55 protein-coding genes, 1 tRNA gene and 6 pseudogenes (1 of these 62 cut by a window edge) are annotated in these 54,928 nt (G+C 62.3%); 33 read left to right on the top strand and 29 right to left on the bottom strand.

Annotated features, from left to right (window positions below; translation table 11 throughout):
* Positions 1 to 13: 13 nt before the first annotated feature.
* Both QMX78_RS00865 and QMX78_RS00870 read right to left on the bottom strand, forming a co-directional pair.
* The gene (locus tag QMX78_RS00865; RefSeq protein ID WP_005413434.1) at positions 14 to 3,007 is read right to left on the bottom strand and encodes a Tn3 family transposase; all 2,994 of its coding nucleotides are present in this window, start codon (positions 3,005 to 3,007) and stop codon (positions 14 to 16) included.
* Between the two features lie 24 nt (positions 3,008 to 3,031).
* Positions 3,032 to 4,303 (bottom strand): site-specific integrase, encoded by a 1,272-nt coding sequence (locus tag QMX78_RS00870; RefSeq protein WP_032967196.1) that lies wholly within the window; start codon positions 4,301 to 4,303, stop codon positions 3,032 to 3,034.
* A 257-nt stretch (positions 4,304 to 4,560) separates the two neighbouring features.
* On the opposite strand from QMX78_RS00870, the gene QMX78_RS00875 reads away from it, so the two are divergent.
* The 7 genes from QMX78_RS00875 (at position 4,561) to nudE (ending at position 13,237) form a co-directional block, all read left to right on the top strand.
* Positions 4,561 to 6,045, top strand: a complete 1,485-nt coding sequence (locus tag QMX78_RS00875; RefSeq protein WP_086016262.1) for a SulP family inorganic anion transporter — start codon at positions 4,561 to 4,563, stop codon at positions 6,043 to 6,045.
* Positions 6,046 to 6,055: 10 nt separating this feature from the next.
* Entirely contained in the window at positions 6,056 to 6,946 is an 891-nt protein-coding gene (locus QMX78_RS00880) for a universal stress protein (RefSeq protein WP_046272807.1), read from the top strand.
* A gap of 24 nt (positions 6,947 to 6,970) precedes the next feature.
* Positions 6,971 to 8,137 (top strand): cyclopropane fatty acyl phospholipid synthase, encoded by a 1,167-nt coding sequence (cfa, locus tag QMX78_RS00885; RefSeq protein ID WP_005413430.1) that lies wholly within the window; start codon positions 6,971 to 6,973, stop codon positions 8,135 to 8,137.
* A 266-nt stretch (positions 8,138 to 8,403) separates the two neighbouring features.
* Positions 8,404 to 8,793 carry a TraR/DksA C4-type zinc finger protein gene (locus QMX78_RS00890; RefSeq protein ID WP_046272806.1) on the top strand — a complete coding sequence of 130 codons (390 nt, stop codon included), beginning with the start codon at positions 8,404 to 8,406 and terminating at the stop codon, positions 8,791 to 8,793.
* A 78-nt stretch (positions 8,794 to 8,871) separates the two neighbouring features.
* Positions 8,872 to 11,067, top strand: a complete 2,196-nt coding sequence (pnp, locus tag QMX78_RS00895; protein ID WP_100443866.1) for a polyribonucleotide nucleotidyltransferase — start codon at positions 8,872 to 8,874, stop codon at positions 11,065 to 11,067.
* Positions 11,064 to 12,671, top strand: a complete 1,608-nt coding sequence (groL, locus tag QMX78_RS00900; RefSeq protein WP_005413427.1) for a chaperonin GroEL — start codon at positions 11,064 to 11,066, stop codon at positions 12,669 to 12,671. Before pnp ends, groL begins: the two co-directional genes overlap by 4 nt.
* Positions 12,671 to 13,237, top strand: coding sequence for an ADP compounds hydrolase NudE (gene nudE / locus QMX78_RS00905; protein ID WP_032966771.1), 567 nt, complete (start codon positions 12,671 to 12,673; stop codon positions 13,235 to 13,237). The genes groL and nudE overlap by 1 nt, the downstream gene beginning before the upstream one ends.
* Positions 13,238 to 13,371: 134 nt before the next feature.
* Here nudE and QMX78_RS00910 read toward each other — a convergent pair.
* Positions 13,372 to 13,512 (bottom strand): annotated as a pseudogene (locus QMX78_RS00910) (ISL3 family transposase); the annotation flags it as partial.
* A gap of 100 nt (positions 13,513 to 13,612) precedes the next feature.
* Positions 13,613 to 15,220 (bottom strand): peptide chain release factor 3, encoded by a 1,608-nt coding sequence (locus QMX78_RS00915; protein WP_282265684.1) that lies wholly within the window; start codon positions 15,218 to 15,220, stop codon positions 13,613 to 13,615.
* A 361-nt stretch (positions 15,221 to 15,581) separates the two neighbouring features.
* Between QMX78_RS00915 and QMX78_RS00920 the strand changes: the two genes are divergently transcribed.
* Together QMX78_RS00920 and QMX78_RS00925 are read left to right on the top strand one after the other, a co-directional pair.
* A complete protein-coding gene (locus QMX78_RS00920; protein WP_062167462.1) occupies positions 15,582 to 16,634 on the top strand; it encodes a DNA-binding protein in 1,053 nt (350 codons plus the stop codon).
* 44 nt (positions 16,635 to 16,678) lie between these two features.
* Positions 16,679 to 17,305 carry an SEC-C domain-containing protein gene (locus QMX78_RS00925; protein ID WP_062167460.1) on the top strand — a complete coding sequence of 209 codons (627 nt, stop codon included), beginning with the start codon at positions 16,679 to 16,681 and terminating at the stop codon, positions 17,303 to 17,305.
* 3 nt (positions 17,306 to 17,308) lie between these two features.
* Here the strand turns inward: QMX78_RS00925 and QMX78_RS00930 are convergent.
* From QMX78_RS00930 to QMX78_RS00985, 12 genes and pseudogenes are all read right to left on the bottom strand, one after another.
* Positions 17,309 to 17,411: transfer RNA gene (locus tag QMX78_RS00930), tRNA-Ile, on the bottom strand.
* A 204-nt stretch (positions 17,412 to 17,615) separates the two neighbouring features.
* Positions 17,616 to 18,341, bottom strand: coding sequence for a phosphate signaling complex protein PhoU (phoU, locus tag QMX78_RS00935; RefSeq protein ID WP_019184709.1), 726 nt, complete (start codon positions 18,339 to 18,341; stop codon positions 17,616 to 17,618).
* Between the two features lie 12 nt (positions 18,342 to 18,353).
* Complete coding sequence (gene pstB / locus QMX78_RS00940; protein WP_074038423.1) at positions 18,354 to 19,181, bottom strand: phosphate ABC transporter ATP-binding protein PstB; 828 nt, start codon at positions 19,179 to 19,181, stop codon at positions 18,354 to 18,356.
* 14 nt (positions 19,182 to 19,195) lie between these two features.
* The gene (pstA, locus tag QMX78_RS00945) at positions 19,196 to 20,125 is read right to left on the bottom strand and encodes a phosphate ABC transporter permease PstA (protein WP_082332067.1); all 930 of its coding nucleotides are present in this window, start codon (positions 20,123 to 20,125) and stop codon (positions 19,196 to 19,198) included.
* On the bottom strand, positions 20,125 to 21,069 hold the full coding sequence (pstC, locus tag QMX78_RS00950) for a phosphate ABC transporter permease subunit PstC (RefSeq protein ID WP_172837734.1): 945 nt from the start codon (positions 21,067 to 21,069) through the stop codon (positions 20,125 to 20,127). The genes pstA and pstC overlap by 1 nt, the downstream gene beginning before the upstream one ends.
* A 50-nt stretch (positions 21,070 to 21,119) precedes the next feature.
* Positions 21,120 to 22,172 (bottom strand): PstS family phosphate ABC transporter substrate-binding protein, encoded by a 1,053-nt coding sequence (locus QMX78_RS00955; protein WP_062167458.1) that lies wholly within the window; start codon positions 22,170 to 22,172, stop codon positions 21,120 to 21,122.
* Positions 22,173 to 22,250: 78 nt separating this feature from the next.
* Positions 22,251 to 22,685, bottom strand: a complete 435-nt coding sequence (locus QMX78_RS00960; RefSeq protein WP_089153137.1) for a helix-turn-helix transcriptional regulator — start codon at positions 22,683 to 22,685, stop codon at positions 22,251 to 22,253.
* 188 nt (positions 22,686 to 22,873) lie between these two features.
* Complete coding sequence (locus tag QMX78_RS00965; RefSeq protein WP_062171532.1) at positions 22,874 to 23,944, bottom strand: ArsO family NAD(P)H-dependent flavin-containing monooxygenase; 1,071 nt, start codon at positions 23,942 to 23,944, stop codon at positions 22,874 to 22,876.
* Positions 23,945 to 23,968: 24 nt separating this feature from the next.
* Positions 23,969 to 24,952 carry a thioredoxin-disulfide reductase gene (trxB, locus tag QMX78_RS00970; RefSeq protein ID WP_054658158.1) on the bottom strand — a complete coding sequence of 328 codons (984 nt, stop codon included), beginning with the start codon at positions 24,950 to 24,952 and terminating at the stop codon, positions 23,969 to 23,971.
* Between the two features lie 3 nt (positions 24,953 to 24,955).
* Positions 24,956 to 26,014 (bottom strand): ACR3 family arsenite efflux transporter, encoded by a 1,059-nt coding sequence (gene arsB / locus QMX78_RS00975; protein ID WP_054658160.1) that lies wholly within the window; start codon positions 26,012 to 26,014, stop codon positions 24,956 to 24,958.
* A gap of 20 nt (positions 26,015 to 26,034) precedes the next feature.
* Positions 26,035 to 26,526 (bottom strand): annotated as a pseudogene (locus tag QMX78_RS00980) (arsenate reductase ArsC).
* Positions 26,527 to 26,552: 26 nt separating this feature from the next.
* Entirely contained in the window at positions 26,553 to 26,867 is a 315-nt protein-coding gene (locus QMX78_RS00985; protein WP_054658162.1) for a metalloregulator ArsR/SmtB family transcription factor, read from the bottom strand.
* Positions 26,868 to 26,907: 40 nt separating this feature from the next.
* Between QMX78_RS00985 and arsH (QMX78_RS00990) the strand changes: the two genes are divergently transcribed.
* From arsH (QMX78_RS00990) to QMX78_RS01040, 11 genes and pseudogenes are all read left to right on the top strand, one after another.
* Entirely contained in the window at positions 26,908 to 27,648 is a 741-nt protein-coding gene (arsH, locus tag QMX78_RS00990) for an arsenical resistance protein ArsH (RefSeq protein ID WP_057506595.1), read from the top strand.
* Positions 27,645 to 28,064, top strand: coding sequence for an arsenate reductase (glutaredoxin) (gene arsC / locus QMX78_RS00995; RefSeq protein ID WP_054658164.1), 420 nt, complete (start codon positions 27,645 to 27,647; stop codon positions 28,062 to 28,064). Before arsH (QMX78_RS00990) ends, arsC (QMX78_RS00995) begins: the two co-directional genes overlap by 4 nt.
* Before the next feature lie 267 nt (positions 28,065 to 28,331).
* A complete protein-coding gene (locus QMX78_RS01000; RefSeq protein ID WP_062167456.1) occupies positions 28,332 to 29,810 on the top strand; it encodes a SulP family inorganic anion transporter in 1,479 nt (492 codons plus the stop codon).
* A 154-nt stretch (positions 29,811 to 29,964) separates the two neighbouring features.
* Positions 29,965 to 30,648 (top strand): annotated as a pseudogene (locus tag QMX78_RS01005) (P-type conjugative transfer protein TrbL); the annotation flags it as partial.
* Positions 30,649 to 30,665: 17 nt separating this feature from the next.
* Positions 30,666 to 31,253: a TrbM/KikA/MpfK family conjugal transfer protein gene (locus tag QMX78_RS01010; protein WP_010890138.1), complete on the top strand. Its 588-nt coding sequence runs from the start codon at positions 30,666 to 30,668 to the stop codon at positions 31,251 to 31,253.
* Between the two features lie 13 nt (positions 31,254 to 31,266).
* The gene (locus QMX78_RS01015; protein WP_011114052.1) at positions 31,267 to 31,902 is read left to right on the top strand and encodes a transglycosylase SLT domain-containing protein; all 636 of its coding nucleotides are present in this window, start codon (positions 31,267 to 31,269) and stop codon (positions 31,900 to 31,902) included.
* 28 nt (positions 31,903 to 31,930) lie between these two features.
* On the top strand, positions 31,931 to 32,197 hold the full coding sequence (locus QMX78_RS01020; RefSeq protein ID WP_010890140.1) for a hypothetical protein: 267 nt from the start codon (positions 31,931 to 31,933) through the stop codon (positions 32,195 to 32,197).
* Entirely contained in the window at positions 32,197 to 32,895 is a 699-nt protein-coding gene (locus QMX78_RS01025) for a TraX family protein (protein WP_011114053.1), read from the top strand. Before QMX78_RS01020 ends, QMX78_RS01025 begins: the two co-directional genes overlap by 1 nt.
* A gap of 15 nt (positions 32,896 to 32,910) precedes the next feature.
* Positions 32,911 to 33,342 (top strand): OmpA family protein, encoded by a 432-nt coding sequence (locus QMX78_RS01030; RefSeq protein WP_001665065.1) that lies wholly within the window; start codon positions 32,911 to 32,913, stop codon positions 33,340 to 33,342.
* Between the two features lie 154 nt (positions 33,343 to 33,496).
* Positions 33,497 to 33,994, top strand: coding sequence for an SAM-dependent methyltransferase (locus tag QMX78_RS01035; RefSeq protein ID WP_011655360.1), 498 nt, complete (start codon positions 33,497 to 33,499; stop codon positions 33,992 to 33,994).
* An 85-nt stretch (positions 33,995 to 34,079) separates the two neighbouring features.
* On the top strand, positions 34,080 to 34,460 hold the full coding sequence (locus QMX78_RS01040) for a hypothetical protein (protein ID WP_282265740.1): 381 nt from the start codon (positions 34,080 to 34,082) through the stop codon (positions 34,458 to 34,460).
* Positions 34,461 to 34,613: 153 nt separating this feature from the next.
* Here QMX78_RS01040 and QMX78_RS01045 read toward each other — a convergent pair.
* From QMX78_RS01045 to merR, 3 genes and pseudogenes are all read right to left on the bottom strand, one after another.
* Positions 34,614 to 36,458, bottom strand: a pseudogene (locus tag QMX78_RS01045) (Tn3-like element IS1071 family transposase); the annotation flags it as partial.
* 290 nt (positions 36,459 to 36,748) lie between these two features.
* A pseudogene (locus tag QMX78_RS01050) lies at positions 36,749 to 37,063 on the bottom strand (hypothetical protein); the annotation flags it as partial.
* A gap of 33 nt (positions 37,064 to 37,096) precedes the next feature.
* A complete protein-coding gene (gene merR, locus QMX78_RS01055) occupies positions 37,097 to 37,531 on the bottom strand; it encodes an Hg(II)-responsive transcriptional regulator (protein ID WP_005303925.1) in 435 nt (144 codons plus the stop codon).
* 71 nt (positions 37,532 to 37,602) lie between these two features.
* Between merR and QMX78_RS01060 the strand changes: the two genes are divergently transcribed.
* The 9 genes from QMX78_RS01060 to QMX78_RS01105 all read left to right on the top strand — a co-directional run bounded on the left by QMX78_RS01060 (position 37,603) and on the right by QMX78_RS01105 (position 45,697).
* Positions 37,603 to 37,953, top strand: coding sequence for a mercuric transport protein MerT (locus tag QMX78_RS01060; protein ID WP_001294663.1), 351 nt, complete (start codon positions 37,603 to 37,605; stop codon positions 37,951 to 37,953).
* A 13-nt stretch (positions 37,954 to 37,966) separates the two neighbouring features.
* Positions 37,967 to 38,242, top strand: coding sequence for a mercury resistance system periplasmic binding protein MerP (merP, locus tag QMX78_RS01065; RefSeq protein WP_000732292.1), 276 nt, complete (start codon positions 37,967 to 37,969; stop codon positions 38,240 to 38,242).
* A 35-nt stretch (positions 38,243 to 38,277) separates the two neighbouring features.
* The gene (gene merC, locus QMX78_RS01070) at positions 38,278 to 38,700 is read left to right on the top strand and encodes an organomercurial transporter MerC (protein ID WP_001340589.1); all 423 of its coding nucleotides are present in this window, start codon (positions 38,278 to 38,280) and stop codon (positions 38,698 to 38,700) included.
* Positions 38,701 to 38,751: 51 nt separating this feature from the next.
* The gene (merA, locus tag QMX78_RS01075) at positions 38,752 to 40,446 is read left to right on the top strand and encodes a mercury(II) reductase (RefSeq protein WP_000105636.1); all 1,695 of its coding nucleotides are present in this window, start codon (positions 38,752 to 38,754) and stop codon (positions 40,444 to 40,446) included.
* 17 nt (positions 40,447 to 40,463) lie between these two features.
* The gene (gene merD, locus QMX78_RS01080) at positions 40,464 to 40,826 is read left to right on the top strand and encodes a mercury resistance co-regulator MerD (protein ID WP_001277456.1); all 363 of its coding nucleotides are present in this window, start codon (positions 40,464 to 40,466) and stop codon (positions 40,824 to 40,826) included.
* A complete protein-coding gene (gene merE / locus QMX78_RS01085) occupies positions 40,823 to 41,059 on the top strand; it encodes a broad-spectrum mercury transporter MerE (RefSeq protein WP_000993386.1) in 237 nt (78 codons plus the stop codon). The genes merD and merE overlap by 4 nt, the downstream gene beginning before the upstream one ends.
* Entirely contained in the window at positions 41,056 to 42,042 is a 987-nt protein-coding gene (locus tag QMX78_RS21580) for a DUF3330 domain-containing protein (RefSeq protein WP_016240397.1), read from the top strand. Before merE ends, QMX78_RS21580 begins: the two co-directional genes overlap by 4 nt.
* Positions 42,043 to 42,167: 125 nt before the next feature.
* On the top strand, positions 42,168 to 42,728 hold the full coding sequence (locus tag QMX78_RS01100; RefSeq protein ID WP_000147567.1) for a recombinase family protein: 561 nt from the start codon (positions 42,168 to 42,170) through the stop codon (positions 42,726 to 42,728).
* Positions 42,729 to 42,730: 2 nt separating this feature from the next.
* Entirely contained in the window at positions 42,731 to 45,697 is a 2,967-nt protein-coding gene (locus QMX78_RS01105) for a Tn3-like element TnAs3 family transposase (RefSeq protein WP_001138064.1), read from the top strand.
* Between the two features lie 27 nt (positions 45,698 to 45,724).
* Here the strand turns inward: QMX78_RS01105 and QMX78_RS01110 are convergent.
* The 4 genes and pseudogenes from QMX78_RS01110 to QMX78_RS01125 form a co-directional block, all read right to left on the bottom strand.
* Positions 45,725 to 46,531: pseudogene (locus QMX78_RS01110) on the bottom strand (FAD-dependent oxidoreductase); the annotation flags it as partial.
* A 3-nt stretch (positions 46,532 to 46,534) separates the two neighbouring features.
* Positions 46,535 to 47,593 (bottom strand): ACR3 family arsenite efflux transporter, encoded by a 1,059-nt coding sequence (gene arsB / locus QMX78_RS01115; protein WP_046272491.1) that lies wholly within the window; start codon positions 47,591 to 47,593, stop codon positions 46,535 to 46,537.
* Between the two features lie 20 nt (positions 47,594 to 47,613).
* Positions 47,614 to 48,105 carry an arsenate reductase ArsC gene (locus tag QMX78_RS01120; protein WP_046272490.1) on the bottom strand — a complete coding sequence of 164 codons (492 nt, stop codon included), beginning with the start codon at positions 48,103 to 48,105 and terminating at the stop codon, positions 47,614 to 47,616.
* A 27-nt stretch (positions 48,106 to 48,132) separates the two neighbouring features.
* Entirely contained in the window at positions 48,133 to 48,447 is a 315-nt protein-coding gene (locus tag QMX78_RS01125; protein ID WP_046272489.1) for a metalloregulator ArsR/SmtB family transcription factor, read from the bottom strand.
* A gap of 40 nt (positions 48,448 to 48,487) precedes the next feature.
* Here QMX78_RS01125 and arsH (QMX78_RS01130) point away from each other — a divergent pair, with 40 nt between their 5' ends.
* From arsH (QMX78_RS01130) to chrA, 3 genes are read left to right on the top strand one after another with little or no spacing between them, the layout of a single operon-like run.
* Positions 48,488 to 49,228 carry an arsenical resistance protein ArsH gene (gene arsH / locus QMX78_RS01130; RefSeq protein WP_046272488.1) on the top strand — a complete coding sequence of 247 codons (741 nt, stop codon included), beginning with the start codon at positions 48,488 to 48,490 and terminating at the stop codon, positions 49,226 to 49,228.
* Entirely contained in the window at positions 49,225 to 49,644 is a 420-nt protein-coding gene (gene arsC, locus QMX78_RS01135; protein WP_046982947.1) for an arsenate reductase (glutaredoxin), read from the top strand. Before arsH (QMX78_RS01130) ends, arsC (QMX78_RS01135) begins: the two co-directional genes overlap by 4 nt.
* A 54-nt stretch (positions 49,645 to 49,698) precedes the next feature.
* On the top strand, positions 49,699 to 50,901 hold the full coding sequence (chrA, locus tag QMX78_RS01140; protein WP_046272486.1) for a chromate efflux transporter: 1,203 nt from the start codon (positions 49,699 to 49,701) through the stop codon (positions 50,899 to 50,901).
* Here the strand turns inward: chrA and QMX78_RS01145 are convergent, their stop codons facing one another.
* From QMX78_RS01145 to QMX78_RS01165, 5 genes are read right to left on the bottom strand one after another with little or no spacing between them, the layout of a single operon-like run.
* Positions 50,902 to 51,663 (bottom strand): sulfite exporter TauE/SafE family protein, encoded by a 762-nt coding sequence (locus QMX78_RS01145; protein ID WP_080341470.1) that lies wholly within the window; start codon positions 51,661 to 51,663, stop codon positions 50,902 to 50,904. It lies immediately after the preceding gene.
* Between the two features lie 27 nt (positions 51,664 to 51,690).
* Positions 51,691 to 52,128 (bottom strand): TIGR01244 family sulfur transferase, encoded by a 438-nt coding sequence (locus tag QMX78_RS01150; RefSeq protein ID WP_049430400.1) that lies wholly within the window; start codon positions 52,126 to 52,128, stop codon positions 51,691 to 51,693.
* The gene (locus tag QMX78_RS01155; RefSeq protein ID WP_046272483.1) at positions 52,125 to 52,556 is read right to left on the bottom strand and encodes a YeeE/YedE family protein; all 432 of its coding nucleotides are present in this window, start codon (positions 52,554 to 52,556) and stop codon (positions 52,125 to 52,127) included. The genes QMX78_RS01150 and QMX78_RS01155 overlap by 4 nt, the downstream gene beginning before the upstream one ends.
* Positions 52,553 to 52,993: a YeeE/YedE family protein gene (locus QMX78_RS01160; RefSeq protein WP_005413386.1), complete on the bottom strand. Its 441-nt coding sequence runs from the start codon at positions 52,991 to 52,993 to the stop codon at positions 52,553 to 52,555. The genes QMX78_RS01155 and QMX78_RS01160 overlap by 4 nt, the downstream gene beginning before the upstream one ends.
* Positions 52,990 to 53,880: an MBL fold metallo-hydrolase gene (locus QMX78_RS01165; protein ID WP_046272510.1), complete on the bottom strand. Its 891-nt coding sequence runs from the start codon at positions 53,878 to 53,880 to the stop codon at positions 52,990 to 52,992. The genes QMX78_RS01160 and QMX78_RS01165 overlap by 4 nt, the downstream gene beginning before the upstream one ends.
* A gap of 228 nt (positions 53,881 to 54,108) precedes the next feature.
* Here QMX78_RS01165 and QMX78_RS01170 point away from each other — a divergent pair, with 228 nt between their 5' ends.
* Positions 54,109 to 54,408, top strand: coding sequence for a metalloregulator ArsR/SmtB family transcription factor (locus QMX78_RS01170; protein ID WP_032967187.1), 300 nt, complete (start codon positions 54,109 to 54,111; stop codon positions 54,406 to 54,408).
* On the opposite strand, the gene QMX78_RS01175 is transcribed toward QMX78_RS01170, so the two are convergent.
* Positions 54,387 to 54,928 carry the 3' portion of a DUF2238 domain-containing protein gene (locus QMX78_RS01175; RefSeq protein ID WP_282265762.1) on the bottom strand. Its footprint extends 169 nt past the window's final position, so 542 of the gene's 711 nt are visible here — the last part of the coding sequence; its start codon lies off the right edge, out of view — the gene reads right to left on this strand; it ends in the stop codon at positions 54,387 to 54,389. The genes QMX78_RS01170 and QMX78_RS01175 overlap by 22 nt on opposite strands.

A 54,928-nucleotide genomic window follows, 5' to 3' on the forward strand; every position in this document is an offset into this window, starting at 1 on the left:
AGGTTCTCCCCATCTATGGGGTCTGTTCAAGCACCTTGGCTGTGTAGCTCAGCGGCGCCACTTCCCTTTCAAGATCCAGGTGGTAATCGCCGAAGCGATTGATGTGGCTGGTCCGATAAGGCGACAGACCGGCCAGGATCTCGGGCGTCAGTTCGATCCCCTCCTTCCGCATCTCAGCCAACGTCCGGCTCATACCCTCCACGTTGTGGAGGATGATCATGTTGGCCACCAGCTGGCTGTACTTGATGATCTTGCGCTGCTCGTGTTGGACGTTCTCAGCGATGATCCCTTGGCTGCCAAAGAAGACCCACTTCACGAAGCCGTTGTATTCCTCGCTCTTGTTGGTCGCGGCATTGATCGTTTTGCGGATCTCGTTGTCATCAATGTAGCGAAGCAAGAACAGCGTTCGGACGGCCTTGCCAAGTTCCCGGAATGCGAAGTACAGCTTGTTCTTCCGGCTGTAGGTGCCCAGCCGGCGCAGGATCGAGGACGCGGTGATCTTGCCCAATCGGATTGAGATCACCACCCGCAGCATGTCGTGAAGATGGGTGGCGATCAGTTGCCAGTCGATGCTGTCCCCGAACAGTGCCTGGATGTTTTTATAGGCCCTGCCCGGTTCGGGCCGGAAGAATGTCAGGTCCTTGATGTTTCGGATTCTGGGCATCAGCTGGATGCCCAGCATGTGGGCCAAGCCGAAGACCGGATAGCTTTGGGCCTGCGTGTCGCCATGGACGATCTCAGGCTGGATGTCGGAAGTGTTGGCCAACAGGCCGTCCAGGATGTAGATGCCCTCGTGCACGCCACAGGGAATGAAGTGGCTGAACAGCGCCACGTATTTGTCGGACACATGGTAGTAGCCGATGCCGCCATAGCCGCCGTACCGGATGTGGTACTCCGACAGCAGGTTGTCTTCGTAGACGCTCCACTTGGTGCCATCTGCTGACGCGCTCTTACCGCTGCCCCAATAGCCAGGCAGGTCAAATTTGTTGTAGGTATTGATGACCTCTACGATGGCCTTCTCAAGCACATCCTCGGTCACGTATTTCAGGTTGAGCCAAGCGACCTGGCGCCGGCTGAAGCCCTTGATCGACCGCGCCGTCTGCGTCGGCCCCAGGTTGCAGCCATAGCAAAATAGCGTGGTGATCACGCGTCGGGGCAGATCTTCGACTTGGCTCTCGGTCCCGGCGATCGGGCGGAAAAAACGGTGCAGGTCCAGCCATTGGCTGGCATCGATCAGGACATCTACGATGCTGGACTCTGGGAGTCGTTCGGCGATGAGGCGATCCACGGTGGTAATCGCGCTGGAGACTTCGGCCCGTTGCCCCTTCCGCAGCACCAGGCGCCCATCCAGGATGTCCGCATGAACGTTCTCCGGGAAACGCGCGTCGACCTCATCGGCCAAAGCCGTCAATTGTGCGCGCAACCCCGCCACGAAAGACTCGGCGTCGGTGGGCAGGCCTGACACCTGGCCATAGGCTTCCAGTTCCTGGGCCAAGGTGGCCTCATCGACCAGCTGCTCGCGGTAATCGTCAAAGCGCTCGCTGCTGGGAATGAAGAGATCGCCGGACTTCAGTTCGTCCTTGACCTGCACCAGCACGGCCAGCTCGAAGTACTTACGGTGCATCCAGCCAGCTCCTGCCGCGCTGGCCCGTTTGCCGAACACGTGCTGACGCCAGAGCTTGGACATCCAGTCGAAGTCCTTTTCCGGGTCCAAACCGAGGAAAGCGACCTCGATCAGCTCACGGCGTTGGTTACGCAGCGAGAGCACGGCTGCGATCAAGGGCTCCATGCCGGCATCGTGGCTGGTCGCCCGCAAGTTCATGAGCTCCAGCCCATTGAACAGCAGCGGCCTGACCGCGCCGTAAGGTTGCAGCATGAAAGGCAGGTAGTTTTTCCCTGCGTAGGCCATATGTTCTTCGCATTCGGCCAGCAAGGTGGACACTTCCGCTTCCAGACTATTGTCGATCGCGTCCACGCGCTGGCTATCGCTGCCGTCGAGCTGGTAGGCCTGCAGGATCTCCTTGAGCTGGCCGATGAGGAAGTCGGCGCGTTTGGCATGTTCGAGCTGATAGGCCAGCAGCTTCTGCTGCGCGGTGTTCTCCAGCCCGCGCACCTGCTTGATGAACAACTCTGCCGCATCGTCTAATGTCTTGGCATGCTGGGCGCGGATGAAGATGGTGGCCAGCGCATAGCGCTTGTCCTCACCCAATTCGGCCAACTCGCTGGCGTCATACGCCCGGGCCATTGCACGGAATTGCTTGAGCTTGGGGACCGGTACATCGATTGGAGGCAGTTGCTCCGCCAACTGCTGCAGCATACGGATGTGCTGCAGATAGAACCGGACCTCTTTGTTGGTCGGCCGGCCAGGCTCGCGCTTGAGCGAATGCCAGCCGGTAAATTTGGATCCTTCCGGTGCGCGCAGTAGCTCATCAATCAGCGTGCGCGTGGCAGGCGTCAGTGCGTGGCTGATACTGCGGTAGTAGCCCAGGTTGACCCGTTCGCGCGCCCCGATAGCGGCCATCTCAAGGGTCCGGAAGCCTGGTAGCTCGTAGCGATGGTGCACCAGCTCTTCGAGCAGGACGTTCACGATGTCCGGGATGGTGTGCTTGGTCTGGGCTGCGGCGGTGGCCACTGTGTCCAGCCAAGACAACCCAGATTTGTCCAACGGGCGTACCCCAATGAACTGCCGAAGCTGCGGCATGTGCCGGCGTTTGCTGCCAGAGCTGTCATAGCGATCGAGCTGGTCAGAGGCCAGCACACGCCCGAGACGGGCGGCCTTGGCGATGTGCTGCCGGATCCGCTCAGGTACCTCCGCCAACAGCGTGAAGTAGCCTAAGCGTTGGAAGAGCTTTAGATGGATCAGTACCGCCAGCTGCGGACCCGGCTGGGTGGTCAGCTGCTTGGCAAATGCAATCTCAGCGGCGCTCGGGGTGTAGATCTCCTCCAGTTCCTTGGCGGTAGGATCAGGCTTCAGTCGCGGGTAGGCGGTCTCGTGAAGGGTAGCCATTGGATCCGGAGGTTATGAGGGGGGTCAATCCCAGTGGCGGCCGTCGTCTGTACTGAGAGACGCTTCCAGGAAACACTGGTGCGTATCGGCCATGCGGTGCATGTCATCGAGCAACGTGGCCAGGATTTCATCCAGATCCCGGTCGGGATCGGTGGGAACAGTCAACCGGTACTCGCTGCTGGCGGTGTTCAGCCGCACCGCTTGGAACGGGGCCAAGCAGATCTCTTCGATTCTGCCCCGGGCCTTGGCCGCGCCGCGGCCGGCGCGGGCAAACGGGGTCAGCACCATGCGTAGGAGCAGCTGCAGGGCAGATTTGACCTCGGGCGCCGGCAGCGCCATCGCCGGAGCTGGCGCGGTTGGGCTGGGCAGGCTCGCTTCAATGCGATCCCGGGCGAACGGGTCACGCCCGTCCAGGTAACGCATGGCCGACTGAACATCGCGCCAGCCCACGTACTCCATCAACGCCTTCATGTCCCAGCCCTGATCGTTGGCCCAACTAGCAAAGCCGCGGCGCAGCGAATGGCTGCTGTGGAGCCCCGCATCGGCAAAGCCGGCACTGGCCAGCAACTCGCGCAGCAGGCGCACCAAACTGTTGGGATGGAGCCCTTCGGCACTTACGTGGCCCCACTGGTTGATTGCCCGAAACACCGGCCCGTCTTGCACGTTTGCCGCCTGCAGCCACACTTGGGTCGCCTCTACCGGACACAGCCGCGACAACGCCGGCACCTTATGGGTAACGCCGGCCGCTTGGCGATCGCCCTTGCTGCGCGGCAGGAAGCAGGTCATCCCCTGTCCCGGCACCAGCGTGAGATGGGCCACTTCCAGACGCAGCAGTTCATCGCCACGGAAGCCACGCCAGAATCCGAGCAGCACCAACGCGCGATCCCGCTGATGGCGAAGCGCCGCCGCCCCGTCGCCCCGGGCATGGGCCGCAGCAATCGCTGCGGCCAGCCAGTCATCGAGCTCGACCAGCCGCCGGATCTGCAGTGGCGCAGCCTGCTTGACCCGGGTCGGGTGGAGGGTCTGAATCCCTTTAAGTACCTTGCGCACCAGTGGCGAGCGGGTGGGATCCACAAATCCGTGATCCCGATGCCAAAAAGCGATCGCCGCCAGGCGATGCCGCAGCGTGCTGGTGGCCAGGGTCTGCGCGTAGGTGGCCAAGTACCGCGCCACACTGTCTGGGGTGGCCGGAAGGTGTCCTTGCCACTCGACCTCAAAGTGCCGTAACGCCGAAGCGTAGCTGCGCACAGTGTTCTCGCGGGTGGCGGCATCAATGTACTGATCGAGGATAGTCACCTGGCCCAGAACACGCACGTTTCAAAGGTGGCCGGCCAATCGTCCATCATTCGACGCAACTATGCAGATTGTGCTAGGCTCTCCAGCCAGCGGCCGCAAACAACAGCGGACCCAACTCTACTCCCGAGCCAGTGCCCATAGTGATTACGCCGCCCTAAATCCTGTCATCGGATCAAGCCCGCAAGCGGGCTTAGGGTTGTTATTTCGTAAATCACACTGTTGGCCCGACGACCAGTCGGGACTAGGGATATTCTGTTTTGACTACGCTTACTCGACTGCGCCAGGACTGGCTCGGCAATATTCGTGGCGACTTGCTTGCCGGCATAGTTGTTGCGCTCGCTCTAATTCCTGAGGCCATTGCGTTCTCAATTATTGCCGGGCTTGATCCCCAGGTGGGCCTCTACGCCTCATTCTGCATTGCAGTGGTTATCGCCTTTACCGGCGGTCGTCCGGGAATGATCTCGGCAGCTACCGGGGCCATGGCGCTGCTGATGGTTGGCTTGGTGAAGGAGCACGGACTGCAGTATTTGTTGGCAGCGACGCTCCTAACCGGGATGCTGCAGATCTTGGCTGGCACGTTTAGGCTCGGGGCGTTGATGCGTTTCGTCTCGCGCTCGGTCATCACCGGTTTTGTCAATGCGCTGGCGATCCTGATTTTCCTGGCGCAGCTCCCCGAGCTAACCAACGTCCCTTGGACCGTTTATGCGATGGTCGCCGCAGGGTTGGCCATCATCTATCTGTTGCCACGCGTGACCAAGGTCATTCCCTCGCCGCTGGTGGCCATCGTGGTCCTGACGATAGTCGCGCTCCTGCTCAAGCTTGATATCCGCACCGTGGGGGACATGGGCGAACTACCCGACAGCTTGCCGGTGTTCTTGTTGCCTGATGTTCCCTTGAATCTAGAGACACTGAAGATCATTTTCCCGGTTTCCGCCACATTGGCGGTCGTGGGCCTGCTGGAATCGATGATGACTGCAAAGATCGTCGATGATCTGACCGATACGCCGAGCAACAAAAACCGCGAAGCGGTCGGTCAGGGCATAGCCAACATCGCATCCGGCTTTGTTGGCGGCATGGCCGGTTGCGCCATGATTGGCCAGTCTGTCATCAACGTTAAGTCCGGCGGTCGTGGTCGCCTCTCATCACTGGCCGCGGGCGTATTCCTATTGTTGATGGTGGTATTTGCAGGCCCTTGGGTAAAGCTGATTCCCATGGCGGCGCTGGTCGCTGTAATGATCATGGTCTCCATTGGCACTTTCAACTGGGGTTCACTGGCGGCACTTAAGGCAAATCCCAAGACTTCTAGTGTGGTGATGATCGCCACAGTTATCGTGACGGTGTCCACCCATGATCTGGCAAAGGGCGTTTTGATCGGCGTACTGCTCTCGGGGCTGTTCTTTGCTCGCAAGGTAGGCCAGGTGCTTCATATCGGCTCCACTTCTGAAGAAGGTGGGCGTCTGCGGTGCTACACCGTGACCGGGCAGGTTTTCTTTGCCTCGGCTGACCAGTTCATTGCTAGCTTCGATTTCCGCGAGGCTTTGGAGCGCGTTCAAATTGACGTGGGCCGTGCCCACTTCTGGGATCTCAGCGCGGTGGGCGCACTGGACACGGTTGTGGTGAAGTTCAGGCGTGAAGGTACTGAGGTCGAAATCCTAGGAATGAACGAAGCCAGTGCGACGCTGGTGGATCGCTTGGGCGTCCACGACAAGCCCGACGCCGTCGAGCGGCTGATGGGCCACTGAGGAAGCAACCATGACAGACAAGATTGGACACTCCCATATAGATCACAGCGGCAGTGTATTGGCCGCCACCGACGCATCCGCTTACAGCGAGAGCGTGGCGCATTACGCCGCTTGGGCAGCGCACAGACTGGAAGCCCCGCTGGAATACCTTCATGTGCTTGACCGCCATCCGGAAGCGGCCAGTACCGCGGACTTCAGTGGGAACCTCGGAGCGGATGCCCAGCCCAGGTTGCTGGAAGGGCTCGCCTTGCTGGACGAGACCCGCAGCAAGCTGGGCCAAGAACGAGGCCGCCTAGTGCTGCAACAGGCCAAGGGGATTGCGGCCGCTTTCCATGGCATCGAGGCGGAGACGCGGATGCGGCATGGGTCCTTGGTGGACACCCTCATCGAGTTGGAAGGCGATGCACGCCTGTTTGTCCTTGGCAAGCGTGGCGAGCATGCGGATTTCGCCAAGGGACACCTGGGCAGCCAACTGGAACGCGTGGTACGTGCAGTCCATCGCCCATTGCTGGTGGCGTCGCGCAGCTACACGGAAATCGAACGCGTGCTGATCGCGTTCGATGGGAGCGCCACGACCCGCAAGGGCGTGGAAATGGTGGCGGCCAGCCCGTTGTTCAGTGGACTCGATATCCGTGTGCTCACCGTCGGAGCGACCAATGCCACAAACGAAGCCGCATTGCGCTGGGCGCTGGACACGCTGGCCGCGGCCGGATTGTCTGCGGCCGGCGCGGTGCGACCGGGCGAAGCGGAAGAGGTGATCGGCCATTACATCCGTGACGAGCATGTGGATCTGCTGGTCATGGGGGCCTATGGCCACTCGCGTATCCGCCAGCTGATTGTCGGCAGCACCACCACCACGATGCTGCGCACCTGCCGCGTCCCGGTGCTCCTTCTCCGTTGACGCCAACCACCGGCAGTAAGTCAAATGACCGAAGCATCAACCAAGCATAAATCCACTGAAACAATCAATCGAAACCACCTCCATCGAATGATGGACGAACTGCTGGAGATCGCTGATGTTCGACTGGGCGGTGATCGCCCATGGGATATCCGGTTGCTGGTCGATGGCGTCCCGGAGCGCGTATTTGCACAGGGCAATCTCGGCCTTGGGGAAAGTTACATGAACGGCGCATGGGAGTGCGATCGGCTGGACGAACTGTTCGATCGCATCCTGCGTGCGCGGCTCGATCGCCACGTCAAACCGTTGCGGCTCATGTTTCATTCGCTACGGGCCAAGCTGCTGAATCGGCAGACATCGCGACAGGCCTGGGAAGTCGGCGAGGCCCATTACGACCTCGGGAATGATTTCTACACGGCAATGCTGGACCCGCGCATGACCTACACCTGCGGCTACTGGGCCGATGCGAAGAACCTGGCGGAGGCGCAGGAAGCCAAGCTCGACATGATCTGCCACAAGTTGCGCCTGGAGCCCGGCATGCGGGTGCTCGACATCGGTTGTGGCTGGGGCAGCTTCATGGCGTACGCCGCCGAGCACTACGGCGTTGAGTGCGTGGGGGTGACGGTTTCGAAGGAGCAGACCGCATGGGCGACGGAGCGTTATGCCGACCTGCCACTGGAGTTCCGGCTGCAGGACTACCGCTCCATCAACGAGCGCTTCGATCGCATCGCCAGCGTCGGCATGTTCGAGCATGTGGGTCGCAAGAACCATCGCAGCTACATGGAAGTAGCTCATCGCTGCCTGGCCGATGACGGCCTGTTCCTGCTTCACACCATCGGCAAGAACCGGCGCAAGTCCACTACCGACCCGTGGATCGATCGCTACATTTTCCCGAACGGCGAGTTGCCGTCGATTGGCCAGATCGGTGATGCTTGCGACGAGCTCTTCGTCGTCGAGGATCTGCACAACTTCGGCGCCGACTACGACAACACATTGATGGCGTGGCATGCCAACTTCGAGCAGGCATGGCCTCATTTCGAGGACGAACTGGGGCAACGGTTCCATCGGATGTGGCGCTACTACCTGTTGTCCTGCGCCGGTGCATTCCGCGCCCGCGACCTGCAACTGTGGCAGTGGGTGCTGTCCAAGGATGGGGTTCGTGGCGGCTATCAGCGCCCAGAAGGCCCGAGGTAATCCCCCGTCGTTTGACGGGGGACTTGACATGCTATGATTTAGTGAAATTCACGATACAACACCCCTCCGCCTGTCTCGTCGATCTTGAGGATGGCCTCAAGCTCTACTAGGTGATGTGGTTTCCGCACAATGGGGTGCGGTTCAGAGGGTCAAGACGAGGCTCTCTCATGACCACTCCAATCTAACGCTCACTTCTTGGCCGCGGGCGCAATGCCCGCTTCCGGATGCCGCTCCCGGCATACCGCCTACCAAGATGAGGAGTCACCATGTCCGTACACGTTCAAAGTCTGGACGAATTCTTCAGCATGCTCGTAGAGGAGCAGCGGGACATTCGCATCACCCTCGCCGGTTTGGAAGACGCGGGCCAACCCGTCGCCCTCGATCAGACCACGCAAGGCCGCGTCAGCAGGATCGACGCCATCTCCCAGCAGCACATGGCCAAGGCGGGCAGCAGTCGCCTGATGATCCAGTTGGATCGGATCAAGGCGGCGCTGGATCGCTACGAATCGGGGCGCTACGGCATTTGCTGCCGATGTGAACTCGAAATCGGGCATGGCCGTTTGATGGCCGATCCCGCCGCGCCTTTTTGCCTGGAGTGCACCGAGGAACTGGCCGAGGCGAAACAGCACAACATGCGCCGAAACGCCGGTCGCTGAGTCCGCGCGGCACCCATTGGGCCGCCTCTGCGGTGGTCGGCATATCCTTGTTGATGAAAGGAAAACATAATGAATCTGATGACGAATGCACCGGCTAAATTACCGGTCGTGAAGCGCTGCGCCTTCGGGGCGCATGAACTCACCCTCGAAACCGGCGAGATCGCCAAGCAGGCGTCCGGCGCGGTCATAGTCCGCATGGGCGATACGGTGGTGCTGGTAACCGCGGTCGGCAGCAAGCGCGCGAAAGATGGACTCGACTTCTTCCCGCTCACCGTCGAGTACCGGGAGCGCTTCTACGCAGGCGGTCGTATCCCCGGTGGTTTCTTCAAGCGCGAGGGTCGCCCGACCGAAAAGGAAATCCTGACCTCGCGCCTGATCGACCGGCCGGTAAGACCACTGTTTCCCGATCAGTTCCGCCACGAGGTCCAGGTCATTGCGACCGTGCTGTCCGTCGATCCGTTGATCGATCCCGATATTCCAGCCATGGTCGGCGCCTCCGCCGCGCTGCGCTTGTCGGGGTTGCCGTTCAAGGGGCCGATTGGAGCGGTCCGCATCGGCCGCCACGGCGACAGTTTTCTGGTCAACCCGACCACCGAAGAGCTCAAGGCCTCCGACCTCAATCTGGTCGTCGCCGGCACCCGGCACGGCGTGTTGATGGTCGAGTCCGAAGCCAACGTGCTCTCGGAGGAGATCATGCTGGCGGCGGTGTCGCTTGGCCACCACGCCATGCAGCCCGTGATCGAAGCGATCGAGGAACTCGCCCAAGAAGCGAAGGTGACCAAGTGGGAGTGGAGCCATCCACCACGCGACCTGGCCCTGGCCGATACGGTGCGCACACAGATTGGAAACAACCTCAACAGCGCCTTGCTGATCACCGACCGGATCGCACGCAAGAAACGAGTGCAGGCGATCAGAAATGAAGTGTTGATTGCGCTAGCTGCACCGACGACCTCGGCAACGGGTTGGGAGGTCGCCCAAGTCCGCGCGGAGCTGGACGACCTCGAGTACACCGCTGTGCGCCGCATGGTGCTGCAGGATCGGCGTCGGCTGGACGGTCGCGGTCTCGAAGACGTACGTCCGATCTCGATCCAACTCGGCGTGCTGCCGCGCACTCATGGCTCGGCGGTGTTCACACGCGGCGAAACCCAAGCCATCGTGACCACCACGCTCGGCACTACGCGTGACGGCCAGGTCATCGATGCCGTCACCGGCGAGTACAAGGAACACTTCCTTTTCCACTACAACTTCCCGCCTTACTGCGTCGGCGAGACGGGTCCGATGATCGGCCCAAAGCGACGCGAAATCGGCCACGGCCGTCTGGCCAAGCGTGGCGTCGCCGCGATCATGCCGTCGATGGAAGCATTCCCTTACACCATTCGAATAGTGTCGGAGATCACCGAGTCCAATGGTTCTTCCTCGATGGCTTCAGTGTGCGGCAGCTCGCTGGCCCTGATGGCTGCGGGCGTTCCGGTCAAGGGGCCTGTGACAGGCATCGCCATGGGCCTGGTCAAGGAAGGCGATCGGTTCGCGGTGCTGTCCGACATCCTGGGTGACGAGGACCACCTGGGCGATATGGATTTCAAGGTCGCCGGCACTATCGACGGTATCTCGGCCCTGCAGATGGACATCAAGATCGACGGCGTGACCGCCGAGATCATGGAGGTGGCATTGGCGCAGGCGCGAGAAGGGCGACTGCACATCCTTCGGGAGATGGCCAAGGCCATCCAGGCCCCGCGCGAGCAGATGTCGGAGTTCGCACCGCGCCTGCTGACGATCAAGATCCATCCGGACAAGATCCGCGAGGTGATCGGCAAGGGCGGGGCCACCATCCAGGCGCTCACCAAGGAAACTGGCACGCAGATCGATATCCGGGACGACGGCACGATCGTGATCGCTTCGACCAGCGGCGGAGCCGCCGACACGGCGCGCAGGCGTATCGAACAGATCACGGCCGAAATCGAACCGGGTCGGGTCTACGAAGGTAAGGTGGCAAAGGTGCTTGACTTCGGCGCGTTCGTCACCATCGCGCCGGGCAAGGTCGGACTGGTGCACGTCTCGCAGATTTCTGACGAGCGAGTGGAAAACCCGAATTCCGTTCTGTCGGAAGGGGATGTGGTGAAGGTCAAGGTCCTGGAAGTGGACATGCAGGGTCGGGTTCGGCTTTCGATGAAGGCGGTGGACGGAACGAAAGTGTTGCTGCCGGAGTCGGCGTATGCCGGGGGTTCTGGCGGCTCCCCTCCGGCATGCGTTTTTATTGCGGAGGAACGGTCATGACGCACAGAGAGATCCTTTTCGATAATGATGCGCGGCTGCGCCTGCTGCGCGGCGTCAACATTCTCGCCAATGCCGTCAAGGCCACCCTGGGCCCGAAGGGCCGCAACGTCGTGCTCGAAAAGAGCTTCGGCGCCCCGACCATCACCAAGGACGGCGTGTCTGTCGCCAAGGAAATCGAACTGGCTGACAAGTTCGAGAACATGGGCGCGCAGATGGTGAAGGAAGTTGCTTCCCGCACCAACGATGACGCCGGCGACGGCACCACCACCGCCACCGTGCTGGCCCAGGCCCTGATCCGCGAAGGCGCCAAGGCCGTTGCTGCCGGCATGAACCCGATGGACCTCAAGCGCGGTATCGACAAGGCCGTGATCGCCGCCGTCGCCGAGCTGAAGAACATCTCCAAGCCGACCACCGACGACAAGGCGATCGCCCAGGTCGGTACGATCTCGGCCAACTCCGACGAATCGATCGGCAACATCATCGCCGAAGCGATGCGCCGCGTGACCAAGGAAGGCGTGATCACCGTTGAAGAAGGCTCGGGCCTGGAAAACGAGCTGGACGTCGTCGAAGGCATGCAGTTCGACCGCGGCTACCTGTCCCCGTACTTCATCAACAACCAGCAGTCGCAGACCGCTGACCTGGACGATCCGTACGTGCTGCTGCACGACAAGAAGATCTCCAACGTGCGCGACCTGCTGCCCGTGCTGGAAGGCGTGGCCAAGTCCGGCAAGCCGCTGCTGATCATCGCCGAAGACATCGAAGGCGAAGCGCTGGCGACTCTGGTGGTCAACACCATCCGTGGCATCGTCAAGGTCGTGGCCGTCAAGGCACCGGGCTTCGGCGACCGTCGCAAGGCGATGCTGGAAGACATGGCCGTGCTGACCGGCGGCACCGTGATCTCCGAGGAAATCGGTCTGTCGCTCGAAAAGGCGACGATCAAGGACCTGGGCCGCGCCAAGAAGGTGCAGGTCTCCAAGGAAAACACCACGATCATCGATGGCGCCGGCGAGAAGGCCAACATCGAATCGCGTGTCACCCAGATCAAGACCCAGATCGAAGACACCTCGTCGGATTACGACCGCGAGAAGCTGCAGGAGCGCGTTGCCAAGCTGGCCGGCGGCGTGGCGGTGATCAAGGTCGGTGCGTCGACCGAGATCGAGATGAAGGCAAAGAAGGCCCGCGTCGAAGACGCCCTGCACGCCACGCGTGCGGCGGTGGAAGAAGGCATCGTCCCGGGCGGCGGCGTCGCGCTGCTGCGCGCCAAGGCCGCGATTGCAGGCCTGAAGGGCGCCAACGAAGACCAGAACCACGGCATCCAGATCGCCCTGCGCGCGATGGAAGCACCGCTGCGCGAGATCGTCGCCAACGCCGGTGAAGAGCCATCGGTCGTGGTCAACAAAGTCAAGGAAGGCAGCGGCAATTTCGGCTACAACGCCCAGACCGGCGAATACGGCGACATGGTCGCGTTCGGCATCCTCGATCCGACCAAGGTCACCCGCTTGGCCTTGGAGAATGCGGCCGCTGCTGCCCGCATGTTCCTCAGCAGCGGCGTCGCGATTGCCGAAGCAGAACCGCCGGGCGCGGTGCAATCGGAAGACGGCTGATGTCCCGCCTCAACACGATCCTGCGCCTACCGGTCATCCATCGGGCTGATGCGACCGAGCTCGGCCCGTATTGCCTGGAACAGGTGCATCTCGAATTCGCGAACGGGGAGCGACGGCTCTACGAGCGGCTCCACACCCGCTCACCTGGAAGCGTCATCATCGCCGCGATGCCCGATCCGCACACGGTACTTTTGATTCGCGAGTACGCGGTGGGCACCCATCGATACGAACTTGGCCTGCCCAAGGGACGTATGGACCCCGGCGAGTCGATTCTCGAGGCCGCCAATCGCGAGCTGAAGGAAGAGGTCGGAATGGGCGCCAAGGTTATGCGCTATCTGCGGCCACTGACCTTGGCCCCCACCTACATGAGCAACGCCATCCATCTGGTACTGGCGGAGGACCTGTACCCGGAGCGCTTGCCGGGGGACGAACCCGAAGAGCTCGAGGTGGTCCCTTGGCAGCTCGATCGCCTCCACGAATTGGCCCTGCGCGAGGACTGCTCTGAAGCGTGCTCGATCGCGTCGCTGTTCATCGTGCGCGAGGTGATGCGGGAGCGTGGGGGTTAGACGTCCGGCATCAATGCCTATCGAGCACGCGGTCGACGTCCGCGCCGATCAATTGCCGATTCGACCGGAGGTGAGGGGTTCATGAACGTGATGGTTTCCCCTGCGCTGCACGCGACCCACGGCTTGGGAGTGTCGCAGTGCTCGCAGTACATCGTCCGCGCCGATGGCTTGAGGTAGATCGTGACGGTCCGGCTGTCATCCTCAGGCCACGCCACGCGCTCTACCCGATAGCCTTCCCGGCCATCCAGCTTTTCGATCGTCTTCCGGTCCAGCATGGCTGCATCCTCGAATCTAGGAAATCAGGCCTCAAGGGCACCGTTGGTCAGCCGAGGCTCCACGGTAATCCGCAAAGAACCATTTTTACACGGACAACCCCTAGTCCGCGCGACCCACGGCTTGGGAGTGCTCGCGTGTGGCTGTGAAGCAAATCTTCGGTGCACGTTCCTGCGCCATCTGCAGGTTGACGCGACTGGGTGCCAGGTAGACCAGGGCTCCGGAAGCATCGAGCGCAAGATGGGTTGCCGCCTTCTCACGGAACTCTTCGAGATCGGAATCGCTCTCAGCCTGGATCCAGCGCGCAGTGTGGATCTGGACCGGTTCGAAACTCGCTTCCACGCCGTACTCGTCCTTTAACCGATAGGCCACCACCTCGAACTGCAGGGTTCCGATTGCCCCGAGGATCAGGTCGTTGGACAACAGTGGCCGGAAAAACTGCGTGGCTCCCTCTTCAGACAACTGGGTCAGACCCTTTTGCAAATGCTTGAGACGCAACGGGTCCCGCAGGCGGATGCGCCGGAACAGCTCGGGGGCAAAGCTCGGTATGCCGGTGAACTGCAACGGATCGCCGACGGTGAACGTGTCGGCGATGGCGATCGTGCCGTGGTTATGAATGCCAATGACGTCGCCCGGGTAGGCGTGCTCGGCCAACTCACGCTCGGACGCCATGAACGTCAAGGCATCGCCAAGCCGCATCTCCTTGCCCGTGCGGACATGGAGTGCCTTGATGCCGTGCTGATAGCTGCCGGAGCACACGCGCAGGAAGGCGACGCGGTCGCGATGCAATGGATCCATATTGGCCTGGATCTTGAACACGAAGCCACTGAAAGCCGGCTCCTCTGGCGAAACCTTCCTCAGGGATGCGTCGCGTGGCTTGGGTGCCGGCGCATGCGTGACGAAGAAGTCGAGCAGCAACTGGACACCAAAGTTGTTCACCGCCGAGCCGAAGAATACCGGAGTCTGCAGACCTGCCAAATACAGTTCGCGATCGAAGGGATGAGACGCGCCCTGAACCAGGGCCAGCTCCTCCCGGACCTCATCGAGGAGCTGCGCTCCGACGCGCTTGACCAGTGCAGGATCCTCTATGGATGGGAAGATCGTCGAATCCTGTCGCGTGAAGTTCTTGCCAGTTTCGAACAGGTGGACCTCGCCGGTCATCAGATGGATCACGCCCTTGAGCCTCGATCCCATGCCGATCGGCCAGGTGATCGGTGCGCAGGGGATGTCGAGGACGCGCTCGACCTCGTCCAGCAGTTCGACCGGCGACTTGCCTTCGCGGTCGAGCTTGTTGATGAAGGTCATGATCGGCGTGTCCCGCAGCCGACAGACCTCCATCAGCTTGATCGTGCGCTCTTCCACGCCCTTGGCGCAGTCGATGACCATCAGCGCCGAATCGACCGCGGTCAGCACACGGTAGGTGTCCTCGGAGAAGTCGGCATGCCCCGGCGTATCGAGCAGGTTGACGATGCGGCCATCGTAGGGGAACTGCATCACCGACGAGGTGACCGAAATGCCGCGTTCCTTCTCCAGCGACATCCAGTCGGACGTGGCGTGCTTGGCTGACTTCCGGGACTTGACGCTACCGGCCTGGCGAATGGCGCCGCCAAACAACAGAAACTTCTCGGTCAGGGTGGTTTTCCCGGCATCCGGGTGCGAAATGATGGCAAACGTGCGGCGGCGCGCGGCCTCCGCGGTATGGGTCGGCATAAGACTCCCTCAAGCGCTGTGCGCTGTAACCACGTCTTGACGATCTAGGCCCAGGCTGGGTCTAGGGCGGCATTGGCGTGGTCGTGGGAGAAGAATGGGCCATTCGCGCTCAATTTTAACCCAGCACGAGGCCCCTCTGGATGGCCTGGTCGATAGAGGTGCCATAGGCGTCTGCAGGGGCGTCTCCTCTCGGACCGTTTCGTACGTGCCACCGGTGAAATCTGGAGCAAAAAGACGATCAGGCGGGATAATTCAATATTATCCCGCCTGAAATTAGGACCGACATGCCGATCTATCCACCCGTTGAGTAGTACGTAATTACATGGTATGTAATACATTACGAAATAAACGGAGAGGACGCATGGCTCGGTCTGGCTTGTACAAAAGCGATGTGCAGCGTGCCCGGGACAGCCTCCGGGCCGAAGGCAAGAACCCCTCGGTAGACGCCGTCCGCGTGGCGCTGGGCAACACGGGGTCCAAAACCACCATCCACCGCTACCTGAAGGAGCTGGACGAGGAGGAAGGGCAAGGCGTAGGCGCCAAGATCGCGGTCAGCGACGCCTTGCAGGATCTGGTCGCTCGTCTGGCCGAGCGGCTGCACACCGAGGCCGAGGCGGTGGTTGCCCAGGCACAAGAGCGGTTCCAGGTCGCGCTACACGAGCGCAACCAAGCGCTGGAGCAGGCCCGGCAAGAGGCCGGCAATCTCAGTGCGCAGCTTCAGCGCACCGAAACAGTGCTGCAGGCTGAACGCGGCACGGGCGAAGCGCTCAGGCGGGAGATGGCCAGCCGTGCCACTGACCTGGCCCAACTGGAGGAGCGCATTGCGGGCCTCACGGCGCGGCTGGCGGAGCACGAAAGCCACGCGCGCTCCTTGGAGCAGAAGCATGAGCATGCCAGGGAATCCCTTGAGCACTACCGCACCTCGGTCAAGGATCAGCGCGAGCAGGAGCAACGCCGGCACGAGCACCAGGTCCAGGAACTGCAGGTCGCCCTGCGCCAGGCCAACGAAGCGTTGACCGCCAAAAACCACGACTTGGTACAGCTCAACCGGGAAAACGGCCAGTGGCTGGAGCGTCACACCCGACTGGAAAAGGAGGTGGCGCAGCTGCGCCAGACCATCCAGACGCAACAGGGCGAGCTCGATACGCTGCGCCTGACTGCGGCCGAACACCAAGCGTTGCAGGTGCGCTGGGGTCAAGATACGCAGAGTTTGGACGCCCTTCGACAAGAGCTTGTGCAAGCCCGGACCGCGTTGGCCCAGGAGCGCGAACGACGCGAGCACGCCGAGGCGGAGACGCTGCGCGCCACAGTGCGCCTGGGCACCTTGGAGCCACTTTTGGCCCAGCTGCAGCCGGCAAGTAACAGCGGTAAAGGCTCCAAGCGGATCTCATCGGAAGAGACGCCGTCGCCATAGCCTAGATAAAGACACTAGGCACAACGATCGCAAGGAGCTTTGGCATGAGCGTAGTAACCACCACACCCCCGGAGATCACCCGCGCCGTGCGGCGCCTGACCGATTCCGTCGTGCGCGGCGCAGAGCCCGTCTATCTGCCTGTGCAGCCGGAAGCCGATGCGATCGTGCATGAGTGCTTTCCCAACGTGCAAGCGAAGATCACGCGGGACGGCGGCCAGATGCGGTGCGGTTGGCAGCTGTGGGAATGGTCGCACGTGCTGGTGGAGGCAGAATTCCATGCCGTGTGGGTCAGCCCCGAGGGTGAAATGGTCGACATCACGCCAAAGCCTGAAGGTGAGACACGCATTCTCTTTGTGCCGGATCCGCGCAGACGCTACGAGGGCCTGGCCATCGACAACGTCCGCATGCCGTTACGCGATGACCTGCTGATCAAGCACTTCATCCAGATGTCTGAAGCGATAGTCCGGGTGATGAACCGCGGCGAGCGAGCATCCCAATATGGAGAGGTGAGCGTTCCCGCCCATGAAATCCAGCCCCTTCTGCACGCTAGGGATTTTTTGGGCCAATCACTCGGTGCGGGACTGCGCGAGCATACGCCGTGCCTGTGTGGCAGCGGCAGCAAGTACAAGCGCTGCCATGGCGCGCAAGTAGAAGCGTTCTTCTGCCGTTGACGGTGGTGCCCCCGGTCGGAATCGAACCGACGTGTACGCGCTTATCTGGCGCGTGCTCTCACCGGAGTATAAGGCCGGCGCTCTGACCAACATGAGCAACAGGGGCGTGATCGATCAATGCGATCACGCCGGTATTCGGTGGTCGAGCTGGCAGATGTGGCTCATGGCGCAAGCATACCCAATCCGCCCAAAGCATCAAAGCACGCAGAGCCTCTATACCCTGAAAGGAAGTAGTCCCGTCGTTACAAAACGCCCCTCCGACCTCGTCGCCATTGGGCGCAGCGGCCACTATGCGGGGATAGTGGGTTTATTAGCTGTTGCCTAGGTTGTCACTTCCCGCCCTAGGCAGGGTGCTCTCATCCATCTTCGGGCGCTTGCCGATAGGTAACGCCCCGCTGACCATGTATACGACGTCCTCGGCTATGTTGGTTGCGTGGTCACCAACCCGCTCGATGTTCTTCACTACGAACAGCAGGTGAGCCAAGTCAAATGCGGAGGCGCGGTCGTCGGCCATGCACTGCACGATATCCTTGAACAAGATCGTGTGCATCGCGTCAATTACTGCATCTTCCTCCCAAACGCGGTAAGCCGAATGAATGTCCATCGTGGCAAAGGACTCCCGCGCTGATTTCAGCTGCAATAGCGTGAGCTCGGCCATACGCTGCATAGGCTCCGCAAGCTCTGCTGGTATCGGAGCCTCGCTCATTGCCATCGAGCGTTTGGCAATGTTGTAAGCAAGATCGCCCACGCGCTCCAGGTTTGAACTAATTCGGATTGCTGCCATCACATGGCGAAGGTCGATCGCTAGCGGCTGTCTACGCGCGATCATGCTCACAGCGTCGCTATCAATCTGCGCCGCAAGCCGGTTCAGTCGCTCCTCACGCTCTGCCACTTCCTTGGCCATTTGCTCGTTGCCACGCCGTAGCGACCAGACGGCATCCGTAAGCTGCTGTTCGGCAAGGATGCCGAGCTCAAGGATGTGTGAAGTAAGCCCCCGCAGCTCGACATCGAAAGACTGGACAATATGGTCGGTCATGACCTTTGCTCCTCAGCCGAAACGGCCGGTGATGTACTCGTGGGTCTTCTGCTCTTTCGGATTAGTAAAAAACTCCGCCGTAGGGCCACTCTCAATGAGCTGTCCCATGTGCATGAATGCCGTCCTGTCCGAGATCCGCGCAGCCTGCTGCATGTTGTGGGTAACAATGACGATGGTGTACTGCGCACGCAACTCGTCGATCAGCTCTTCAATCCGCGCAGTTGCAATGGGATCGAGTGCAGATGTGGGTTCATCAAAGAGAATGATCTCGGGGTTGGGCGCCAGCGCCCTGGCTATGCACAGACGCTGCTGCTGACCGCCGGACAACTCGAATGCTGACTTACCCAGCCTGTCCTTCACCTCATCCCAGAGGGCCGCTCCGCGCAATGCGCGTTCGACATGCTCAGTGACAACTGATTTGTTGCGCACACCGCGAATCATGATCCCTGAGGCCACGTTGTCAAAGATCGATTTCGGGAACGGATTTGGCTTCTGAAAAACCATGCCAATGCGCAGCCTCACGCGCATCGGGTCCACATCCGGCCCTACGATATTCAGGTTCTCCGGCATGAGGGTGATCGCGCCGGAGTACCGGTTGTTCGGATACAGGTCATGCATCCGGTTGAAGCAGCGCAGTAGCGTACTTTTGCCGCAGCCCGAGGGGCCGATCAGCGCAGTGACCTGATTGCTGCCGATCGACAGGTTGATGTCCTTCAGCGCGTGGAACTTGTCGTAATGGAAGTCAAGCCCACGAACCTCAGCACGCACCGTCGCATCGTGCGCGGGGGTTGAGGTGCGTTCGGCCACGGGAACCGGAATTGAGATGGTCGAGTGATTCATGTTGTCTCCGTGGATCACCGCAGGCGGCGGCGAAGGCGGTAACGCAGCCAGATTGCAAAGCCGTTCATCAGCAGGGTCATACCCAGCAGCACCAGCCCGGCGGCAGCTGCATTCACGTGAAAGCCAGCCTGCGGTCGCGACACCCAGTTGAACATCTGGATGGGCATCACGGTGAAGGGGGAGCTGAGCCATTCAAAACTGATGAAGGGAGCAGATGCCTGGATTGGTGATGGCGGCAGGAAGGCAATGAAGGTCAGTGCGCCGATGGTGATGATCGGCGCGGTTTCGCCAATGGCCCGCGACATGCCCACGATGGCGCCAGTCAGGATTCCCGGACGCGCGGCGGGAAGTAGAAAGATGCTGACGGTCTGCCACTGATCTGCCCCCAGCCCGAAAGCAGCCTCGCGGATGTCTTGAGGAATGGCGCGCAGTGACTCGCGGGTCGCGACAATGATGATGGGCAGGATCAGCAGAGCAAGCGTCATGCCCGCGACCAGGATCGTTTGGCCGAGCCCGAACATTTGGACGAAGAGGCCCAGTGCCAGCAGTCCGAAAATGATCGAAGGAACGCCAGCAAGGTTGGTGACATTGACCTCAATAAAGTCGGTGACCCAGTGCTTCGGGGCGTATTCCTCAAGATAGACGCCTGCGGCGACCCCCACCGGCACGGCAAGGACCCCGGTCACCAGCATGACAAGGCAAGTACCGATCCAAGCCGAGAGAATACCGGCCGACTCAGGTCGGCGAGAGGGGAAGTTGGTGAAAAAGTCTGGAGTGAGTCTGGCCGCGCCGTCGACTACGAAGTCGGCTACAAGCGCCATCAGAATGGTCAGGGTCAGGAACAGTACCAGCAGCCCGAGCACGGTGAAGCACAAGTCTGAAACTCGTGCGCGCCGTGTAATTGCAGCATCGTCAAGGCCCATGGGCTCGATGTGGTCGCGCATCAGTAGGCCTCCCGGTAGCGCTTGCGGAGCCAGAAGGCGAAGAGGTTGAAACTGAACGTAAGTGCGAAAAGCGTCAGTCCGGCGGCGAAGATGGTCTGATAGGCAATCGACTCATGTGGAAGATCGCCCATGCTCAACTGCACGATGTATGAGGTGATAGTTGCTGCACCCTCGAGCGGATTGGTCGCTATCCTGGCCTGCTGGCCGGCAGCGATAGCCACTACCATAGTCTCGCCGACCGCGCGCGACATTCCGAGCAGGTAAGCGGCGGTGACGCCCGAGAGCGCAGCTGGCGTCACCACCTTCAATCCGGTCTGAAGGCGGGTGAATCCGAGTGCGTATGCCCCCTCACGCAGCGAATCAGGCACGGCGCGCATAGCGTCTTCGCTCATGGATACGATGTAGGGCAAGATCATGATGCCGATGACCACCCCAGACACGAGCAGGTTGAAGCGTGCCAGACCCGGGATGAAGGATTGAAAGATGGGCGTCAAGAACAGCAGAGCGAAGTACCCAAAAGCGACCGTTGGTACGCCTGCAATGAGCTCGAGGAACGGCTTTACCACTTCGCGGAGTCTGGGCTTGGCGAACTCGCTGAGATACAACGCGAGAATCGTGCCGGCAGGCACGGCAACAACCAAGGCAATGGCCGTGGTCATCAGCGTACCCGACAGTAGTGTCATGATCCCGAAGTGCTTCTCTTCGAAGACGGGCGTCCACTGCGTATCGGTCAGGAAGTCCACGATGGACACCTGAGTGAAGAACTTCAAGCTCTCACTGAGTAGGACGTAGAGGATGCCGAAGGTGACCAGAACTGATAGCGCCGCTGCGACGAACAGTACCAGGCGAATGCCTGTGTCGATGGCATGGCGGCGGCGCAGAAATGCGTCGCTTGGCTGAAGCGGGACAGGACCCACATCGAGGAAGGAACCACTACTTTTCATCAGACGGCCTCAGCCAGCGCGCACATCGCTGTGCGCGCCGACCATGATTGTCAGTAAACCAGCTTCTCTTTCAGCAGCTCGTCGATGGAAACGCCAATCTTCGAGCCAGTGAAGCCGGTGCCAATCTCCCGCTTTGCAAAGCGCTCGCGCATTGCGGCCAATGCGTTCTCCGGCAGCGGTACATAGCCCACCTCCTGCACCAATCCTTCGGAGTGCTTGGAGTCCAGATAGAACTCGACAAAGCGCGCGACTTCGGGCTTGGTTTCGGCGGCCTTCTTGCTTACGTAGATGAAGATCGGGCGCGACAGAGGCTGATACTGGCCGGAGCGCGCGGTTTCGACGCTGGGCGCGACCGCCTGGGCGGCGGCGTTGGTCTTGATGCCTACTGCCTTGAGCTTGTCGGCGTTTTCTTCGTAATAGGCCAAACCGAAGAACCCCAGTGCATTGGCATCACCCGAGACTCCCTGCACCAGCACGTTGTCGTCCTCGGAGGCCGTGTAATCGCCGCGACTGGAGTGCTCCTTGCCAACGATGGCGGCGGTGAAATAGTCGTAGGTTCCCGAATCGGTACCTGCACCGTAGAGGACCAGCGGCTTGTCCGGGAAGCTCGGACGAATCTGGTTCCAGTTGGTGATCTTGCCCTGTGCTTCAGGCACCCACATGGCCTTCAGTTCGTCGACGGTGAGGTCATTGGCCCAGGTGTTCTGTGGGTTGACCACGACTGTCAAAGCGTCTATCGCGACTGGAAGCTCGATGTACTCCACGCCAGCGGCCTTGCAGGCTTCCTTCTCCTCACCCTTGATCGGGCGCGACGCATTGGAGATGTCGGTTTCACCGCGACAGAACTTCTTGAAGCCGCCACCGGTTCCTGACATGCCGACCGTTACGTTGATGCCGGCATTTTCTTTCTGGAACTCTTCGGCCATCGCTTCGGTGACGGGAAACACGGTCGACGAACCGTCCGTGCTCACCATGCCGCTGATCTCGGCTGTTTTGCCCGCCGCGGAATTGCCGTTCTGCTCCGAAGCGGCCGGCGTATTGGAGGGCGAGCACGCGACGATGGAGAGCGTGGCTGCCGCAAGAAGGGTGAGACGCAGATACATTGAGAATCTCCTATGTTCGGATGTTCTTGGGTGCTATTGGTATTTGCCCACCGAGCTCCCCAGCTGGATGGGGCAGGACTATTTGAAAAGTCTGGGCGGAGCCGGCACCTCCGCCACACAGTCGCAGGCAGGATCGGTCGGGTGCGGCTGAAGGCACAGCTCAGACCGTCCGCCGCAGCAGTCGTCGAGCAGGAATCCCAACAGCCCATGCATTCCGTCCAGGCAGGCGCGGTAGCGCACGAACCGCCCTTCGCGGGTTCCGCAGATCAACCCGCCGCGACTAAGCACTGCTAAGTGGTTGGAAAGCGTGTTGTGGCGCATCCCCATCATGTCGGTCAGGACTCCGGCCGTGAGGCCTTCCGGCTCGTGGTTCACCAGCGTGCGGAAAATCACCAGGCGCGCCCCATTGCTGAGTGCCGAAAGGGCATCCAATGCGTGGTCGATGGACATCGACGCGCTCAAGGAGCGTCGCTCGAAGTAATCGAAGTCCAGAACACGTTGGGGTTGGGCCATGGAGATTCTCCCGTTGCATATGTCGATATGTCGAGATATGTCGACAGATTGAGATGCTCCCCCTTCTGTATGACAACCTGATGACAGGTGGCTATTCAGATGACGATTCAAGAGGCCTCCAAAGCAAAAGTCCCGCCAGAGCGGGACTTTGTTGGGATACTGGCACCCCAGCGGATGTTCTTTGCCGACTAGCCACACGCAGCTGCGCAACAGGCTGTAACTTGTCTCACTACCTCCCGCGCATAACGGGTCACGCCGATCAGCGTGGCTGACGCGGCACCATTCCAGTCGCCATAGCCCAGCAGCCAGACCGATGGCTCTGCGATCGAACGAACCTTGGTGTCATCCACGTCGATCCGACCTTGGGCGTTGACCAGACCCAGTCCTTCCAGGTGCGACAAGGCCGGCCGGAAGCCGGTGCACCAGATCACCGCGTCGAAGTTGCGTTCGCTGCCATCTGCCCACTGCATGCCGGTGGCGGTGAAACGGACGGGTGGCGTCATGGAAACCAGTACACCGCGGCGCCGTGCGTCCACCACCGGCGGCACCATGACGATGTCGCCAAAACCACCCTCTGGAACATCCGGCTCGCGTCCTTCCTGCTGAGCCCTCCACTTCTCGGTTGCGCGTGCGAATAGAACGCGCCCGTCCACATCGTCGGCGAGAAAGGCTGGCTCCCGCTGGGTGATCCAGGTGGTCTCGGCCACCTTGGATACCTCGGCCAGAATCTGTGCGCCTGAGTTGCCGCCACCGATGATGGCCACGCGCGTTCCGGCGAAGGGTTCGGGATGGCTGTAGTGGGCCGAGTGCAGCTGCACACCGCCGAATGCGTCCAAACCTTCATAGCCGGGCGTGTAGGGACGCCGCCAGGTACCTGTGGCGCTAATCACTGCGCGTGTGTGCCACTGTCGGCCGTCATCTGCTTCCACCAGCAGCCGTTTCCCCGAACGGCTGATGCGTTCCACCTGCACGGGACGGATGACCGGCAGCGCATATTTGTGCTCGTAGCACGCGAGGTAGTCCAGTACTTCCGCCTGCGACGGGTACGGTTCCCGAGTGGCAGGCATCGGCCAACCGGGAATCGAGCTCCAGCCCGCCGGCGAGAACAGATGCAAGGATTCCCACGCATGCTGCCACGCCCCGCCAGGAGACGTTTCGGCATCAAGAATCACATAGGACAGCCCGCTGCGACGCAGGAAGTAACCGGCCGCCAGCCCGGCCTGACCGCCTCCAATTACCACCACATCGATGCTGTCCATCTGGACTTCCTCGCGCTGCAGCACTCAGGCGGCGTTCTTGTGCTGCTGGTCGGAGATATTGAGTGCATCCAAGTAACGCTCGGCGTCCAGCGCGGCCATGCAGCCGAAGCCGGCCGAGGTGATCGCTTGGCGGTAGTGCTGGTCGGCCACATCGCCGGCGGCGAACACGCCTTCCACCGAGGTCTGGGTCGCATTGCCGCCAAGGCCCGAGCGGATGTCCAGGTAGCCGTTGTTCATCGCCAACTGGCCGTCGAACAGCTGGGTGTTCGGGTGGTGGCCGATGGCCACGAAGAACCCGTGTGCATCGAGGTCGCGGGTACTGCCGTCTAGGGTCGACTTCACGCGCACGCCGGTCACGCCGGCCTCGTTGCCCAGCACTTCCTCCACCTGGTGGTGCCAGACGGTTTCGATCTTGCCGGCTTCAACCTTGGCGAATAGCTTGTCCTGCATGATCTTTTCCGCCTTCAGGGTGTCGCGGCGATGGATCAGGTAGACCTTGCGGGCGATGTTGGACAGGTACAGCGCTTCTTCCACGGCGGTGTTGCCGCCGCCCACCACTACCACGTCCTGGTCACGGTAGAAGAAGCCGTCGCAGGTGGCGCAGGCGGAAACGCCGCGGCCCTTGAATTGATCTTCGGTCGGGATGCCCAGGTACTTGGCGGTGGCGCCAGTGGCGATGATCAGCGCGTCGCAGGTGTACTCGGCGCTGTCGCCGATCAGCCTGAACGGGCGCTGGGACAGGTCGGCAGTGTGGATGTGGTCGAAGATGACCTCGGTCTTGAAGCGCTCGGCATGCGCCTGCATGCGAGTCATCAGGTCCGGGCCCATCAGCCCATGGGCATCACCCGGCCAGTTGTCCACTTCCGTGGTGGTCATCAGCTGCCCCCCCTGTTGCAGGCCGGTGATCACCACCGGCTTGAGGTTGGCGCGGGCGGCGTAGACGGCGGCGGTCCAGCCGGCCGGGCCGGAACCAAGGATCAGCAATGGAATGTGTCGGGTGGTGCTCATGGCTCAGCGGCTCCGTGCATCGGCAGGAAAGTAGCGTTTGCCCAGCCGCAAGGCGACGTGGACCAGCAGGATCAGCACCGGCACTTCCACGAGTGGGCCGATGACAGCGGCGAATGCGACCGGCGAGGCCAGGCCGAAAGCCGCGATGGCCACGGCGATCGCCAGTTCGAAGTTGTTGCCTGCTGCAGTGAACGCGATCGCGGTGGTGCGGGGGTAGTCTTTGGCGATCAGCTTGCCCATGAAGAAGCTGATGACGAACTGGATGATGAAGTACAGCGTCAGCGGAATCGCGATGCGTACTGCGTCCATCGGAATTCGCAGCACGTCGCCGCCCTTCAGACTGAACATCGCCACGATAGTAAACAGCAATGCGGCAAGGGTTATCGGACTGATTGCAGGCAGGAATTTCTCTTCATACCAGCGCACACCCTTACGCGCCTTCAGCCATCGACTGGTGAGGAAACCGGCCAGGAACGGGATGCCAAGGTAGATCAGAACAGCCTCGGCGATGGTCCAGAAACTAACATCGATGACGCTGCCCTGCAGACCGAACACCGGCGGCAACCAAGACAGGAAGAACCACGCGTAGAGGCTGAACAGCGCGATCTGGAAGATCGAGTTGAATGCCACCAGTCCAGCAACATACTGGGCGTCGCCACGGGCGAGTTGGTTCCACACCAGCACCATCGCGATGCAGCGGGCCAGCCCGATCAGGATCAGGCCGGTCATGTATTCGGGGTAGTCGCGCAGGAACAGCACGGCCAGGCCGAACATCAGGAACGGGCCGATGATCCAGTTCTGCAGCAGCGAGAGCATCAACACGCGCTTGTCAGCGAAAACCCGCGGCAGTTCTTCGTACTTCACCTTGGCCAGCGGCGGATACATCATCAGGATCAGGCCGATTGCGATCGGGATGTTGGTCGACCCTATGGAGAGGCTGTTCAACGCGCTGGGCGCGCCCTCGAACAACGCCCCCAGGCCGACGCCCAGCGCCATGGCGGCGAAGATCCAGAGCGTGAGGTACCGGTCCAGGAAGGACAGGCGGGAGGTATCAGTGGTCATGGCATTTTCCGGAAAGACGGTCAGTTGATCTGCGCGATCGGCTCGAGCTGGGCCTTGAGCGCGTCGCGGTCGTCCCATGCGTTGTCGGGGATGTCGAGGAAAGCCTTCAGGCGCGCCTTGATGATCTGATGCGCGCGATCGAAGGCTTCGGCCTTCTGTTCGTCCGAGCCTTCAACACCGGCCGGATCGAACAGGCCCCAATGCACCCGCACAAAGTCGCCAAACACCACCGGGCAAGCCTCGGCCGCCGCGCTGTCGCAGACGGTGACGATCAGATCCATCGGGGCGGCATCAGCTTCGGCGAACTCGTCCCACGACTTGCTGCGCAGGCCGTCCACCGGGAAGCCCTAGCGCTGCAGCTGGGCGATCGCGAACGGGTTGACACGACCGGCTGGTTGGCTGCCCGCGCTGAAGGACTCGTAGCGGCCTTCGCCCCATTTTTTCAGGGTCGATTCGGCCAACACGCTCCGAGCGGAATTACCGGTACACAAGAACAAGACGCGACGGGTCATTTGAGCGATCTCTAAGGTAGGGTTGGTCAGCAGCCAGCGGGGCGTTCGCAGGACTGTTCGTCGGCACAGCAGTTTTCGGTGAGGTAGGCCAGCAGCTCGTTCATCGCCACAAACTCGGCCCGGTAGCAGATGGTCCGGCCACGTTGCTCGGCGCTGATCAGGCCGGCAGCCAGCAGTTCCTTCAGATGGAAGGAAAGTGTGGCGCCAGGCAAGGCGAGCGCTTGGGCGATGTCGCCGGCCAGCTTGCCGCCGCTGCCGGCCTGCACCAGCAGGCGGAAGATCGACAGGCGGGTGGCATGGCCCAGGGCAGCAAGAGCGTGGGTTGCGTTTTTATGTTCCATGATTCTAGAATATTCGAATCGAATTGGCAGGACAACCCCCATGCAGCAGATTCCCAACGTGGTTCCGGGCGCCTTGGACATTCCTACGGCCGCCAAGCTCAGTGATCCGGGCGAGCAGCAGCATCGCCCGCGCATCCTGATCTTGTACGGGTCGCTGCGCCCGCAGTCGTTCAGCCGCAAGCTGGCGCTGGAGGCGCAGCGGCTACTGGAACAGCTCGGAGCGGAAACCCGCTTGTTCGACCCGCATGAGCTGCCGATGCTGGACTCGGTGCCAGCTACCCACCCCAAGGTTCAGGAGCTGCGCCAGGCCTCACTGTGGTCCGAAGGCCACGTGTGGGTCAGCCCCGAACGCCACGGCACCCTTACCGCTGTATTCAAGAACCAGATCGACTGGCTGCCGCTGGAAGAAGGCAGCGTTCGACCCACCCAAGGCCGCACGCTGGCAGTGATGCAGGTCTGCGGCGGCTCGCAGTCCTTCAACGTGGTCAACACGCTGCGCGTGCTCGGCCGCTGGATGCGGATGGTGACGATCCCCAACCAATCGTCGGTCGCCAAAGCCTGGCAGGAGTTCGATGACGACGGGCGTATGAAGCCATCGGCGTACTACGATCGGGTGGTGGACGTGATGGAGGAACTGGTCAAGTTCACTCTGCTGGTGCGCGGGCGCAGCGACTACCTGGTGGATCGCTACAGCGAGCGCAAGGGCGCTGTTGAAGCGGCGGCGCTGGCAGCCGCCGCAGGCGTGCTGGAAGCCGCGTTGAACCAAGAGGAAAGCGCATGAACGCTGTCATTTACCACAATCCGAAGTGCGGCACCTCGCGGAACACTCTCGCCTTGATTCGACACGCCGGGATTGAGCCCGAGGTGATTGATTACCTGACCAACCCGCCTAGCCGAGTGCGTCTTATCGAGCTGATTTCCGGAGCTGGCTTGAAGGTGCGTGATGCGATCCGGCAGAAGGGCACGCCGCATGACGAGCTGGGGCTGGGCGATGCCGCACTCAGCGACGATGCCTTGCTCGATGCCATGCTAGCGCACCCGATACTGATCAATCGCCCATTCGTGCAAACGGAGGCGGGTATCCGTCTTTGCCGGCCATCAGAAGTCGTACTCGACATCCTTCCAGCGGTGGACAGGCCGTTTACCAAGGAAGATGGTGAGGTGGTGATCGATCAGGAGGGAAGGCGCGTGGTCTGACAGTTCACTCGGCGTAACACCTTGGGATCATATGCCGTGCCTGGCGCTAGCGGTAGCAAATATGAGCGAGACGCACACCTTCCTATGCTCTGCTCCGCTCGCCAACACTTCGCTCTAGACTTACAATATCGATTCTCTAACCTGATGATCCACCAGCGATGACTCCACCCTGACGCCTGATTGAAGAGCGATCCAGACAGTAACGTCTGGAAAGGGTGCCTGTTTCCTTCGTTTGGCGCGCACTGCCGTGCGCGGAGATCATTTTCTATGTCTGCAATCTATCCCCTGCGCCAGCAATGGCTCGGCAATATCCGTGGCGACTTACTGTCCGGCATCGTCGTTGCACTGGCCCTGATTCCCGAGGCCATCGCGTTTTCCATCATCGCCGGCGTCGACCCCAAAGTGGGCTTGTATGCCTCGTTCTGCATCGCAGTCATCACCGCCATCGCCGGTGGTCGCCCTGGCATGATCTCGGCCGCGACCGGCGCCATGGCCTTGTTGATGGTCACCCTGGTCAAGGATCATGGCATCCAGTACTTGTTCGCGGCGACGATCTTGGCAGGCGTGCTGCAAATGATTGCCGGTGCTATGCGACTGGGCTCGCTGATGCGCTTTGTATCACGCTCGGTGGTCACCGGCTTTGTCAACGCACTGGCTATCTTGATCTTCCTTGCACAGCTACCCGAGCTGATCGGAATGCCTTGGCCGGTCTACGCGATCTGTGCTGTGGGTTTGGCAATCATCTATCTATTGCCGCTGCTGACCAAGGCGATTCCTTCGCCCTTGGTGGCCATCGTCGTCTTGACAGCTGCCTCCATGTACTTCGGGTTTGAGGTGCGCACCGTCGGCGACATGGGCGAACTGCCGGACAGCCTTCCGGTATTTCTGATCCCCAACGTGCCGCTGACCTGGGAAACGCTGCAGATTCTGCTGCCGGTGTCGGCGACGTTGGCGGTGGTAGGCCTGCTGGAGTCGCTGATGACGGCGCAGATCGTGGAAGACATGACCGAGACGCCGAGCCAGAAGAATCGCGAATGTGCAGGCCAAGGGTTAGCCAACACCGTCACCGGGTTCTTCGGAGGCATGGCTGGCTGCGCCATGATCGGCCAGTCGGTGATCAATATCACATCGGGTGGCCGGGGCCGGCTTTCCTGCCTGGTCGCCGGCGTGGTCCTGCTTTTGCTGGTGGTGTACGGCTCGGGCCTGGTGAGTCAGATTCCGATGGCAGCATTGGTGGCGGTGATGATCATGGTCAGCATCGGCACCTTTAGCTGGCGCTCGCTGCGTGAGTTGGCCATCCATCCGAAGAGCTCGTCAGTGGTGATGATTGGCACCGTGATAGTCACCGTGGCTACACACGACCTGGCCAAGGGCGTCCTGACAGGCGTCGTCCTGTCAGCAGTGTTCTTCACCCGGAAGGTTGGCAAAATGCTCACCATCGAGATGACCCAGGTAGACGCAGAGTCAAGCGTCTATGTGGTCAAGGGACAGGTGTTCTTCGCCTCCGCTGGCCAGTTCGTGAGCAGCTTCAACTATCTAGATGTTCCCAAGGACGTCATCATCGATCTGAAAGATGCGCACTTCTGGGATCTGACCGCCGTGGACGCTCTGGACCGGGTGGTAATGAAGCTGCGTGAGCATGGCGCGATTGTCGAGGTCTATGGTCTCAACGACGCGAGTGAGACGCTGGTCGATCGCTTAGGCAAGCATCGAACGCCGGGCGCCACGCTATCGTCTGGCCATTGACCGGCAAATAGGTGGGTGCCGCTAGGCACCCACCTAGAACCTTGTGAGGCGCGGCGTCAACTTTTAGCAGCGACGACTAAGTCTCCACCTACGTGCCTGCGTAATATCAATGGCTTAGCGCAAATCTGGCCTTGTTCGTAATGATTCCCTGCCGAACCTCATGTCGGCCTTCTCGGGCGGCGGCAGCTCGGGCGGCGGTGCGGGCGGCGGCGGCGACGCCGGCACCGGCAGCACGCCCTTCGCTCAGGCTGCGGGCTTTAGCGGCAGCTCCGGCGGTGGCTCTTCGTCGGGTGGCGGCAGCCCCTCGACCGGCAGCAGCTCGGGCAGCTCGAAGGGCGGCGATAAGGGCGGCGGCAAAGCCGACGCCGGCGGCCAGGGCAGCAGCTCGACGGCCAGCACCGGCAGCAGTGCCGACAAGGCCGCCAAGAACGAACCCAAGCCCGCCGGCGGGGCAGGGCAAGGGCAGCAGGCCGCACCGGGCAGCACCGGCCCCGGCTTGCTCGCATCGGCCGCATCGGCCCTCGGCACGGCCGGCCGCATCGCCGCCGACGCCGGCGCGAACTTGGCGAAGGGAACCGCCGATGTTGCCAAGGCCAAAGCCGCGAGCCTGCGCGAAGCCGCAGCCGAGCGGATCGCCGACACCACTGGCGGAAAGATCGCCGCCGCGATCAAGGCGCAAGGAAGCGGCACGGCCGAGAACATCGACGTGCCCGACCAGCAGCCCGCGCCGAGCTTCGGCGACAACAGCCTGGCAGGCGGCCCCGCCGATGCCGATCCCGAGTCCGAAGTAGCTGCGTTCGCCAACCGCGAGCAAGGCCGCGACGGCACAACTGCGTAACCAAGGAGAGTCCAACCATGAAGAAGAAACTGTTTGCCCTGGCCGCCCTCGTGGCAGCCCTCGGATCGACCGCCGGCACGGCCAGCGCGCAAGACGTGCTGACCGGCGACACGCGCCTGGCCTGCGAGGCGATCCTGTGCCTGTCGTCGGGCACGCGCCCGAGCGAATGCACGCCGTCGCTGTCGCGGTACTTCAACATCACGAAGCGCAAGCTGTCGGACACGATCCGCGCCCGCCTGAACTTCCTCCAGCTTTGCCCGGTGGCGAGCCAGACGCCGGAAATGCAGTCGCTCGTGTCGGCGATCTCGCGCGGCGCTGGCCGTTGCGACGCGCAGTCGCTGAACTCGACGTTGGTGATGTGGACGGGCGGCTACGACGATGGGCGCACGTACATCAGCAACCAGTTGCCTGACTACTGCGGGGCCTACACCGGCCACGCCTACACCGACTTCGCCAGCAGCGGCACGCTGCCGCGCTATGTCGGGACGCCAGAGCGGGGCGGGTATTGGGTCGAAGCGCGCGACTATGACCGCGCCTTGGCCGAGTACAACGAACGCATCCGGCGCGAGGACGAAGAGCGCCGCCGTCAGTCCTGGCTGAACTGAGGGAGGGGAGGGCATGCCGTTCTTCGCCGATCTGCCGCCGCAGCTCCAGGAGCGCGTCGTCTGCTCGATCTCGGCCGCCGTCAAGTACGAGGTGCCGGTCAACATCGTGTTGGCCGTCGCCGAGAAAGAGGGCGGCAAGCCGGGCCAGTGGGTGCGCAACTCGAATGGCACGCATGACGTTGGCCCGATGCAGTTCAACACCGCGTACCTGGGCGACCTGGCCCGATACGGCATCACGGCGAACGATGTGGCGGCTGCCGGCTGCTACTCGTTCGACCTGGCCGCCTGGCGGCTGCGGATGCACATCCGCAACGACAAGGGCGACCTCTGGACGAAGGCGGCGAACTACCACTCGCGCACGCCGCAGTACAACGCGGTGTACCGGGCCGACTTGATGCGCAAGGCGTCGAAGTGGGCCGATTGGCTCGAAGCTCGGTTCGTCACGCTTGACGTGACGAAGGCCGGGGCCACGCCCTCGACGCCCAGCCAGCCCGCGACGGTGGCCCAGCGGGCGACGCCGGCGGCCAGGCCGGCACCAGCACCCCAGCAGGCCGCCCCAGCGGCCGCAGCAGCTCGCAGCGTGTCGGTGGCCGGCTACGTGCCCCGCACGGTGTCTTTCAACACTTCACGCGAGGGGTCGGCCGAGTAGGCCGGCTCTTCCGATTTAGCGGCTAAACATGGACAAATTCCACGCCTTCATGATGCGGTACACGCTGGGCGTCGGCCGGTTGCTTCAAGCCTATTGCAAGTGGGCGGAAGGACAGGCCAAGAACCAGCTCGATTTGCTTCTGCTGGGCCTCGGCCCGATCTTCGCCTTGGGCCTTCTGCTGTGGGCGCTGCCGGCGTGGATCGGCAAGCCCATCGCCTTCGTGCTCTCACTGCCAGCGCTCTACATCATCTTCCTGGTGCTGCGCGCCTACGCGATTCGCGGGGGCCGGCGCTGATGAAGGCCCTGCGGATTCCTGATGGAACCGTCGAAGCGTTGAAGTGGCTCGCACTGGTTCTCATGACCGGCGATCACGTCAACAAGTACCTGTTCAACGCGACGCTGCCGGTGCTGTTCGAGGCCGGCCGCGTGGCGCTCCCCCTTTTCGTGTTCGTCCTGGCCTACAACCTGGCCCGGCCGGGCACGCTCGAACGCGGCGTGTACGGCCGCACCATGTCGCGCCTGGCGATGTTCGGCGCGCTGGCCTCCGTGCCCTTCGTGGCCCTCGGCGGCCTGTACGCCGGTTGGTGGCCGCTCAACGTGATGTTCACGCTGCTGGTCGTCACGGCCACGGCTTACCTGGTCGAACGTGGCGGCAAGCTGCACCTGGCGGCCGCCGGCGTGGTGTTCCTGGTCGGCGGCAGCTCGGTCGAATATTGGTGGCCGGCCGTGGCTTTCGGCCTGGCGGTGTGGTCGTACACGCGCCGGCCGAGCTGGGCCGCCGCGGCGGTCGCGGTGCTGGCCTGCGCGGCCCTGTGGTTCGTCAATCGCAACCTGTGGGCCTTGGCAGCCCTGCCGGTGCTCTTCCTGGCCTCGCGGGTGGATGTGCGCGTGCCGCGCCTGCGCTGGGCCTTCTACGCCTATTACCCGCTGCACCTGGCCTCGCTCTGGTTGATCCGCATCCCCATGAGCAAGGCCGGCTACCTGTTCTTCTGATTGGAGTCCTGCCCCATGCGAAAACCCGTTCTTCTGGCCCTCTCTCTGGCGTTCCTGGTCAGCGCGCAAAGCGCACTGGCCGCCGGCGACGCCGGCAACTTCGGCACGCCGATCAAGTCCGGCGTATCGGTGTCCTTCCCCGACAGCAGCGCGACATTCCAGCCGACGCCAGAGGCCCTGGAGCTGCTGGCCGACGCTAGGAATGCGGCGATCATCTACATCAGCGGGCGCACCAGCACACTACGGCCCAGCGCGGCCGATGAGGCCCTTGCACTACGCCGTGCGCTCTCGGCCAGGTCGTACTTGGTGGCGCGCGGCGTCTCGCCGCTCAAGATCATGGTGAACTTCGCATCGGCCGCCGATTTCGTGGCAGACAACTCGACGGCCGAGGGCCGGCGCGAGAACCAGCGCGTGGACATTGAGGTGGTCTACATCCCCACCTACTGAGCGATCCGGCATCGCCATTCCTGGCGGTGCTGCAGGACGCTCCAGCAGCTTCGCATCGTCGGCTCTGACGATGCAGGCCCGGCCGGCTTCCCTTGACAGCATCGCCATTTCTGACGATGCTGGCCAAGTCCCGATTTACTCCAGGAAGAAGGCCATGAGATACCCCGGCGGCAAGGGCGGTGCCGGCGTCTACCAGACGATCATCAACAACATCCCGCCTCACGACACGTACATCGAAACGCACCTGGGCGGCGGCAACATCCTGGAGCGCAAGCGGCCCGCTGCCCGCAGCGTCGGCATCGACGTTGATCCCGAGGTGATCGAGGTCTGGCAGCAGCTCGACGTGCCCGGCCTGGAGCTGCACCACGGCGACGCCGTGGCCTGGCTGGAGTCCCACCAGTTCACCGGCTCCGAGTTCGTCTACGCCGATCCGCCCTACGTGATGGACAGCCGGCGCGGCGGCAAGCTATACCGCCACGAATACGACGACAAGGGTGCGGTCAGCGTCAAAGTGCGCGGTGAAGCGCCGATCGTCTATCTGACGGGTCAAACGTTCTATCAGCCCAAGAGCGCACCCGACACGCAGGTCGTCAACGCTTCCAAGACGGACGCTGCCAAGGTGATCAGCTTCCGCCTGAGCAACAGCAAGTGATCCCGGTGCTGCCGGCGTGACGAGCGTCGGCAGCGTCCGTCCCCGCGGCCTATTCATCAGGCCAACACCAACCTAGGAGTGCATCATGTCCAAGCCCCTCAGCATCGGCGCTTTCGCCGCCGTGCAATACCTGCCGCATATCGAAACCTTCCTGGCCACCGCCGACGGTGACTTCGACGGCCCGATCTGGGCCAAGGCCACCAGTGAAATCAAGTTCGTCGACGGCCGCGCGAGCTTCACGATGGTTCATGAATTCATGAGCCGCGACGGCAGCCGCATCTCGACGGTCGACACCGCCACAGGCATCCAGGTGCCGGGCATCGACGAGGTCTCGCTCACCGTCATGCACAAGGTGGTCGATTCCACCGGCAAGTTCGAAGGCCTGCGCGGCACCTTCCCGAGCTTCGGACTGCACAACTTTGCCACCGGCAAGGGCGTGCAGCGCTTCGGCGGCGAACTGAGCTGAAGTCAGCGCTAAGCAGCAGGTGCACCCGCTGATCGTGGGTGCGCCGGACGACCTCTCAAGGCGGCGCCGCCGGCACAGACCGACGGCGCCGCTTCTTCAAGGAGCACAGACGTGACACCCGAAGTTGAGGCAGCACTGCCGCGCCGCCTTCTGCTGCGGAATCATGCGCGCGCATTCGACCGCAGTCAGACTGGTGCCGTGGGCCATGATGCCGGCATAGACCATCAGCAGCTCGTCGGTAGAGCGCGGCTCACGTCCGAGCATGATCCAGCTAAAGCGCACCTGGGCGTCAACGGCCAGAATCACTTCCGGCAATTGAACCTCACCGATGCGGTGATCCAAAGCCGCGCGCAGCTTGGTCACTTCTGGGTCTTCGTCCTCTGCGGGCAATGGCGACAAATGGAGTTCATCATCCACGCGCAGTACGCCACTGCGGGCTGCAGCGGCCACCGCATCGACACCGGCAGTTACTCTGGCCAGCAAAGGCTTCAAGAAAGTGGCAGCCTTGCTGGGTAACGATAGACGGGCATAGTGTTTCTTGGACTCTGCCTGCCAACGCTCGTCCGTGAAGAACAAGCGCGCACGACCCCGAAAGCTCAGGCTGTGCTCAATCCAGACCGAGCCATTGCGCACCGCGCGGCGCAGGGCAAACAGGGTGGCCACCTCCAACGCCTGAAACGCCCGTTCCCGGTCTGGGCTGGAGATCGAAACCTGCCAGATCATTCCCAGACTTGGTGCCACCACTTCAACTGGCAGCTTTCTGGATCCTTTGAGATATAAAGCTTGCAGCTTGGCAAGGTACTCGATGGCAGGATGCTCGCCGGTGGCCTGCCAGGGCAGCTTTGCAATGGCGACGAGCAACGACCGCACGGGGCGAATTCCATCAATCAATCCCTCGCGGACCAGGGAGGCCCTGCTCGGTGGTTTGCGTTTCTGGGTTTCGGTGATCAAGGCTTCAAGACGGGCACGCAACTCAGCATCTGGCACCGCACCTTGCGCGCTCAAGGCAACAAGTTCGCCGAGCAGCGTTTTGTACATTGCGGCCCAATTGACGGTAGCGGGGACATCGGCGGCAGCCTGACGCCACAGATCGGCGATCCGGCGCTGCACCATAAGGATCAACTGGTCTGTGGTGGTGAACAGGCAATACCGAAGAAAGCATGCGACCTCCACGGTGCGCGCTGGCTCTTTGATCTTGGCTCCGGCTGAGGGCGGCCTGGAGACAAGTCGGCGCGCGTAGCGGCGCAAGATGAGATCGGGGATGTCTGCCAGGTGCTTATGAACGTCCAGCGTGTAAAGCAGGTCGATGCGCTCCAGTACCTCGCTGATTTGGCGGGTTGAGTGTTTCGCCGGTGCAGCCCATAGCCAACTCTGCTGGGTTTGTCCATCTGGGCGCAGCTCTGAAACTGAGGCTCGCCAGCGATCAAGTGTTGCTGGATCAACGCTGGCGGCGATGGCGGTGCCTGTTTCAACTTCAAGCTGGGCAAGTGCCGCCGCAATCAGTGTCCGAATTGCCCGCTCGTGCACGATCACCAGCTTGTTCTTGTACAGCCATTGACGCGCCCGCACGAGTAGCTGATCGCGGTCGGCGCAGCGCGCCACTTCGTCGCGCAGTTCACGTACCAGTGAGCGGCGCTGGTGCTCGCTCATCCACTGGAATCCAAGGACCGTGCAGGCTACTTGTTGGTGATCGAATAGCGTGCGCCCGCGTTCATACATGGCTCTCAGCGAGGCGACTTCTGGTGCTGCAATGCCAAGCTCGTTGCCAAGGTGGCGCCACAAGGCTACTGGAATTACCCGAAAGGCACCGAGCAAACGCCCACTCATGCGCAGGAAACCAATATGGAGCGCCAGACCAAGCTTGTGGGAATCACCTCGGCGTGCATTGATTGCGTCGCGCTCGGCACCATCGAAGGTGAAAAATGCCTTCATCTCGAAGTCGCTGATATCGCGGGGGAGCCCACGCATCCCCAAAAACGTTGTGTGCCAACCCTGCATCGTGAACCTCAAAAGTGGGAGGCCACCATACCCGTTTACAAAGCGAACAGGAAAGTCAATGAAATCAACGGTCTACCCAGACCACCCCCGCGCCAGTGCTAGCTTTGCGTACCGTCACTTATTGCACTGAAAACGAGGAGACCCCGAGCGAGGCGAAAAAAAACCGCCTCGGGGTGTCCGAGGCGGCAAGTCTGCATGCGGTTCAGGGAGGAAGAAACCGCGCCGGCGATCAGGGAGGAAAACCGCGCGGCCTGATGTGCAGCTCGGCCACTTTAGCCGGATTTTTCGACTTATCCGATGCGAGCGGCCCGCCGTGGGCGCTGCTCGATCTGCTGTTGCTTTTTCTCGACGTGCTTCTGCTCCTGGTGCTGCTGCTCGTCGCGCTGCACCTGGCTGATGGCCGCGCCGATCTGCCGCTTCACGCCCTCGATGCCCAGCTCGCTCTTGTGCGCCAAGTCGTTGAAGTCGGTGTGCTGCTTCATCGTGGACAGCGCCGCGATCTGCGCGCCGCTCAACATCGACGCCTTGAGCTTGGCCGCCTCGTCGCCGGCCAGCTCGACCTTGCCGGCGGCGGCGTCGGCAAGGCGCTGCTCGGCGCGCAGGTGGGGGGCACCTCAGAAAACGGAAAATAAAGCACGCTAAGGCATAGCTGACCTTGCCAGGCCTGCTTCGCCCTGTAGTGACGCGATCAACGGGCAGGAAACATTCCCCTTTCGTGCATGGCAGGCGCACACGAGTTCAGACAGCACGGTTTCCATGCGCGCCAAGTCGGCCATCTTCTCGCGCACGTCCTTGAGCTTGTGTTCGGCCAGGCTGCTGGCCTCCTCGCAGTGGGTGCCATCGTCGAGCCGCAACAGCTCGGCAATCTCGTCCAGACTGAACCCCAGCCGCTGTGCCGATTTCACGAATTTCACCCGAACCACGTCCGCCTCCCCATAGCGGCGGATGCTGCCGTAAGGCTTGTCCGGTTCCGGCAACAGGCCCTTGCGCTGATAGAAGCGGATTGTCTCCACGTTGACCCCGGCCGCCTTGGCAAAAACGCCAATGGTCAGGTTTTCCAAATTATTTTCCATATCGCTTGACTCCGTACATGAGTACGGAAGTAAGGTTACGCTATCCAATCCAAATTCAAAAGGGCCAACGTATGTCTGAACCACAAAACGGGCGCGGTGCGCTCTTCGCCGGCGGGCTGGCCGCCATTCTTGCATCGACCTGCTGCCTGGGGCCGCTAGTACTGGTCGCCCTGGGCTTCTCCGGTGCTTGGATCGGCAACCTGACGGTGCTGGAACCCTATCGACCGTTGTTCATCGGCGCGGCGCTAGTGGCGCTGTTCTTCGCCTGGAAGCGGATTTACCGGCCCGTGCAGGCATGCAAGCCAGGTGAGGTCTGCGCGATTCCGCAGGTGCGCGCCACCTACAAGCTGATTTTCTGGATCGTGGCCGTGCTGGTCCTGGTCGCGCTTGGATTTCCCTATGTCGTTCCATTTTTCTATTAACCAGGAGTTCATCATGAAGAAACTGTTTGCCTCCCTTGCCCTCGCCGCCGCTGTTGCCCCGGTGTGGGCCGCTACCCAGACCGTCACGCTAGCGGTTCCCGGCATGACTTGCGCCGCCTGCCCGATCACAGTCAAGAAAGCGCTCTCCAAGGTCGAAGGCGTGAGCAAGGTCGATGTGGGCTTCGAGAAGCGCGAGGCCGTCGTCACTTTTGACGACACCAAGGCCAGCGTACAGAAGCTGACCAAGGCCACCGCAGACGCCGGCTATCCGTCCAGCGTCAAGCAGTGAGCCAGCAAGCCAACGACAACAGCGAGAGCCGCTTCATGGGACTGATGACACGCATTGCCGATAAAACCGGCGCGCTCGGCAGCGTCGTTTCCGCGATGGGCTGCGCCGCCTGCTTTCCAGCCCTCGCCAGCTTCGGCGCGGCCATCGGGCTGGGCTTCTTGAGCCAGTACGAGGGACTGTTCATCAGCCGCCTGCTGCCGCTGTTTGCCGCGCTGGCCTTCCTGGCGAACGCGCTGGGTTGGTTCAGTCATCGGCAATGGCTGCGCAGTCTGCTCGGCATGATCGGCCCGGCCATCGTGTTTGCGGCCACGGTCTGGCTGCTCGGCAACTGGTGGACGGCGAACCTGATGTACGTCGGCCTGGCCTTGATGATTGGGGTGTCGATCTGGGACTTCGTGTCGCCGGCGCATCGCCGTTGCGGACCGGACGGCTGCGAACTCCCCGCCAAGCGCTTGTGAAAGACGGCTGACCGTGCGACACGGCGGCCCACACGAATAAGGAACGATGGTATGAGCACTCTCAAAATCACCGGCATGACTTGCGACTCGTGCGCAGTGCATGTCAAGGACGCCCTGGAGAAAGTGCCCGGCGTGCAATCAGCGGATGTCTCCTACGCCAAGGGCAGCGCCAAGCTCGCCATTGAGGTCGGCACGTCACCCGACGCGCTGACGGCCGCTGTAGCTGGACTCGGTTATCGGGCCACGCTGGCCGATGCCCCCTCAGTTTCGACGCCGGGCGGATTGCTCGACAAGATGCGCGATCTGCTGGGCAGAAACGACAAGACGGGTAGCAGCGGCGCATTGCATATCGCCGTCATCGGCAGCGGCGGGGCCGCGATGGCAGCGGCGCTGAAGGCCGTCGAGCAAGGCGCACGTGTCACGCTGATCGAGCGCGGCACCATCGGCGGCACCTGCGTCAATGTCGGTTGTGTGCCGTCCAAGATCATGATCCGCGCCGCCCATATCGCCCATCTGCGCCGGGAAAGCCCGTTCGATGGCGGCATCGCCGCTACCACGCCGACCATCCAGCGCACGGCGCTGCTGGCCCAGCAGCAGGCCCGCGTCGATGAACTGCGCCACGCCAAGTACGAAGGCATCTTGGAGGGCAATCCGGCGATCACTGTGCTGCACGGCTCCGCCCGCTTTAAGGACAATCGCAACCTGATCGTGCAACTCAACGACGGCGGCGAGCGCGTGGTGGCATTCGACCGCTGCCTGATCGCCACCGGCGCGAGCCCGGCCGTGCCGCCGATTCCCGGCCTGAAAGACACTCCGTACTGGACTTCCACTGAAGCGCTGGTCAGCGAGACGATTCCTAAGCGCCTGGCCGTGATTGGCTCATCAGTGGTGGCGCTGGAGCTGGCGCAGGCGTTCGCCCGACTCGGAGCGAAGGTGACGATCCTGGCTCGCAGCACGCTGTTCTTCCGCGAAGACCCAGCTATAGGCGAAGCCGTCACGGCCGCATTCCGCATGGAGGGCATCGAGGTGAGGGAACACACCCAGGCCAGCCAGGTCGCGTATATCAATGGTGAAGGGGACGGCGAATTCGTGCTCACCACGGCGCACGGCGAACTGCGCGCCGACAAGCTGCTGGTCGCCACCGGCCGCGCGCCCAACACACGCAAGCTGGCACTGGATGCGACGGGCGTCACGCTCACCCCGCAAGGCGCTATCGTCATCGACCCCGGCATGCGTACAAGCGTGGAACACATCTACGCCGCAGGCGACTGCACCGACCAGCCGCAGTTCGTCTATGTGGCGGCAGCGGCCGGCACTCGCGCCGCGATCAACATGACCGGCGGTGACGCGGCCCTGAACCTGACCGCGATGCCGGCCGTGGTGTTCACCGACCCGCAAGTGGCGACCGTAGGCTACAGCGAGGCGGAAGCGCACCATGACGGCATCAAAACTGATAGTCGCACGCTAACGCTGGACAACGTGCCGCGCGCGCTCGCCAACTTCGACACGCGCGGCTTCATCAAACTGGTGGTTGAAGAAGGCAGCGGACGACTGATCGGCGTGCAGGCAGTGGCCCCGGAAGCGGGCGAACTGATCCAGACGGCCGCACTGGCGATTCGCAACCGGATGACGGTGCAGGAACTGGCCGACCAGTTGTTCCCCTACCTGACGATGGTCGAAGGGTTGAAGCTCGCGGCGCAGACCTTCAACAAGGATGTGAAGCAGCTTTCCTGCTGCGCCGGGTGAGGACAAGGAGGTGTGCGATGAGCGCCTACACGGTATCGCAACTGGCCCATAACGCTGGGGTGAGCGTACATATCGTGCGCGACTACCTGGTGCGCGGCTTGTTACGGCCGGTGGCCTGCACCACGGGCGGCTACGGCGTGTTCGACGATGCGGCCTTGCAACGGCTGTGCTTCGTGCGCGCGGCCTTCGAGGCGGGTATCGGCCTGGATGCCCTGGCGCGGCTGTGCCGTGCGCTCGACGCAGCGGACGGCGCACAAGCCGCAGCGCAGCTTGCCGTGCTGCGCCAGTTGGTCGAGCGGCGGCGCGCGGCGTTGGCCCATCTGGACGCGCAACTGGCCTCCATGCCAGCCGAGCGGGCGCACGAGGAGGCATTGCCGTGAACGCCCCTGACAAACTGCCGCCCGAGACGCGCCAACCCGTTTCCGGCTACCTGTGGGGTGCGCTGGCCGTGTTGACCTGCCCCTGCCATCTGCCGATTCTCGCCGCCGTGCTGGCCGGGACGACCGCCGGTGCCTTCCTTGGCGAGCATTGGGGTGTTGCCGCGCTCGCGCTGACCGGCTTGTTCGTTCTGGCCGTAACGCGGCTGCTGCGCGCCTTCCGGGGCGGATCATGACGAGTTCGCAGCCCGCCGGATGGACGGCGGCCGAGTTGGCGCAGGCGGCGGCGCGCGGACAGCTTGACCTGCATTACCAGCCGCTGGTCGATCTGCGCGATCACCGGATCGCTGGCGCGGAAGCGTTGATGCGCTGGCGGCATCCGAGGCTTGGCCTGTTGCCGCCCGGCCAGTTCCTGCCGCTGGCCGAGTCGTTCGGCCTGATGCCGGAAATAGGCGCGTGGGTGCTGGGCGAGGCCTGTCGCCAGATGCACAAGTGGCAAGGACCGGCATGGCAACCGTTCCGTCTTGCCGTCAATGTGTCCGCCAGCCAGGTTGGGCCAACGTTCGACGACGAGGTAAAGCGGGTGCTGGCCGATATGGCCCTGCCCGCCGAGCTTCTGGAGATCGAACTGACCGAATCGGTCGCATTCGGCAATCCAGCCCTGTTCGCCAGTTTCGACGCCTTGCGCGCCATCGGCGTGCGCTTCGCCGCCGACGACTTCGGCACCGGCTATTCCTGCCTGCAACATCTGAAATGCTGCCCCATCACCACATTGAAAATCGACCAATCCTTTGTCGCCAGGCTCCCGGATGATGCCCGTGACCAAACTATCGTGCGGGCGGTGATCCAGCTCGCGCACGGGCTGGGCATGGAGGTGGTAGCCGAGGGTGTGGAAACACCCGACTGCCTTGCGTGGTTGCGGCAGGCGGGTTGCGACACGGTGCAGGGTTTCCTGTTCGCCAGGCCGATGCCGGCGGCGGCCTTCGTCGGCTTCGTCAACCAATGGAGGAACACCACCATGAACGCCAATGAACCGAGCACCAGTTGCTGCGTGTGCTGCAAGGAAATCCCGCTCGATGCCGCCTTCACGCCGGAAGGGGCCGAGTACGTGGAGCATTTCTGCGGGCTGGAGTGCTATCAGCGCTTCCAGGCGCGGGCCAGCACTGCGACCGAAACCAGCGTCAAACCGGACGCTTGTGATTCGCCGCCGTCAGGTTGAGGCACACCCTAACCTGATGTCAGATGCCATGTGTAAATTGCGTCAGGATAGGATTGAATTTTGCATTTATTGACATATCTCGTTGAAGGTCATAGAGTCTTCCCTGACATTTTGCAGGGAATTCCATGACTGGACAGCGCATTGGGTATATCAGGGTCAGCACCTTCGACCAGAACCCGGAACGGCAACTGGAAGGCGTCAAGGTTGATCGCGCTTTTAGCGACAAGGCATCCGGCAAGGATGTCAAGCGTCCGCAACTGGAAGCGCTGATAAGCTTCGCCCGCACCGGCGACACCGTGGTGGTGCATAGCATGGATCGCCTGGCGCGCAATCTCGATGATTTGCGCCGGATCGTGCAAACGCTGACACAACGCGGCGTGCATATCGAATTCGTCAAGGAACACCTCAGTTTTACTGGCGAAGACTCTCCGATGGCGAACCTGATGCTCTCGGTGATGGGCGCGTTCGCCGAGTTCGAGCGCGCCCTGATCCGCGAGCGTCAGCGCGAGGGTATTGCGCTCGCCAAGCAACGCGGGGCTTACCGTGGCAGGAAGAAATCCCTGTCGTCTGAGCGTATTGCCGAACTGCGCCAACGTGTCGAGGCTGGCGAGCAAAAGACCAAGCTTGCTCGTGAATTCGGAATCAGTCGCGAAACCCTGTATCAATACTTGAGAACGGATCAGTAAATATGCCACGTCGTTCCATCCTGTCCGCCGCCGAGCGGGAAAGCCTGCTGGCGTTGCCGGACTCCAAGGACGACCTGATCCGACATTACACATTCAACGATACCGACCTCTCGATCATCCGACAGCGGCGCGGGCCAGCCAATCGGCTGGGCTTCGCGGTGCAGCTCTGTTACCTGCGCTTTCCCGGCGTCATCCTGGGCGTCGATGAACTACCGTTCCCGCCCTTGTTGAAGCTGGTCGCCGACCAGCTCAAGGTCGGCGTCGAAAGCTGGAACGAGTACGGCCAGCGGGAGCAGACCCGGCGCGAGCACCTGAGCGAGCTGCAAACCGTGTTCGGTTTCCGGCCCTTCACCATGAGCCATTACCGGCAGGCCGTCCAGATGCTGACCGAGCTGGCGATGCAAACCGACAAAGGCATCGTGCTGGCCAGCGCCTTGATCGGGCACCTGCGGCGGCAGTCGGTCATTCTGCCCGCCCTCAACGCCGTCGAGCGGGCGAGTGCCGAGGCGATCACCCGTGCTAACCGGCGCATCTACGACGCCTTGGCCGAACCACTGGCGGACGCGCATCGCCGCCGCCTCGACGATCTGCTCAAGCGCCGGGACAACGGCAAGACGACCTGGTTGGCTTGGTTGCGCCAGTCACCGGCCAAGCCAAATTCGCGGCATATGCTGGAACACATCGAACGCCTCAAGGCATGGCAGGCACTCGATCTGCCTACCGGCATCGAGCGGCTGGTTCACCAGAACCGCCTGCTCAAGATTGCCCGCGAGGGCGGCCAGATGACACCCGCCGACCTGGCCAAATTCGAGCCGCAACGGCGCTACGCCACTCTCGTGGCGCTGGCCACCGAGGGCATGGCCACCGTCACCGACGAAATCATCGACCTGCACGACCGCATCCTGGGTAAGCTGTTTAACGCTGCCAAGAATAAGCATCAGCAGCAGTTCCAGGCGTCAGGCAAGGCCATCAACGCCAAGGTACGTCTGTACGGGCGCATCGGTCAGGCGCTGATCGACGCCAAGCAATCAGGCCGCGATGCGTTTGCCGCCATCGAGGCCGTCATGTCCTGGGATTCCTTTGCCGAGAGCGTCACCGAGGCGCAGAAGCTCGCGCAACCCGATGACTTCGATTTCCTGCATCGCATCGGCGAGAGCTACGCCACCCTGCGCCGCTATGCACCGGAATTCCTTGCCGTGCTCAAGCTGCGGGCCGCGCCCGCCGCCAAAAACGTGCTTGATGCCATTGAGGTGCTGCGCGGCATGAACACCGACAACGCCCGCAAGCTGCCAGCCGATGCACCGACCGGCTTCATCAAGCCGCGCTGGCAGAAACTGGTGATGACCGACGCCGGCATCGACCGGCGCTACTACGAACTGTGCGCGCTGTCCGAGTTGAAGAACTCCCTGCGCTCGGGCGACATCTGGGTGCAGGGTTCACGCCAGTTCAAGGACTTCGAGGACTACCTGGTACCGCCCGAGAAGTTCACCAGCCTCAAGCAGTCCAGCGAATTGCCGCTGGCCGTGGCCACCGACTGCGAACAATATCTGCATGAGCGGCTGACGCTGCTGGAAGCACAACTTGCCACCGTCAACCGCATGGCGGCAGCCAACGACCTGCCGGATGCCATCATCACCGAGTCGGGCTTGAAGATCACGCCGCTGGATGCGGCGGTGCCCGACACCGCGCAGGCGCTGATAGACCAGACAGCCATGGTCCTGCCGCACGTCAAGATCACCGAACTGCTGCTCGAAGTCGATGAGTGGACGGGCTTCACCCGGCACTTCACGCACTTGAAATCGGGCGATCTGGCCAAGGACAAGAACCTGTTGTTGACCACGATCCTGGCCGACGCGATCAACCTGGGCCTGACCAAGATGGCCGAGTCCTGCCCCGGCACGACCTACGCGAAGCTCGCTTGGCTGCAAGCCTGGCATACCCGCGACGAAACGTACTCGACAGCGTTGGCTGAACTGGTCAACGCTCAGTTTCGGCATCCCTTTGCCGGGCACTGGGGCGATGGCACCACATCATCATCGGACGGACAGAATTTCCGAACCGCTAGCAAGGCAAAGAGCACGGGGCACATCAACCCAAAATATGGCAGCAGCCCAGGACGGACTTTCTACACCCACATCTCCGACCAATACGCGCCATTCCACACCAAGGTGGTCAATGTCGGCCTGCGCGACTCAACCTACGTGCTCGACGGCCTGCTGTACCACGAATCCGACCTGCGGATCGAGGAGCACTACACCGACACGGCGGGCTTCACCGATCACGTCTTCGCCCTGATGCACCTCTTGGGCTTCCGCTTCGCGCCGCGCATCCGCGACCTGGGCGACACCAAGCTCTACATCCCGAAGGGCGATGCCGCCTATGACGCGCTCAAGCCGATGATCGGCGGCACGCTCAACATCAAGCACGTCCGCGCCCATTGGGACGAAATCCTGCGGCTGGCCACCTCGATCAAGCAGGGCACGGTGACGGCCTCGCTGATGCTCAGGAAACTCGGCAGCTACCCGCGCCAGAACGGCTTGGCCGTCGCGCTGCGCGAGTTGGGCCGCATCGAGCGCACGCTGTTCATCCTCGACTGGCTGCAAAGCGTCGAGCTACGCCGCCGCGTGCATGCCGGGCTGAACAAGGGCGAGGCGCGCAATGCGCTGGCCCGTGCCGTGTTCTTCAACCGCCTTGGTGAAATCCGTGACCGCAGTTTCGAGCAGCAGCGCTACCGGGCCAGCGGCCTCAACCTGGTGACGGCGGCCATCGTGCTGTGGAACACGGTCTACCTGGAGCGTGCGGCGCATGCGTTGCGCGGCAATGGTCATGCCGTCGATGACTCGCTATTGCAGTACCTGTCGCCACTCGGCTGGGAGCACATCAACCTGACCGGTGATTACCTATGGCGCAGCAGCGCCAAGATCGGCGCGGGGAAGTTCAGGCCGCTACGGCCTCTGCAACCGGCTTAGCGTGCTTTATTTTCCGTTTTCTGAGACGACCCCCGAACGGATGTCCAGGTAGCCGTTGTTCATGGTCAGCTGGCCGTCGAACAGGCTGGTGTTGGGGTGGTGGCCGATGGCCACGAAGAAGCCGTGCGCCTCCAGGTCGCGGGTGCTGCCGTCCAGGGTGGACTTCACGCGCACGCCGGTGACGCCGGCGTCGTTGCCCAGCACCTCGTCCACCTGGTGGTGCCAGACGGTCTCGATCTTGCCGGCGGCGACCTTGGCGAACAGCTTGTCCTGCATGATCTTTTCCGCCTTGAGCGTATCGCGGCGGTGGACCAGGTAGACCTTGCGGGCGATGTTGGACAGGTACAGCGCCTCTTCCACGGCGGTGTTGCCGCCGCCGACCACGACCACGTCCTGGTCGCGGTAGAAGAAGCCGTCACAGGTGGCGCAGGCCGACACGCCGCGGCCCTTGAAGGCCTCTTCGGTCGGAATGCCCAGGTACTTGGCGGTGGCGCCGGTGGCGATGATGAGCGCGTCGCAGGTGTACTCGGCGCTGTCGCCGATCAGCGTGAACGGGCGCTTGGAAAGGTCGGCGGTGTGGATGTGGTCGAAGATCACCTCGGTCTCGAAGCGCTCGGCATGGGCCTGCATGCGTGCCATCAGGTCCGGGCCCATCAGGCCGTGCGCGTCGCCCGGCCAGTTGTCCACCTCGGTGGTGGTCATCAGCTGGCCGCCCTGCTGCAGGCCGGTGATCACCACCGGGTTCAGGTTGGCGCGGGCGCCGTAGACCGCGGCCGTCCAGCCGGCCGGGCCGGAACCGAGGATCAACAGCGGGATGTGTTGGGTCTTGCTCATGACTCAATGACTCCGTGCGTCGGCAGGAAAGTAGCGCTTGCCCAGCCGCAGGGCGACATGGACCAACAGGATCAGCACCGGCACCTCCACCAGCGGTCCGATGACCGCAGCGAAGGCGACCGGCGAAGCCAGACCAAAGGCGGCGATGGCGACGGCGATGGCCAGCTCGAAATTGTTGCCAGCAGCAGTGAAGGCGATCGCGGTCGTGCGCGGATAGTCCTTGGCAATGAACTTGCCCATGAAGAAGCTCAGCACGAACTGAATGATGAAATAGAGCGTCAGCGGGATCGCGATGCGCACTGCGTCCATCGGGATGCGCAGCACATCGCCCCCCTTCAGGCTGAACATGGCAACGATCGTGAAGAGCAGCGCCGCCAGCGTGATCGGACTGATCGCCGGCAGGAACTTATCTTCATACCAACGCACGCCCTTGCGCGCCTTGAGCCAGCGGCTGGTGAGGAACCCTGCGAGGAAGGGGATGCCCAGATAAATCAGCACCGCCTCGGCAATGGTCCAGAAGCTGACGTCGATCACGCTGCCCTGCAGCCCGAACACCGGCGGCAGCCACGACAGGAAGAACCAGGCATAGACACTGAACAGCGCGATCTGGAAGATCGAGTTGAAGGCGACCAAGCCCGCCACATACTGCCCATCGCCACGGGCGAGTTGGTTCCAGACCAGCACCATGGCTATGCAGCGTGCCAGGCCGATCAGGATCAGGCCGGTCATATATTCGGGGTAGTCGCGCAGGAACAGCACCGCCAAGCCGAACATCAGGAACGGACCGATGATCCAGTTCTGCACCAGCGAGAGCATCAGCACGCGCTTGTCGGCGAACACCTTGGGCAGCTCTTCGTACTTCACCTTGGCCAGCGGCGGATACATCATCAGGATCAAGCCAATGGCGATCGGGATGTTGGTCGATCCAATCGACAGGCTGTGGAGCGCGCTGGGGACGCCTTCGAACATCGCGCCCAAGCCGACGCCGAGGGCCATCGCCAAGAAAATCCAGAGCGTAAGGTACCGGTCCAGGAAGGACAGGCGGGGGGAATCAGTAGTCATGGCAGGTCTCGGAAAAGCGGTTAGTCGATCTGCGCGATCGGGTCGAGGCGGGCCTTCAGCGCTGCGCGGTCGTCCCAGTCGCTGTCAGGAATCTCCAGGAAGGCCTGTAGGCGTCGCTTGATGGTCTGATGGGCACGGTCAAAGGCTTCTGCCTTCTGCGCATCCGAACCTTCCACGCCGGCCGGGTCGAACAGGCCCCAATGCACGCGAACGAAGTCACCAAACACCACCGGGCACGCCTCGGCGGCCGCGCTGTCACACACGGTGACGATCAGGTCCATGGCAGCGGCATCGACTTCGGCAAATTCGTCCCAGGACTTGCTACGCATGCCCTCGACCGGGAAGCCTTCGCGCTCCAGCTGGGCAATGGCAAAGGGATTGACGCGACCGGCCGGCTGGCTGCCCGCACTGAAGGAGAGATAGCGGCCTTCGCCCCATTTTTTAAGGGTCGATTCGGCAAGCACGCTGCGGGCGGAGTTGCCAGTACACAAGAACAGAACACGACGGGTCATTTGAGCGATCTCTATGACGGGGGAAGGTCAGCAGCCAGCAGGACGTTCGCAGGCTTGTTCGTCGGCGCAGCAGTTTTCGGTCAGGTAGGCCACCAGCGCGCTCATCGCCTCGAACTCGGCCCGGTAGCAGATGGTGCGACCGCGCTGCTCGGCGGTGATCAGGCCAGCGGCCAGCAACTCCTTCAGATGGAAAGAGAGGGTGGCACCGGGAAGGGAGAGGGACTGGGCGATGTCGCCGGCCAGCTTGCCGCCACTTCCGGCCTGGACCAGCAGGCGGAAGATGGAAAGCCGGGTGGCGTGACCCAGGGCGGCCAGGGCGTGAGTTGCGTTTTTATGTTCCATGCTTCTAGAATAGTCGAATCGAATAGGCAGGACAACCCCCATGCAACACCTTCCCAATGTCGTCCCGGGCGCCTTGAACCCTCCGGTGGCCGAAAAGCTGAGCGAGCCGAATGCCGCGCCGCACCGGCCCCGCATCCTGATCTTGTACGGTTCCCTGCGCCCGCAGTCGTTCAGCCGCAAGCTGGCTTTGGAGGCGCAGCGGTTGCTGGAACATCTGGGCGCAGAGACCCGAGTGTTTGATCCGCATGAGCTGCCGATGCTCGATTCGGTGCCGGCCACCCACCCCAAGGTGCAGGAGCTGCGCCAGGCTTCTTTGTGGTCTGAAGGGCACGTGTGGATCAGCCCGGAACGCCACGGCACTTTGACCGCCGTGTTTAAGAACCAGATTGACTGGCTACCGCTGGAAGAGGGGAGCGTGCGCCCGACCCAAGGTCGCACCCTGGCAGTGATGCAGGTCTGCGGTGGCTCGCAATCGTTCAACGTGGTCAACGCGCTGCGCGTGCTCGGCCGATGGATGCGGATGGTGACGATCCCCAACCAGTCGTCGGTCGCCAAAGCGTGGCAGGAGTTCGACGACGAAGGTCGAATGAAGCCTTCGGCGTATTACGATCGCGTGGTGGACGTGATGGAGGAACTGGTCAAGTTCACCCTGCTGGTGCGCGGGCGCAGTGACTACCTGGTCGACCGCTACAGCGAGCGCAAGGGCGCCGTTGAAGCGGCGGCGCTGGCGGCCGCTGCAGGCGTGGTCGAGACCATTTTGAATCAGGAGGAAAGTGCGTGAACGCTGTCATCTACCACAACCCCAAGTGCGGCACCTCGCGCAACACACTCGCGCTGATCCGCTTCGCCGGGATCGAACCGGAAGTGATCGACTACCTGGCCCACCCGCCCAGCCGCGCGCGCCTGGTCGACCTCATCACGGCCGCAGGGTTGAGCGTGCGTGATGCCATCCGGCAGAAGGGCACGCCGTATGACGAGCTGGCACTGGGCAATGCAGCACTGAGCGACGACGCGCTGCTTGATGCGATGCTGACGCACCCGATACTCATCAATCGTCCTTTGGTACAAACCGATAGGGGTACCCGTCTGTGTCGGCCATCAGAAGTGGTGCTGGACATCCTGCCGCCGCTGCCCGGACCGTTCCGAAAGGAAGATGGAGAGTGGGTGACCGGGCATACCGGAAGCTCGACGCCGTGATCCCATTGCTTGGCTGGGCTCGCTGCCGTTGAGAACCACAGGAGGTCATGCCCTATGTCGCCGCTCGATCCCGCAACAACCGAAAGCGCGTGGCGCGTCTTCCTGGTGTTCCTGCGACTGGGACTGACGTCGTTCGGCGGCCCGATTGCCCACCTGAGCTATTTCCGCCACGAGTTCGTCGAGCGTCGCCGTTGGCTGACGGACCGTAGCTATTCCGATCTGGTGGCCCTGTGCCAACTACTTCCGGGCCCGGCCAGCAGCCAGGTTGGAATGGCGCTTGGCCTGCGTCGAGCCGGCTGGCCTGGTCTGGTGGCCGCCTGGGCAGGCTTTACCCTGCCCTCGGCCGTGCTGATGATCCTGTTTGCCTTGGGCGTTGCCGGATACCAGGGCATCGTTGAATCCGGCTGGCTGCATGGCCTGAAGATCGTGGCAGTTGCCGTGGTGGCCCAAGCGGTATGGGGAATGGCCCGGTCCCTGTGCCCGGACCGTCTGCGCGCAGGGATGGCATTTGTTGCCGCTGTGTTGACCTTGGCCATGCCCTCGGTCGTCGGCCAGATCGTGGTGATCATCTTCAGCGGACTGCTCGGTCGCTGGATGCTGAAGATCGAACCAGTTTCCGGCCAATCAGACGGCGGCTATCCCGTCTCGCGAAGAACCGGCACGGTGGCACTGGTGCTACTGGTGCTGCCACTTGTTCTGCTGCCGGTGTGGGCCGCGGCGAGCGGATCCCCCCTGGCCATGCTGTTGGAGGGGGTCTACCGCGCCGGCGCCCTGGTCTTTGGCGGCGGCCACGTCGTGCTGCCATTGCTGCAGACCGCGGTTGTCCAGAGCGGCACCGTGAGCACGGCAGATCTGCTCGCCGGGTACGGTGCGGCGCAGGCGGTGCCGGGCCCTCTTTTCACATTCGCAGCGTACCTGGGGGCCATGGCCGCGGGTCCGTTGAGTGGCTGGGCGGGAGGTCTTACGCTGTTGGCGGTCATTTTCATGCCTGCCGTTCTCGTGCTCGTAGGAGTGCTGCCCTTCTGGGAGTCGCTAAGCCACCGCAAGGATCTGCAGGCTTCAATTGCAGGCGTCAACGCCGGGGTCGTCGGGATCCTGCTGGCAGCGTTGTACGACCCGGTGTGGACGAGTGCGATCCATGACCGATGGGATGTCACGATGGCGCTGGTTGCGTTCGGGCTACTGGTCGTCGCGCGTGCACCGCCGATCGTGGTGGTGTTGCTGGCTGCCATGGCGGGTTGGGCGATGGCGCGGTAGTCAGGGCATCTGCCAGAGCATATAAGCCGCCGTCATGAAAATGAGTAGCGCGAATGCAACATTCAACACTCCACGGTGCTCTGCCAACGCTGCTGATGCGCGCGCTCCGGCGATTCCGCCCGCACTTCCAGCAACGACGAATGCGGCAGCAAGTGGCCAGTTGACCAGGCCGGATTGAGCATAGTTGATGGCAGTCGTCAGACCGAAAGCGGAGACAGCTACGAGGGAGCTGCCTATTGCGGCCAGCATCGGCATGCCCGTGGCGGCCATCAGCCCAGGGACAACCAGGAAGCCGCCGCCAATACCGAAGAATCCGGAGAGTGCCCCGGAGAACGCCCCTAATCCGAGCAGTGCCGGCATGTTCCCTTTGCTGAGGCGGACGCTTGCATCACCTTCCGCATTGCGTTTGCGCAGCATAAGAATGCCTATCACGACCATCAGCAGGGCAAACATGAACAATAGTCGCTGCCCATCCACGGCCTTACCTAAGCTGGAGCCCAGATAGGCGCCAGCGATGCCTGCCAACGCGAAGACCGACGCGCACGGCCATCTCACGTTTCCCCGGCGGGCATGAACGAAAAGGTTGGAAAGTGCATTGGCAGCAACCGCCAATGCACTGGTACCGATGGCGACGTGTGGACTGTCGATGCCCACCAGGTAAAGCATGAGCGGGACAGCCAGAATAGAGCCGCCTCCGCCGACCAGCCCGAGTACGAAGCCCACCAGAATGCCGGAGAGTCCACCCAGCGCGAGCTGCAACAGGGAAAGGGTTTCCATGTCAGTTGGCCGTTAGGCAGCGGAAGAGGGGGCGCCTCGCAGGCGCGAAGCAAGAGAGGACAGGTCGTAACCAGCCTCACCGGCAATGGACAGCACCTGTTCGGGCGTAGCTCCGCCGTTACGAACCTGGGATAGGGCCCATAGCGACGTCGAGCGGGTGCCGGTCCTGCAGTAAGCGACGATGGGTGCAGGCAGTTGTTCCAGCAGCACGCCAAACTGCTGCACATGTCCATCGGTGATGCCGCCAGGCACGACGGGCAGATAGGCAAAGCCCAGGCCCGCCCTGGAGCAGGCCGCCTGCAGTGCAAGGTGATCGGGCTGGTCCGGCTGCTCGCCGTCGGGTCTATTACAGATGACACTCGAGATGCCCGCCTTTTTCAAGGCAGGTATGTCGGTGGGAACCAGTTGGTCGGTCACATGCAAGCTCGGCGCAAGTGAGTGCAGATTCATGGCGAATTCTCTGTTGAGCGGGGACGGTGGAGGAGCCAGTGGAGGAGCATGCCGACGACCATGGCGGCCGCGAAAACGAGTGCAAAGGGTTGACCCGTTGGCAACAGTGCAATGGCCGGGCCCGGGCATACGCCTGCCAGCCCCCACCCAACGCCAAACACTGCCGCGCCAATGACCAGGTTCCGGTCGATCTGACGCTGATTGGGAATGTGCAGCGCCGCAGCGAGCACAGGAGCATTGCGTGCGCGGACCCATCGATAGGCGATCGCTGACGGAATCAGCGCCCCGGCCATGACAAGTGCCAGTGATGGATCCCACCTGCCTGTGACGTCAAGAAAGGCGAGTACGCGCGTGGGATTGGCCATGTCCGAGACGACCAGGCCCAGGCCAAACAAGGCGCCACACAGAACTGCCGCCAGCCGGATCATGTTCCGCCTCCGATCATCATGCGGACAACCGCCACGGTCGCCATGCCCATGAGCATGAAAACGCCCGTGGCAACCATGGAGCGTGGTGACAGCCTGGCCAGGCCGCAAACGCCGTGACCGCTCGTGCAGCCAGATCCGAGGCGGGTTCCAAAGCCGACCAGCAGCCCGGCCAACACCAACAACGGCGTAGCGGAGATTGAAAGCGACGGCAGCGAAATGGGCTTGACCGCGAGCGCCAGCCCGGACGCCACCAGCAGCCCTGCCAGGAACAGGGCCGACAAGGAGCGGTCGCCAGCGGACGACAGGCCAAGAGTGTTTGCAAGCAAGCCGGAGACGCCGGCAATGCGACCGGTCAGCAGCAGAAATCCACCCGCTGCCGTACCGATCATCAGGCCGCCGATGACGGGCCAGTACCACGCCAAAGAGGGGAGGGTCATAGCAGGTCCACCGGCAGTTTGAGGTAGCGCACCCCGTTGTCATCCGGGTCGGGCAGATGGCCCGCGCGCATGTTGACCTGCACTGAGGGCAGGATCAGGCGCGGCATGGGGAGCGTCGCGTCGCGGCTCTCACGCATCTCCACGAACATGTCCTCCGTCACACCTTGATGCACATGGATATTCGCGGTTCGTTCCGCGCCCATGGTGGTTTCCCATGCGAACCGATCCCGGCCCGTGGCCTTGTAGTCGTGGCAGAGGAACACCCGGGCGTCATCCGGCAGGGCCAGTAGACGTTGGATGGAGCGATAGAGCTGGCGGGCCGAGCCACCGGGGAAGTCGCAGCGGGCCGTGCCGTAGTCCGGCATGAACAGAGTGTCGCCCGGAAAGACCGCATCCCCGATGACGTAGGCCATGCACGCAGGGGTGTGGCCTGGCACGTGCAAGGCAGTTGCCTGGAGATTCCCAACGGTGAACTCCGCGCCATCGGCAAACAGATGGTCGAATTGGCTCCCGTCGCGCTTGAACTCCTTGCCAGCGTTGAAAACCTTGCCGAAGGTGTCCTGCACGCCGGTGATGTGCTCGCCAATGGCAAGCGTTCCGCCGACCCGCCGCTGCAACCACGGTGCAGCGGAAAGGTGATCGGCGTGGGCATGCGTTTCCAGCAGCCACTGAACCTGCAGCCCTTCGTCATGAATGTACTGGACCAGCGCCGCGGCGGAGTCGGTCGAGGTGCGTCCAGAGGGCATATCGAAATCAAGAACGCTGTCGATGATGGCGCACGCCGAAGACCGGGGGTCGCGTACCACGTGGCTGGCCGTAAAGGTGGCGGGGTCGAAGAACGTCTTCACGCAAGGCGAAGGCGTGTGGCCACCTCGCGCTTCACGCACGATGTTTTGAGCTCTCTCCAATGAAGAATCGACGACGACAGGCCTGTTCACGACTCGCTCCCGGTGGTTGTATGATGGATATTAATACATACTTACGTAAACTATGTAAGTGCCGCTTCGTGTCCTTTGTCCGGTTCAGCTGGCGTGCGGATTAACAGGTACGCTCTAGCTCTCCTTTCTGGTGAACCGCTCTTGACCAACCGCCTCACCGCCAACAACCTGGCCGACATGAAGGAACGGGCGCCTGAAGTGGCCGAGTTGCTGCGCTTCATGGCCACGCCGTCGCGTCTGCTGTTGCTTTGTCAGCTGTCCCAAGGGGAGTCGACCGTCGGCGCCCTCGAGGAGGCCACCGGCATCCGACAGCCGGCCCTTTCCCAGCAGCTCGCCGAACTGCGTCAACGGCATCTGGTGACGACCCGGCGAGAGTCACGTTCAGTCTTCTATCGCATCAATGACAGCCGCGTTGAGGCGATGCTGGTTGCCATGCACAGGATCTTCTGCGTGGATCAGTCCGACGACCGGGAGTGAGCAGACGTGGCGTGCCGTACGCTGGCACCCACCGCGCTGATGATCGCTCCAGCCGACGCCAACAGCACATCCTTGTGCGCATCCCACACGTCGCCCTGGATGCCGAGATAAGCCATTCCAAGGTCCTGGTCGACCACCAGAACCGCGCCCCATTCGATCAGTTCATAGGCAGCGGACGTGGCGACGATGAACTGAGTGGCAATCAGGGTCAGCGTCAGCTCGCTGGCCACAGCACGCCTTGCGTAGAGCTCTCTCGCCGCGGGAAAGACCAATACGCCGTAGGCGAGGTGAACGAGTCTGTCGAAATGGTTGCGATCCCAGCCGAACAGGTCGGTGATCCTGTAGCCCGCAAGTTTCTGCGCCCAAGCGTCGTAAGGGACTTCCGAGTACGTAAAATGAGCGCCCACGGCATGCAGGCACAGAAAAAGCAGAAGCGAGACATTGGTTGCGGGCCGGAACGGGCACTTCCACTGCTGGAAGACAACGTAGGGAATGGCGATGAATACCAGCAGATTCTCCA

The organism is Stenotrophomonas sp. PS02298, from assembly GCF_029959445.1.
In the GTDB taxonomy this organism is placed as follows: Bacteria; Pseudomonadota; Gammaproteobacteria; order Xanthomonadales; family Xanthomonadaceae; genus Stenotrophomonas.

What these genes read in the sequence shown, in the direction of transcription:
- pstC (WP_172837734.1), bottom strand. Translation starts at nt 21,069, where the DNA reads ATGAAAAGTAGTGGTTCCTTCCTCGATGTGGGTCCTGTCCCGCTTCAG.
- arsH (WP_046272488.1), top strand. Translation starts at nt 48,488, where the DNA reads ATGCAACACCTTCCCAATGTCGTCCCGGGCGCCTTGAACCCTCCGGTG.
- pnp (WP_100443866.1), top strand. Translation starts at nt 8,872, where the DNA reads ATGACGAATGCACCGGCTAAATTACCGGTCGTGAAGCGCTGCGCCTTC.
- QMX78_RS01120 (WP_046272490.1), bottom strand. Translation starts at nt 48,105, where the DNA reads ATGACCCGTCGTGTTCTGTTCTTGTGTACTGGCAACTCCGCCCGCAGC.
- QMX78_RS01060 (WP_001294663.1), top strand. Translation starts at nt 37,603, where the DNA reads ATGTCTGAACCACAAAACGGGCGCGGTGCGCTCTTCGCCGGCGGGCTG.
- QMX78_RS01010 (WP_010890138.1), top strand. Translation starts at nt 30,666, where the DNA reads ATGAAGAAGAAACTGTTTGCCCTGGCCGCCCTCGTGGCAGCCCTCGGA.
- QMX78_RS00865 (WP_005413434.1), bottom strand. Translation starts at nt 3,007, where the DNA reads ATGGCTACCCTTCACGAGACCGCCTACCCGCGACTGAAGCCTGATCCT.
- QMX78_RS00965 (WP_062171532.1), bottom strand. Translation starts at nt 23,944, where the DNA reads ATGGACAGCATCGATGTGGTGGTAATTGGAGGCGGTCAGGCCGGGCTG.
- pstA (WP_082332067.1), bottom strand. Translation starts at nt 20,125, where the DNA reads ATGCGCGACCACATCGAGCCCATGGGCCTTGACGATGCTGCAATTACA.
- QMX78_RS01020 (WP_010890140.1), top strand. Translation starts at nt 31,931, where the DNA reads ATGGACAAATTCCACGCCTTCATGATGCGGTACACGCTGGGCGTCGGC.
- QMX78_RS01025 (WP_011114053.1), top strand. Translation starts at nt 32,197, where the DNA reads ATGAAGGCCCTGCGGATTCCTGATGGAACCGTCGAAGCGTTGAAGTGG.
- groL (WP_005413427.1), top strand. Translation starts at nt 11,064, where the DNA reads ATGACGCACAGAGAGATCCTTTTCGATAATGATGCGCGGCTGCGCCTG.
- QMX78_RS01155 (WP_046272483.1), bottom strand. Translation starts at nt 52,556, where the DNA reads ATGATCCGGCTGGCGGCAGTTCTGTGTGGCGCCTTGTTTGGCCTGGGC.
- merC (WP_001340589.1), top strand. Translation starts at nt 38,278, where the DNA reads ATGGGACTGATGACACGCATTGCCGATAAAACCGGCGCGCTCGGCAGC.
- QMX78_RS00915 (WP_282265684.1), bottom strand. Translation starts at nt 15,220, where the DNA reads ATGCCGACCCATACCGCGGAGGCCGCGCGCCGCCGCACGTTTGCCATC.
- arsC (WP_054658164.1), top strand. Translation starts at nt 27,645, where the DNA reads ATGAACGCTGTCATTTACCACAATCCGAAGTGCGGCACCTCGCGGAAC.
- QMX78_RS01035 (WP_011655360.1), top strand. Translation starts at nt 33,497, where the DNA reads ATGAGATACCCCGGCGGCAAGGGCGGTGCCGGCGTCTACCAGACGATC.
- QMX78_RS01105 (WP_001138064.1), top strand. Translation starts at nt 42,731, where the DNA reads ATGCCACGTCGTTCCATCCTGTCCGCCGCCGAGCGGGAAAGCCTGCTG.
- arsB (WP_046272491.1), bottom strand. Translation starts at nt 47,593, where the DNA reads ATGACTACTGATTCCCCCCGCCTGTCCTTCCTGGACCGGTACCTTACG.
- QMX78_RS01160 (WP_005413386.1), bottom strand. Translation starts at nt 52,993, where the DNA reads ATGACCCTCCCCTCTTTGGCGTGGTACTGGCCCGTCATCGGCGGCCTG.
- QMX78_RS21580 (WP_016240397.1), top strand. Translation starts at nt 41,056, where the DNA reads ATGACGAGTTCGCAGCCCGCCGGATGGACGGCGGCCGAGTTGGCGCAG.
- merR (WP_005303925.1), bottom strand. Translation starts at nt 37,531, where the DNA reads ATGGAAAATAATTTGGAAAACCTGACCATTGGCGTTTTTGCCAAGGCG.
- QMX78_RS01015 (WP_011114052.1), top strand. Translation starts at nt 31,267, where the DNA reads ATGCCGTTCTTCGCCGATCTGCCGCCGCAGCTCCAGGAGCGCGTCGTC.
- QMX78_RS01040 (WP_282265740.1), top strand. Translation starts at nt 34,080, where the DNA reads ATGTCCAAGCCCCTCAGCATCGGCGCTTTCGCCGCCGTGCAATACCTG.
- nudE (WP_032966771.1), top strand. Translation starts at nt 12,671, where the DNA reads ATGTCCCGCCTCAACACGATCCTGCGCCTACCGGTCATCCATCGGGCT.
- pstB (WP_074038423.1), bottom strand. Translation starts at nt 19,181, where the DNA reads ATGAATCACTCGACCATCTCAATTCCGGTTCCCGTGGCCGAACGCACC.
- QMX78_RS01000 (WP_062167456.1), top strand. Translation starts at nt 28,332, where the DNA reads ATGTCTGCAATCTATCCCCTGCGCCAGCAATGGCTCGGCAATATCCGT.
- chrA (WP_046272486.1), top strand. Translation starts at nt 49,699, where the DNA reads ATGTCGCCGCTCGATCCCGCAACAACCGAAAGCGCGTGGCGCGTCTTC.
- QMX78_RS00955 (WP_062167458.1), bottom strand. Translation starts at nt 22,172, where the DNA reads ATGTATCTGCGTCTCACCCTTCTTGCGGCAGCCACGCTCTCCATCGTC.
- arsB (WP_054658160.1), bottom strand. Translation starts at nt 26,014, where the DNA reads ATGACCACTGATACCTCCCGCCTGTCCTTCCTGGACCGGTACCTCACG.
- QMX78_RS01170 (WP_032967187.1), top strand. Translation starts at nt 54,109, where the DNA reads ATGAAGGAACGGGCGCCTGAAGTGGCCGAGTTGCTGCGCTTCATGGCC.
- QMX78_RS01100 (WP_000147567.1), top strand. Translation starts at nt 42,168, where the DNA reads ATGACTGGACAGCGCATTGGGTATATCAGGGTCAGCACCTTCGACCAG.
- trxB (WP_054658158.1), bottom strand. Translation starts at nt 24,952, where the DNA reads ATGAGCACCACCCGACACATTCCATTGCTGATCCTTGGTTCCGGCCCG.
- QMX78_RS00920 (WP_062167462.1), top strand. Translation starts at nt 15,582, where the DNA reads ATGGCTCGGTCTGGCTTGTACAAAAGCGATGTGCAGCGTGCCCGGGAC.
- phoU (WP_019184709.1), bottom strand. Translation starts at nt 18,341, where the DNA reads ATGACCGACCATATTGTCCAGTCTTTCGATGTCGAGCTGCGGGGGCTT.
- merP (WP_000732292.1), top strand. Translation starts at nt 37,967, where the DNA reads ATGAAGAAACTGTTTGCCTCCCTTGCCCTCGCCGCCGCTGTTGCCCCG.
- QMX78_RS01030 (WP_001665065.1), top strand. Translation starts at nt 32,911, where the DNA reads ATGCGAAAACCCGTTCTTCTGGCCCTCTCTCTGGCGTTCCTGGTCAGC.
- QMX78_RS01125 (WP_046272489.1), bottom strand. Translation starts at nt 48,447, where the DNA reads ATGGAACATAAAAACGCAACTCACGCCCTGGCCGCCCTGGGTCACGCC.
- QMX78_RS00925 (WP_062167460.1), top strand. Translation starts at nt 16,679, where the DNA reads ATGAGCGTAGTAACCACCACACCCCCGGAGATCACCCGCGCCGTGCGG.
- merD (WP_001277456.1), top strand. Translation starts at nt 40,464, where the DNA reads ATGAGCGCCTACACGGTATCGCAACTGGCCCATAACGCTGGGGTGAGC.
- QMX78_RS00890 (WP_046272806.1), top strand. Translation starts at nt 8,404, where the DNA reads ATGTCCGTACACGTTCAAAGTCTGGACGAATTCTTCAGCATGCTCGTA.
- cfa (WP_005413430.1), top strand. Translation starts at nt 6,971, where the DNA reads ATGACCGAAGCATCAACCAAGCATAAATCCACTGAAACAATCAATCGA.
- merA (WP_000105636.1), top strand. Translation starts at nt 38,752, where the DNA reads ATGAGCACTCTCAAAATCACCGGCATGACTTGCGACTCGTGCGCAGTG.
- QMX78_RS00985 (WP_054658162.1), bottom strand. Translation starts at nt 26,867, where the DNA reads ATGGAACATAAAAACGCAACCCACGCTCTTGCTGCCCTGGGCCATGCC.
- arsH (WP_057506595.1), top strand. Translation starts at nt 26,908, where the DNA reads ATGCAGCAGATTCCCAACGTGGTTCCGGGCGCCTTGGACATTCCTACG.
- QMX78_RS01150 (WP_049430400.1), bottom strand. Translation starts at nt 52,128, where the DNA reads ATGAATCTGCACTCACTTGCGCCGAGCTTGCATGTGACCGACCAACTG.
- QMX78_RS00960 (WP_089153137.1), bottom strand. Translation starts at nt 22,685, where the DNA reads ATGGCCCAACCCCAACGTGTTCTGGACTTCGATTACTTCGAGCGACGC.
- QMX78_RS00880 (WP_046272807.1), top strand. Translation starts at nt 6,056, where the DNA reads ATGACAGACAAGATTGGACACTCCCATATAGATCACAGCGGCAGTGTA.